This window comes from Streptomyces sp. NPDC020845, from assembly GCF_044334165.1.
In the GTDB taxonomy this organism is placed as follows: domain Bacteria; phylum Actinomycetota; class Actinomycetes; order Streptomycetales; family Streptomycetaceae; genus Streptomyces.
The window spans coordinates 166562-223380 of sequence record NZ_JBIRSJ010000011.1; the positions used below are offsets into that span (position 1 = coordinate 166562).

Below are 56819 nucleotides of genomic sequence, written 5' to 3' on the forward strand. Positions count from 1 at the left end.
TCCGGTCACCGGCCTGTTCCAGAAGCGCGGCGGCCACGACCGGTATCACCAAGGCGTCGTCGGCGCAGATCTGTATCAGCAGATCGCCGCCGCGCGCCCGTGGGGCGATCTGCTCGCGGGAGAACCGTGGGAGGTCCTTCGCGCCGGGCAGGGCGGGATCGACCTTGCGCACCAGCCGGGGGCCCACCCCGATCGTCACGGTCAGATCGCCCGGCGCCAGGCCCATCAGCCGTGCGTCGGTCCCGGTGGTTAATTCGCCGATGGCCTCGCCGAGTTCGGCCAGCAACGGACGGACGGACTCGGCGTCGACGAGGTCGGCCACCACGGCCAGCAGGTTCCGCTGGGCCGGCTGTGGAAGCGTGATGCCCGCCTGGTAGCGGCCCGTTGGTGACACCGGCGGGGTCGGCGCGGGGGCATCGGACCGGTCTGCCCGGTCTGGCCGGTCGGAACTCGATTGGCACCCGGCGGAGAGGCCGACGGCAGTCACAGTGCCGGTGGCACCGAGAAACGCGCGGCGTGACGGGCGGGAGTCGGCTTGGTGCACAGTGTGAACTGTGCCATATCCGTATCGGTGCCTGCGAGTTCATCGGAGCCATGCCAGGATGGGGCCATGCCTCGTCTCCGTCTTCGCCTGATGGCCGCGGTGCTCGGAACTCTGGCACCCGTACTGGTCGGTTGCGGCGGAGGCGATGACGGATCGGACGACGGCCGACGACCGTCCGGCGAGCATGTGACGATCAAGGTGCCGGGTGACGCCCCGACGATCTCGGCCGCGGTGTCTCTGGCCCGGCCCGGCGATCTCGTGCTGGTCGCGCCGGGCAAGTACCACGAGTCGGTGAAGATCTCCACGGCCCGTATCACTCTTCGCGGCGAGTCCCGGGACAAGGTCGTCATCGACGGGCGGTTGCGGCAGCCCAACGGCATCGTCGTCGCCGCTCCCGGGGTGGCCGTGGAGAACCTGACCGTGCGGAACAACACGCAGAACGGGGTCCTGGTCACCGGTTCGGCGAAGGCGGCCGCCGGAATGCCGGGGCAGTCCGGCGGCTACGACACCGGCGACGAGCCCGTCACCTTCCTGAAGTCATTCGTGGTCTCCCATGTGACCGCGACCCGCAACGGGCTGTACGGCATCTACGCGTTCTCCGCGCAGAACGGTGTCATCGAGCACTCGTACACGTCGGGCTCGGCCGACTCGGGCATCTATGTCGGACAGTGCAAGCCCTGTCGCATCGTGGTGCGGGACAACATCGCCGAACTCAACGCGGTCGGTTATGAAGGCACCAACGCCAGCGGCGACATGTACGTGGTCGGTAACCGCCTTGTCGGTAACCGGGTCGGGCTCACCACCAACTCCGACCACCAGGAGAAGTTGCTTCCGCAGCAGGATGCCGTCATCGCGGGCAACCTGATCGCGGCCAACCAGCAGACGGCCACCCCCGAACAGGCCGACGGCGGCTGGGGCATCGGCATCGGCGTCGACGGCGGCACCGCCAACCGGTTCGTCCGCAACCGAATCGCCGACAACAGCAACGCCGGGCTGGTGATCACCGCAACCGCTGACATACGGCCGGACGGCAACCAGATCCTGGACAACACCTTCGCCGCCAACAGCGTTGACGTCGGCTGGACATTCCCCACCGCCACGAAGGGACGGGGCAACTGCCTGCGCGGCAATGAGCTGCGAAAGACGGTGCCCGCCCGGCTCGCGACAACCGCGTCCTGCCCGCGTCCCGCCCGGTCGCCCTCGCCGTCCGGCACCTGGGCGAAGCCGACGGCACCTGGCGGTATCCCGTTCACCGAGGTGGCGGCGCCTGGGCGACAGCCGCAGTTCCCGAAGGCCACCACCACGGGCGCCACCGCTGTTCCGGCCGTTCCGGCGCTCCCGGACACGGCGGACATCCGGCTGCCGTCGGCGTCACTGCTCGCCACGGGCGCGCGGGTGCTGACGTCCTGAGCGGCGGCTACCGCGCGGGGGTGGCTCCGGGGACCGGCCGGACAGGAACGTACTTCTGGGTGTCGAAATCGATGACCACCGGCTGCGATGCGGAAGCCACGCCGACCCGGACCCGGTACATGGTGCCGTCCGAGCCGATCCAGTAGCGCACGGCACCCGCCCCCGCCGTATCGGTCGTCGTACGGGCGCCCGTGGTACGGGCGGCGCTCGGCCCGGTCATGATGTCCACCTGATGCCCGTCCAGCCGGTCCTGTCCGACCCAGGCGGCGCCGTTCTGCGGCAGCAGTTCGGCATTGTCCGGCCGGTCGCTGCCGAGCTTCAGCGCGATCGTCAGCGAACTGTCCAGTGAACTGCCGTACTTCTGCAGCGGACGGCTGTACCAGCCCGAACCCGGCGGCCGTGCCGGTGCCTTCGCCGGGGCGTTCGTCATCGGGTGGACGAACACGGTGGTGGCCGTCCACTGGATCAGCCCGTCGCTGGACGTATCGCGCCCGGTGCCGTGCACCACGCCGTAACCGATCTTGCCGCGGTAGTCGATGGATCCGGTGACGGTCAGCCCACCAGCGGTGCCCGGCACGTTGATCGTCACGGCGCGCCCGCCCGCCTGGTAGTTGAGGAACCGCGTGACCGCCAGACGGTTCGCCTGATCCGGCGTCAGTTCCTTTGGACCGGTGGGGTCGGAGCCGCTGCCGACGACCAGGACCGCGGTCACCGCGACGGCCACACCGCCGATGCCGACCGCCACCCAGCGCGGCCGCAGCCATCGGCGCCGGCCGGCTTTACACGGTGAGGGACCTTGTTTTGTTCTCATACGCCGCACGTGACGCATTGATAACTTGTTCCGCTCATGCATCCTCTGCTCCCCCCGATCTTGGCGGCCACCCGCTACAGTATCGTCGCTGGTAGGGCGGTTCAGGATGACTATTCAGACTCTTGTGCTGTTTCCATGTAAGGAAGCGAGGACGAGTGCAGCTGGCCTGGGGAAAGCATTCCCGAGTCCCTGAATTCGCCACATCCGCCAAGACGACCAAGAACGACCGGGTCCACCACAACAGCGGTGGGCTCTTTTTCATGGCCGACGTGTCACCCGGGGCCGGAAAGCGGATGTACGGCTAGAAGCGGGTGGTCGGTTCACATCACGAGGGGAGTGTGATGGCTGTGCGAAAAGTGTGTAGAGATTTACGCCGGACAGCCGGAAAGCATACGGGTCCACTGGCGCGAGTGGGCTTGTCAGTTCTCTTGCTGTCGGGTGGCGTCATGGGCGCGACGGCCGGGACGGCCACCGCTTCGACTGGCGACGGGACCCTGACCGTTGAGGTGCTGCGGGATTTCTTCGGCACTGGCGTGATCAACACGACCATGGATGTGCCGCAGCGGGGCATGAAGGTCGAGGTGTCGGACCCTGACGGCCATCGGGTCTCCGGCACCACGGATGCCACCGGAAAGGTGGTGGTCTCGAAGTCGACCGAGCTGACCGGCGGCCAGTACCGCGTCGACGTCACCATCCCGGCGCCGTACGACAAGTACCTTCAGGCGGCGCCGGCCTCGACGGCGGAAAACCACTTCGACAGCTTCACGACGTTCGTAGATGTGTCGGACGGCAAGGACGACTCGGTCACTACCGGGGTCTGGAACCCGGCCGACTACGCACTGCCGGACACACGGTATTTCGTGCCGATCCAGAACACTGCCGACGCGCAAGACAAGCGAGCACTGGTGGCGTTCGGGACGGACAAACGAGGTACGTGTCCTGGCGACACGGCGTGCCCGACCACGCTCAACACGCAGGACCAGGTGGGCACGACGTTCGCGCTGGCCTACGACAAGTACCAGAAGCGGATCTTCCAGGGCGCGTTCGCCCGGCGGTACACCCCGTACGGGCCGGGCGGCGGTGACGCGATCTACACCACGCCGACCAACGGCGGGGCACCGACCCTGTTCGCGAAGGTGCCGGGCGCCACGGTGACGCCGCACGACGCCACCAACATGAACAAGGACGCCCTGTTCACCAATGCGCCAGGGAAGGAGAGCATCGGCGGTCTGGCCCTGTCGGAGGACGGCTCGACGCTGTACGCGGTGAACCTGCTGACCCGGCGCCTGGTCAGCTTCGACGCGACCGGGACCACCGCGTCCGCGCCCAAGGCGACGGTGCGCATCCCGGACCCGGGCTGCGCGAGCCCCGGTGACTGGCGGCCGTTCAGTCTTCAGGTCCACGACAACAAGCTCTACGTCGGTGGCGTGTGCAGCGCGGAGAGCACACAGAAGCGCGAAGACCTGAAAGCCGTCGTCTACACCTACGACGGCGAACAGTTCGACACCGTGCTGACCCAGCCGCTCACCGCCAAGCGCGGCTCCGTCTTCGGTTCCAACGACGTCGTCCAGGCCACCCACTGGAACCCGTGGAACACCAACCTGGCCACGTGGGACGAGCGGAAGGTGGGCAACGTCTTCATCGATCCGCAGCCGGAGCTCGCCTCCCTCGCCTTCACCCGCGACGGTTCGATGGTCCTCGGTTTCCGCGACAGGTTCATGGACGTCGTGAGCTGGGGTGGCCTGGACCCGAGGCCGCTCAACGACACTCCGGAAAACGGCATGGCCGGTGGTGACATCAACATGGCCTGTGCCAATCCCGATGGTGGGTACTCGTGGGAAGGCACCGGGAGTTGCCCCAACCACGCCACCCCCGCCACCGGTGGCGGCCAGGACGCAGGTGTCGTCGAGTACTTCCCGGGCGACTTCTACGGCAACGGAGTTCACGCAGAGACCGCGCTGGGGTCGGTGGCCTACATTCCGCAGCAGCAGTGGGCCGTCAGCACGGAATTCGACCCGACCGTCAACGTCGCGACCTCCGGGACCGGTTACCACAACGTCGCGACCGGTCAGGGCCCGGGCAACGCTCCGACCGCCAACGCGTACCAGTTCGTCAGTCGGGAACAGAGCGGCTTCGGTAAGGCCGGTGGGCTCGGCGATATCGCCTACGAGGCGGCGAACGCGCCGATCCAGATCGGCAACCGGGTGTGGTTCGACGGCGACCACAACGGCATCCAGGACCCCGAAGGCACCAACGAGGTGCCGCTGCCGGACGCGACGGTCAACCTGCTGGATGCCGACGGCAAGCAGGTCGCCACGACCAAGACCGATGCCGCCGGCGAGTACTACTTCGGTGGGGTCGGCGCCGACTACGAGCTCAAGCCGGGCGCGAAGTACACGGTGGAATTCGATGTGTGTACCGCGGACACCAGCAAGGTGCCGACCCAGCCGTCGGCCGACGAACTGCGGTTCACGCTCGCGCGGGCCGGTGACAACCGGGCACATGACTCCAATGTGACCCCGCCGAAGACCGGGCAACTGTGTAAGGGACAGGCACCTGTCACGGCGCCGGACAAGCCGGGAGAGGTCGATCACACGATCGACGCCGGCGTGTACATCGTCAAGGAAACGCCGACTCCCACGCCGACTCCCACGCCGCCGTCGTCCGAGCCGCCGACCCACGAGCCGCCGAGCTCCGAGCCGACGACCTCTGTGCCGCCCAACAACCCGGGCCCGCAGACGGGCGGAGGCGGTGGTTCGCTGGCCAACACAGGTACGGAGCTGCTGACCATCATCTCCCTCAGCGCCCTGCTGGTCGGTGCGGGCGCGGCATTCGCGTATCTGACCCGGAAGCGTCGCGCCAGGCAACACTGAGACAGCACTGAGAACTGAAAGACGAGTGATCCGCCCGCCCGCGCTATCGCAGTAGCGCGGGCGGGCGGATCACGTTCGATGACCGGTCAATCGACGTCGGCTCGCCCCGGCCGGCTCAACGCCGTAGCCATGCAAGGTCCAGCGCATCCGCCCGCGCCCCGCGGACCTCGTTTTGTTCTCATACGCCGCACGTGACGCATTGATAACTTGTTCCGCTCATTCATCCTCAGCTCCCCCCGATCTTGGCAGTCACCCGCTACAGTATCGTCGCTGATAGAGCGGTTCAGGATGACTATTCAGACTCTTGTGCGTTTTCGTGTAGGGAAGCGAGGACGAGTGCGACTGGTCTGGGGAAGGCATTCCCGAGTCCCTGAATTCGCCACATCCGCAAAGACGACCAAGAACGACCGGGCCCACCGAAACAGCGGTGGGCCCTTTTCATGACCGAAGTGTCACCCGGGCCGAAAAGCGGATGTACGGCTGGAATCGGGTGTTCGGTTGACATCACGAGGGGAGAGTGATGGCTGTGCGAAAAGCGCATGGAAGATTAAACCGGACAGCCGGGAAGCGTACGGATGCGCTGGCGCGAGTGGGCTTGTCCGTTCTCTTGCTGTCGGGTGGCGTCATGGGCGCGACGGCCGGGACGGCCACCGCTTCGACTGGCGACGGGACCCTGACCGTTGAGGTGCTGCGGGATTTCTTCGGCACGGGCGTGATCAACACGACCATGGATGTGCCGCAGCGGGGCATGAAGGTCGAGGTGTCGGACTCTGACGGCCATCGGGTCTCCGGCACCACGGATGCCACCGGAAAGGTGGTGGTCTCGAAGTCGACCGAGCTGACCGGCGGCCAGTACCGCGTCGACGTCACCATCCCGGCGCCGTACGACAAGTACCTTCAGGCGGCGCCGGCCTCGACGGCGGAAAACCACTTCGACAGCTTCACGACGTTCGTGGACGTGTCGGACGGCAAGGACGACTCGGTCACTACCGGGGTCTGGAACCCGGCCGACTACGCACTGCCGGACTCACGGTATTTCGTGCCGATCCAGAACTCTTCCAGCGGGAAAGACACCCGGGCACTGGTGGCGTTCGGGACGGACAAGCGAGGTACGTGTCCTGACCAGGCGGCATGCCCGACCGCGCTCAACACGCAGGACCAGGTGGGCACGACGTTCGCGTTGGCCTACGACAAGTACCAGAAGCGGATCTTCCAGGGCGCGTTCGCCCGGCGGTACACCCCGTACGGGCCGGCCGGCGGTGACGCGATCTACACCACGCCGACCGACGGTGGGGCGCCGACCCTGTTCGCGAAGGTGCCGGGCGCCGCGGTGACGCCGCACGACGCCAGCAACATGATCAAGGACGCCGGGTTCACCAATGCGCCGGGCAAGGAGAGCATCGGCGGCCTGGCCCTGTCGGAAGACGGCTCGACGCTGTACGCGATGAACCTGCGGACCCGGTCCCTGGTCAGCTTCGATGCGACCAAGACCACCGCGTCCGCACCCAAGGCGACGGTGCGCATCCCGGACCCGGGCTGCGCGCTGCCCACCGACTGGCGGCCGTTCGCACTGTCCACGCACGACAACAAGCTCTACGTCGGTGGCGTGTGCAGCGCGGAGAGCACACAGAAGCGCGAAGACCTGAAAGCCGTCGTCTACACCTACGACGGCGAGGAATTCGACACGGTGCTGACCCAGCCGCTCACCGGCGAGCGCGGTACCGTCTATGGCGGTGCCACAGGGGTTGACCAGGCCAACCACTGGAACCCGTGGAACACCAGCCTGTTGACCTGGGACAAATTCAAGATCAGCGGATCAAATACCCTCGTCAATCCGCAGCCGGAGCTCGCCACCCTCGCCTTCGCCCGTGACGGTTCGATGATCCTCGGTTTCCGCGACCGGTTCATGGACGTGGTCAGTGGTGGCGGTCTTGACCCTCGGCCGGGCAACGACACCCCGCAAAACGGTATGTCCGGTGGCGACATCAGCATGGCCTGCGCCAATCCCGAGGGTGGATACTCGTGGGAAGGCACCGGGAATTGCCCCAACCACGCCAAGCCCGAAACCGACGGCGGCCAGAGCACTGGAGTCGTCGAATACTTCCCGGGCGACTACGTTCGGAACAGGGCCAACCCGGAGCAGATCCAGGGGGTGCACAACGAAGCCTCCCAAGGGGCGGTCGCCTACATTCCGCAGCAGCAATGGGTCGTCAGCACGCAGATGGACCCGACCGACAACTACGGTACCGGCGGGACCGGTTACTACAATATCGAGACCGGTCAAGGTCCCGGTAACAACCATTCCGCCAACGCGTACCAGTTCGTCGCTTCGACCGACAATGGGTTCGGTAAGGCCGGTGGGCTCGGCGATATCGCCTACGAGGCGGCGAACGCGCCGATCCAGATCGGCAACCGGGTGTGGTTCGACGGCGACCACAACGGCATCCAGGACCCCGAAGGCACCAACGAGGTGCCGCTGCCGGACGCGACGATCAACCTGCTGGACTCCACCGGCAAGCAGGTCGCCACGACCAAGACCGATGCCGCCGGCGAGTACTACTTCGGTGGAGTCGGCGCCGACTACGAGCTCAAGCCGGGTGCGAAGTACACGGTGGAGTTCGACGTGTGTACCGCGGACACCAGCAAGGTGCCGACCCAGCCGTCGGCCGACGAACTGCGGTTCACGCTCGCGCGGGCCGGTGACAACCGGGCACATGACTCCAATGTGACCCCGCCGAAGACCGGGCAGCTGTGCGACGGACTGGCACCTGTCACGGCGCCGGACAAGGCGGGCGAGGTCGATCACACGATCGACGCCGGCGTGTACATCCCCAAGGAGGAACCGCCGACCACGGAGCCTCCGACCACGGAGCCGCCGTCGACCGAGCCGCCGACCCATGAGCCGCCCGCGTCTGTGCCGCCCAACAAGCCGGGCCCCCAGACTGGCGGAGGCGGCGGTTCACTGGCCAACACAGGTACGTCCGGCCTGCTGACGATCATCTCCCTCAGCGCCCTGCTGGCCGGTACGGGCGCGGCATTCGCGTATCTGACCCGGAAGCGTCGTTACGCCAGGCAGCACTGAGAGAACCACGCAACGCTGAAAAACGCTGAAAGACGGGTGATACGCCCGTGAGCGCCGACGAGCCCCGTCCATACCCGGACGGGGCTCGTCGGCGTTTCGTTCCGGCGAGCCTTACATCCCGCCCTCGGACATCCCGTGCACCGCGGGGATCGTGCCGAGCCGGCCCTTCTGGAAGTCCTCGAAGGCCTGCTGGAGCTCCGCGCGGGTGTTCATCACGAACGGCCCGTAGTGCGCCATGGGCTCACGGATCGGCCGGCCACCGAGGAGGACGACCTCCAGGTCCGGCGTGTGGGAGTCCTGCTTCTCGTCCGCGCGCACGGTCAGCGAGGAGCCGGTGCCGAAGACCGCGGTCTGGCCGAGATGGATCGGGCGGCGCTCGGCGCCGACGGTGCCGCGGCCCGCGAGCACATACGCGAGACCGTTGAAGTCCTGCCGCCAGGGCAGGTTGATCTCGGCGCCCGGCGCCAGCGTCGCATGCACCATCGTGATCGGGGTGTGCGTGATGCCGGGCCCGTTGTGACCGTCCAGCTCACCGGCGATGACGCGGAGCAGCGCGCCGCCGTCCGGGGAGGTGAGCAGCTGGACCTGGCCACCGCGGATGTCCTGGTAGCGCGGCGGCATCATCTTGTCCTTCTTCGGCAGGTTCACCCACAGCTGCAGGCCGTGGAAGAGACCGCCGGACATGACCAGGTGCTCCGGCGGCGCCTCGATGTGGAGCAGACCGGACCCGGCCGTCATCCACTGGGTGTCACCGTTGGTGATGGTGCCGCCACCGCCGTTGGAGTCGTGGTGGTCGAAGATCCCGTCGATGATGTACGTGACGGTCTCGAAGCCGCGGTGCGGGTGCCACGGGGTCCCCTTCGGCTCCCCGGGCTGGTAGTCCACCTCGCCCATCTGGTCCATCATGATGAACGGGTCCAGGTGCTTGTAGTCGATGCCGGCGAAGGCGCGCCGCACCGGGAAGCCCTCACCCTCGAAACCGCTGGGAGCGGTGGTGACGGCGAGGACGGGGCGCTGCTTGGCGTCGGCGGGCGCCGCGACGCGGGGCAGGGTCAACGGGTTGTCTACGGTCACTGCTGGCATGACGGCCTCCTCGGTCGTTCAACATTCAACTTAGTTGAACGGTGAACGATCCGCAAGAGGGCCTTTATTTCCCGGCGCGCCCGGGGACGCACGGTGATTACTTAGCGACGCTCAGCCATACATCCGGCGCATCGCGAAGTCGACCATCTGCTCCACGGCCTTGGCGTCGAAGACCATCCGGTGGTCGCCCTCCATGTCGAGGACGAAGCCGTAGCCGGTGGGCAGCAGGTCGATCACCTCGGCGCCGGTGATCACGAAGTACTTGGACTCCTTGCCCGCGTAGCGGCGCAGCTCCTTGAGCGAGGTGAACATGGGGATCACCGGCTGCTGGGTGTTGTGCAGGGCGAGGAATCCTGGGTTGTCACCGCGCGGACAGTAGACCTTGGAGGTCGCGAAGATCTGTTGGAAGTCCTCGGCCGACATGGAGCCGGTGGTGAAGGCCCGCACCGCGTCGGCCAGGGACGGTGGGGAGGGCTCCGGATACAGCGGCTGCTCGCCATAGCCGGCGCCCGGCTGTGGGTGGTGTGACAGAGGCGGCTGCTGTTGCGGCGGGGGCGGCGGCGCCGCGTATCCCTGCCCTGGGCTCGCGTTCTGGTCGTAGCCGTACATGGACAGCAGCGTACTGAGTCGCCGAAGCGCAGTGCGTCACAGTTGTCCCATCGGGGGTTGCTCTTTATTACCCGCGGGTAGCATCATGGCGATCGACGATCGATCGCGCGATGCCATTGAAGAGGTCCGCCGCCTCCCGAGCCTTACGGAGCTGTTCGCCATGGGGCACTACAAGTCGAATCTCCGCGACATCGAGTTCAACCTCTTCGAGGTGCTCGGGCGCGACAAGCTGTACGGCACGGGACCGTTCGAGGAGATGGACGTCGAGACCGCCAAGAGCGTGCTCTCGGAGATCTCCCGACTGTCCGAGAACGAGCTGGCCGAAAGCTATGCGGACGCCGACCGGAATCCGCCGGTGTTCGACCCCAAGACTCACACCGCGCCGGTCCCGGAGTCCTTCAAGAAGAGCTACCAGGCGTATATGGACGCCGAGTGGTGGCGCCTGGGCGTCCCCGAGGACCTCGGCGGAGCCGCCTGCCCGCGCTCGCTGCTGTGGGCCTGCGCCGAGCAGATCCTCGGCTCCAACACCCCGATCTGGATGTACGCCTGCGGCCCCTCCTTCGCCGGAGTCCTCTACGACGAGGGCACCGAGGAGCAGTTGGCGATCGCCCGCCACATCGTGGACAAGCAGTGGGGCGCGACCATGGTGCTCACCGAGCCCGACGCGGGTTCGGACGTCGGCGCCGGCCGCACCAAGGCGGTCCGTCAGGAGGACGGCACCTGGCATATCGAGGGCGTGAAGCGGTTCATCACCTCCGGTGAGCACGACCTCTCGGAGAACATCATCCACTTCGTGCTGGCGCGCCCCGAGGGCGCGGGCCCGGGCACCAAGGGGCTGTCCCTCTTCATCGTGCCGAAGTACGACTTCGACTGGGAGACCGGCGAGCTCGGCGAGCGCAACGGCGCGTACACGACCAACGTCGAGCACAAGATGGGCCTGCGGGTCTCCAACACCTGCGAGCTGACCTTCGGCGCGGACCACCCCGCCAAGGGCTGGCTGCTCGGTGAGAAGCACGACGGCATACGCCAGATGTTCAAGATCATCGAGTTTGCCCGGATGATGGTCGGCACCAAGGCCATGGCGACCCTGTCCACCGGCTATCTGAACGCGCTGGAGTACGCCAAGGAGCGCGTCCAGGGCCCGGACCTGGCCGCCTTCACCGACAAGAGCGCCCCGCGCGTCACCATCACCCACCACCCCGATGTGCGCCGCTCCCTGATGACGCAGAAGGCGTACGCGGAGGGCCTGCGCTCGCTCGTCCTCTACACCGCCTCCGTCCAGGACGAGATCCAGGCCCTGGAGGCGGCCGGCGAGGACACCTCCGCCGCGCACGCCCTCAACGACCTGCTGCTGCCCATCGTCAAGGGCTACGGCTCGGAGAAGGCGTACGAGCAGCTGGCGCAGTCCCTGCAGACCATCGGCGGCTCCGGCTACCTCCAGGAGTACCCGCTGGAGCAGTACATCCGGGACGCCAAGATCGACACCCTCTACGAGGGCACCACCGCCATCCAGGGCCAGGACTACTTCTTCCGGAAGATCGTCCGGGACCAGGGCCAGGCGCTGACCGTCATCTCGGAGGAGATCAAGAAGTTCCTGGCCGAGGCCGGTGGCGGGGAGGAGCTGGCCGCCGCCCGTGACGCGCTCGCCAAGGCCGCCGCGGATCTGGAGGGGCTGGTGGCCACCATGCTCACCGACCTCGCCGCCACCCAGCAGGACGTCACCACCATCTACAAGGTCGGCCTGAACGCCACCCGGCTGCTGCTCGCCTCCGGCGACGTCTTCATCGGCTATCTGCTGATCAAGGGCGCGGCGATCGCCGCCGACAAGCTGCCCGGCGCCTCCGCCAAGGACAAGTCCTTCTACGCGGGCAAGATCGCGGCCGCGAAGTTCTTCGCCCAGGAGGTGCTGCCGGGCGTCGCGGTCCAGCGCGCCGTGGCCGAGTCCGTCGACAGCTCCCTGATGGACCTGGCCGAAGACGCCTTCTGATTCGTCTCGTCTTCCTCTCGTCGAGTTCCTCTCGTCGAGCCGGGTGCCCCGCGCGGGGCACCCGGCTCTTCCGTTCACGCGTCCGCGTCTCAGACACCCGCGTCGGGGCCGGGGCCCGGTGCGTCTCCTGTGTCGTCGGGCCGCTGCTCGCGCCTCTGCTCGCGCAGCGCGCGCTCGAAGTCGCGCCAGGCCTGCCGCTGGATCTCCTCGCTGTGCGCGAGCACATCCGCTACGCGCTCGCCCCCGGCCGGGGGCGGGGACGCGGTGAGCTTCGCGCGCAGCTCGCGGCAGGCCGCGTCCTCCGAGCCGAACCAGTGCGTGTCCCGGTCCTTGGAACGCTCACGCAGCCCCACCACCCAGCCGTCAGGCGCCTGCCGCAGGAAGTAGTACGCGTCCGGCTGGATCGGGATGTCGTGCACACCCGGGATGTCGTACAGCGCGTCGGGGACCCGGTCCTCGCGCAGCGCCCGGACGAGCTCCCGCCGGTCCATGCGCGTCAGTTGAGGGGCCGGAGCTTACCGGCGGCGACGAGCTGGGGGATCGAGGGAGTGGTGAGGTACTGCAGACCGCCTCCGGGCTGGGCGAACCAGGCCCTGATGGGTCCCGCCTCCACCTGGAAGGACTGCACGACCTCATAGAGGTGGTAGCCGAAGGGGAACGCCGGATCGAGGGTGTTGAGGTTGCTGGGCGGAAGCGCTCGCTCGGCGAAGGGCGTACCGGCCGGGGCGAGGAAGTGGCCGAAGCCGCTGCCGAAGAGATCGACCTTCTGTCCGGGCTGCAGGGTGACGGTGACATGCAGCGGCGTGCCGTTGATGAGCACCCAGCCGTCCGGGTCCGGGAACCACCAGCCGGAGGTCTCGTCGTTCCAGTAGCAGTCGAGGAATTCGGTGGACGACAGATCGTCCAGCCGCTCCCAGCCCCTGAGCATCTCGGCGATCGGCCCGCTCCGGGGGAGCTGCGCGGGGCCCAGCCGCCAGTCGTCCTCGTAGTACTTCTGGAACGGGGCCGGTGGGGGAGTGTGGGCCCCCACCCGGTCCGTGGTGGGACAGGGGACAGGTTCCCTCGGGTACGGGGCGCCGTCGGACGGGGCCGCGACGGACGGGGCGGTGGGCTGCGCCACTGCCGGCGCGCCGGCGCACAGCAGGAGAAGCGCCCCAAGGACGAGGAGGACGTGACGAAGAGCGCGCATCCGATATCCCCTTCAGTGCGTTATGGCACGATCACAGGAGATATCGGAGGAAAAGTGCCTTTCTTATCGCCGGGCGGCCGATCTTCATCTGATCGGCGCAGCACAATCCCACGGAAGCCGCACTGCACCCACGCCACGCCACGCGGGCCCCGTCGCGCTCTCTCAGCCGTTTTCCACAGGCCCGAATCGAACACGGGCTCCAGGCGGTTCTCGAATCTATGCTGTTCGCATGAGCGCGCACTCCGACTTCGACCGCGGCCATACCGACGACCTGATGTCCTTCCTCGCCGCCGCCCCCTCGCCGTACCACGCGGTGGCGAGTGCTGCCGCGCGGCTGGAGAAGGTGGGATTCCGGCAGGTCGAGGAGACTGCGCCCTGGGACGGCGGGACGGGCGGTAAGTACGTCCTGCGAGGCGGCGCCATCATCGCCTGGTACGTGCCTGACGGGGCGAGACCTTTCACGCCCTACCGGATCGTGGGGGCGCATACCGACTCCCCCAATCTGCGGGTCAAGCCGATTCCCGACACCGCGGCGCACGGCTGGCGGCAGATCGCCGTCGAGGTCTACGGCGGCGCCCTGCTGAACACGTGGCTGGACCGCGACCTCGGCATCTCCGGCCGGCTCACCCTCAAGGACGGCTCGCACCACCTGGTGGCCGTCGACCGGCCGCTGCTGCGCGTCCCCCAACTCGCCGTCCATCTCGACCGGGGCGTCAACACCGAAGGGCTCAAGCTCGACAAGCAGCGCCATATGACGCCCATCTGGGGCCTGGGCGACATGGAGGAGGGCGCTCTGATCCGCTTCGTCGCCGAGGCGGCCGGGGTCCCCGCCGCCGAGGTGAGCGGCTGGGATCTGATGGCGCACAGCGTCGATCCGCCCGCCTACCTCGGCCGGGACCAGGAGCTGATCGCCGGGCCCCGGATGGACAATCTTCTGTCAGTCCACTCCGGCACGATCGCGCTCGCCGCCGCCACCACCCTCCCCGAGCTGCCGTACATCCCCGTTCTCGCCGCCTTCGACCACGAGGAGAACGGCAGCCAGTCCGACACCGGCGCCGAGGGCCCGCTGCTCGGCAATGTGCTGGAGCGCTCGGTCTTCGCCCGCGGCGGGGCGTACGAGGACAAGGCCCGCGCCCTCGCCGGGACGGTCTGCCTGTCCTCCGACACCGGACACGCCGTCCACCCCAACTACGCCGAGCGGCATGAGCCCGGCCACCACCCACTGCCCAACGGCGGCCCGATCCTCAAGGTCAACGTCAACCAGAGATACGCCACCGACGGCGGCGGCCGCGCCGTCTTCGCCGCCGCCTGCGAGCGCGCGGGCGTGCCCTGGCAGACCTTCGTCTCGCACAACGCCATGCCGTGCGGCACTACAATCGGACCGATCACCGCCGCCCGACACGGCATCACCACGGTCGACGTGGGCGCGGCCATCCTGTCCATGCACTCGGCCCGCGAGCTGTGCGGCGCCCGGGACCCCCAGCTCCTGACCAGGGCTATGACCGCCTTCCTGGAGGGCTGACTTGGACTTCTCTCTACTCGGGCCGGTGGCCGTGACCGCCGGCACCGGAGAGGTCGCGCTGGGCCCGGTCAAGCGGCGCAGCCTGCTCGCCATGCTGCTGCTGCAGCCCAACGCCACTGTTCCCGTCGAGCAGTTGATCACCTGTCTGTGGGAGGAGGAGCCACCCGAGCACGCCCGCACCGTCATCCAGGGCCATGTCTCGCGGCTGCGCGCGACGCTCGCCGAGGCGGGCGCCGATGCCTACGGCGTCGAGCTGATCACCCACGGCTCCGCCTACCGGCTGCGCATGCCCGAACAGCTCGTGGACAGCGAGCGCTTCTCCGAACTGGTCTCCCTCGCCCGGCCCGAGACCGCCCCCGAGCAAGCCGTGGATCTGCTGCGCCAGGGGCTCGACCTGTGGCGCGGCCCGGCCCTCACCGGCACGGTGCCCAGCCCGCCGTTCGCCGCGGCGGCCCACGCCCTGGAGGAGCGGCGGCTGGCCGCCGTCGAGGCACTGGCGCGCGCCCACGGGGCGCTCGGCCAGTACGAGAAGGCCGCCGACGTACTGCATCCGGCGGCCGTGGCCAATCAGCTGCGCGAAGGGCTCATCGCGGCCCTGATGCTGGCGCTGTACCGCATCGGACGGCAGTCCGACGCGATCGCCTGGTACCACCGGACCCGGCAGCTCCTCGCCGACGACCTGGGGGTCGACCCGGGCGAGCGGCTGCGCACCGCGTACGAGGAGATCCTGCGCGCCGCCCCCACGGCGGGGCGCCCGCGCGGCGCCGCCGAGCCCACCGCGCAGAACCCCCACCCGGCCCAGGCGCAGCCCCAGGCCCAGGTCCCCGCGCAGGGCCGGCCCCAGGCTTCCGCCCAGGGTCAGGCCCAGGGTCCCGACCAGGGCCAGGGTCAGGCCCAGGTCCCCGCCCAGGCCGCCCACCAGCCCTCCGCGTCCGGGCCACAGCTGCTCCCCCGCCCCCCGGCCGGCTTCCTCGGCCGCGACCGCGAGCTGGCCGGCCTGACCCGGCTCACCCTGCCCGCCGACGGACCGGACGGCCCGGCCTACGGCGGTGCCCCCACCGGTCTCCCCCCGGAGGGCGGCATCACGGTCGTCACCGGTCCCGCCGGGGTCGGCAAGACGGGCCTGGTCGTGTACTGGGGCCACGCACACGCGGACGCCTTCCCCGACGGGCGGCTGTTCGCGGACCTGCGCGGGTTCAGCGGCGGCGAGGCGGCGGCGCCCGCCGAGGTGCTGCGCGACTTCCTGCACGCCCTGGGGACGCCCGCGGACCGCATTCCGCCCTCCCCTGAGGCGGCCGGCGCGCTGTACCGATCGCTGGTCGCGGACCGCCGGCTGCTGGTCGTGCTCGACAACGCCAGCAGTTCGGCGCAGGTGCGGCCGCTGCTGCCCGGCGGGCCCCGGTCCGCCACCCTGGTCACCAGCCGCAGCCGGCTCGACGGGCTGATCGCCACCGACGCGGCCCGCCCCGTACGCCTGCACGCGCTCGGGCCCGAGGACGGGGTGGCCCTGCTCGGCACCCTGCTCGGCCCCGACCGGGTCGCCGAGGACCCGGAGGCCGCGTATGAGCTGGTGGCCCTGTGCGACGGGCTGCCGCTGGCGCTGCGCGCCGCGTCGGCCCAGCTGCTGTCCCGGCCCCGCTGGCGGCTGGCCCGGCTGGCCACGGCGCTCCGCGACGAGCGGCGGCGGCTCGCGCTGCTGTCCGCAGAGGACGCCGGAGTCGCCGCGGCCCTGCGGAACTCGGTGGCCCGCCTGTCCGCGGACGACGCCCGGCTGCTGCGCACCCTGGGCACCGGCTTCGCCCGGGAGGTCAACACGGCGGAGGCCGCCGCACTGGCCGGCGCGGACCCCGAGCTGATCCAGGACGGTCTGGACCGGCTGGCGGAGATGCATCTGCTGGACGAGGAGGCCACCAACCGCTACGTGATGAGCGACCTGGTCAAGCTCTTCGCCCAGGACAGCGAGGGCGGGAAGGACGGCGACGGGGGCGGTGAATGAGCGACGGGGGCCGCTGAAGGCGGGGCGTTAGTGGGACGTTAGCGGCTCGGCAGCCGGACGGCAGTGGCACGACAGCGGAGGACGAGAGGCTTAAGCCGTACCGAGAAAGACACACCGGAAACGGCCAAGTCCATCTGGGGGGAACCCACCATGTCGATCACCACCTTCACCGCCCGCCGCGCCCGTACCCTGCGTCTGGCCGCGGTCGGCCTGACCGCGGTCGCCGCCCTCACCCTCACCGCCTGCAACAGCAACGAGGGCACCGGCACCAAGAACGAGGGCAAGGCGGACAGCCCGAGCTCGGCCCCGGCCGACCAGACCTCCGGCTCCGGCGGGTCGGACGCCACGGGCGGCGCGAGCGACGGGAAGAAGAGCGGCGGTGCCCAGGATGCCGGGTCCTCCAAGGACGGCGCCAAGGGCTCCGGCGCCTCCGGTGGTTCCGACAACTCGGAGCAGGAGATCGGCCCCTGTGACATCAACAAGCTGACGGTCGGCGTCAAGTCGGTTCAGCGGCCGGTGAACTACATGGTGCTCGAGGTGAACAACCACGCGGGCGTGGACTGCAACATGCCCGGCTACCCGGTCCTGAAGTTCGGCGAGGACGCCCAGGCCGCCACCCCGGTCTACGAGGACAGCAAGCCGCAGGCCGTCGTCACCCTCGCCCCCGGCGAGACCGCCTACGCGGGCATCCGCACCTCCTCCGCCGACGGCTCGGGCCAGAACGGCTACAAGGCCACCTCCCTGGAGGTCTTCCTCGAAGGCTCCGACGACTCCAAGTCCGTCGAACTCCCCGGCGGCTCCGTCTACATCGACGACACCGCCCAGGTCACCTACTGGCAGAGCGACCTGTCCAACGCCCTCGACTGACGACCGCCGGCCTTCGCCGGCCCATGACCCGGGGAGCCGACTTCCCCCCCGGCTTCCCGTCCCGATGGCCCCCGCCGCTGCCCTGCGGCGGGGGCCATCGGCTTTCCGGACCAGATACATCAGGGGGTACCTCCCAGCGGTGGCTGGGGGATCACCGGGCAGGGGATCGTCGGGCGGATCCGATTCACGCTGCACGCGACCACCTGCACTGAGGCGAATCCGGTACCCCGCAGATACCACCCCCCGACGACATCCCCGCCCCAGCCAAGCCGGTCATCCGCCGCCGCGAACCGCTCGGCTCGCCGCGCGGGATCCTTGTCGTGGTCGGTCATGAAGGAAGGGGCCAGGTCGGTGACCTGGTCTCGGTACCAGGCCGAGGCTTTCTCCGGCTCCTCGAAGGTGGCTTTGATCATCCTCGCCGGGCGTAACAGCCAGTGCGGCACCTCCAGCGGCGGTACCTCGCTCGCCATGAAGGCAGGGCTGGCCGCCGCGATCTGCTTCCACTCCTGGGGCGTGATGTCGCAGGCGATGAGATGGGGCGGTCGGCGCGCGGATTCGTCATCGTAGGTTCGCCGATCGCCGGACCATCGGTAGCAGTGCCAGTGGTCGGGCACGGGTGGGGGCGGTGCTGTCATACGGGGGGCTCCTGCGTGGTGGGGCGGCCCCGCCCTGCGGCGGGGGCGGTCTGAGGACGGGGCCGCCGTCTACCTACGGCGCCTGGCGATCGCTACCTCGCGTACTGGCGTCCGTCGTCCGAATCGCCAGGCGTCTGCCCGCCCGGCGTCGGGGCGTCCGTGTCCGGCATGGTGTCGCCGCCTTCCGGGTCCTGGCGGACGACATGCTGTAATCGCACTGGGCCTCCTCTGAGTTGGGGTGTTTCCGCGCGGTTGCGCGGTCCTCGTCCCGGCTCACTGGCCTGCAAGCGGGAGGCTGGGGCGAGGGGTCTGTGGGGTGGGCCGCTGGCCCGTGCGGCGGGCGTCCGGTACGGGGAGGGTCCCGGATCAGCAGCGGCCCACCGGTCTAGGTGGCGTCCGCCTTGTGGCAGTCGCAGTCACAGCGGACGGTGAAGATGAGCGCGCCAACGGTCGCGGGCGGTATGGGTGCCGCGCGTACCTCGCCGGGCCCTTTGCAGAAGGCGTGGATCTCGGCGGGTGTGGTGTCGGGCTCGGCGGTGTGCAGCGCGCAGTACGGCGACAGACGCCGGGTGCCGACCGGGACGGTCAACTCGTCTGCCTCTCGTGCTGCAGGGTGACGAGTACGGCGTACAGGTCGGCGTCGGGGTGCGGTCGTCGGCGGTTGCACTCCGGGCACAGGTGGCGCAGGCAGCCGGGCCCGGAGGCCGACGCGCGCAGCACGGTAATCGGTTCGCGGGTGGGCTTGTCGCAGCGATAGCAGCACTCGGTCACCGGGTGGCCCCTTCACGTGGGCCGAGCGCCGCGCTGGTGGCGATCTTCAGCGCGGCGAGGAGAGCCGTCGGGTCGGTGAGATGCCGAGCGTGCCGGGGCGGTACGCACCAGCGCACCCCGGGCCCCTTACGGCAGTCGACGGAGGGCACCTCGATATAGGCGGTCGCTCCCCACACCTGGATGCTGGGCAGCTGGCTCATGTCCCACGCGGCGGCTGCTCCAGGAGCGATGAGCCAGCACAGCACCCCGTCGAAGGGGTTCTCGATGACCGCGCCCACGTCGTCGCCGAGCAGTTCCAGGGCCTGTTCACCGATGAAGCGTGGGACGCGTACGACGTCCCACGACTCGCCGGCGGGTTGCAGCTGTGCGTTACGGCCGCTGGGAGGTGCCCACGACCCGAAGTTGGGAGAGTCGGCATCCATTGGGCGCGCGTTGGTCGCGGCGGATACCCGCAAGGGTTCGGCCATGGTCGGAGTCGTCCCATCTGCCTGGTCGGTGTGGACAGGTAGATGGTTCTCCGCGGACAGCGCCACAAGTGACCCAGCGAGGGTCAGTCAGGGTCACTCGCCAGCGTGGCACCATTCCGCGAAGTTGCTGAGGCTCGCCGCATCGCCACGCCGCAGTCGGCGGAGCGTGGCGATGTCCTCGCGCACCCACGGATGGTCGCGGGTGTGCTGTGGAGCGATGTGACGGGCGGTCTTCAACGACTCGTACGCATCGCGGGCCAACCCCGACCACAGCTGGGCACGAGCCAGATCGATATAGAACCCGCTCCGGCGCTCGGCAGGCAGAGAACGCGGCGGGGCCCAATCGCTGGCGACGGCGAGGGCCCGATGCACATGGTCACCACCGAGGCTGATGGCAACGGAGACTTCATGGATGCGGACGCTGTCCGGCCCGAACGCTGTGCCCTGGTAGACGTCCTCAGGTACGGCGTCCCCCAAGCGCAAAGCTTCCGCGAGGTGGTGATCCGCAGCCTCCACAAGTCTGGCTCGTCCAGCGATAACAGCGGCTCGCATGTGTAAGGCACCCAAGGCAGCGATCGCCGTATCGTCCTGACCAGTGGGTGCGTTGTCGATCGCAGCCTGCAGCGCGCGCAGGCCGGGGACGTGCGCGCGGGCAGCGAAGAAGGTCTCGGTGCGGACGTAGGCGACGGTCGCGTCCAACAGAGGGTCCGAGGCGTATGGAACTGCCCACCGCATCAGGTCCACCAGGCGCGCAGACAGGTCCCGGGCGCCGTACTTGTACGCCACGGCGTCAGCGGTTCGCAGCGCGGAAACCAGCAGGCTCGCGGTCTCGGCGCGCTCTTTGGCCGGGGCGAGTTGGAAGGCGCGGGTCAGCTCGCCGATGAGGGACGGCAGATGGCAAGCGATCCGCACGTACTGAGCAGCCAGGCGCCATGTCACTGCCTCGTCTACTGCGGTGCCAGCTCGGCCAGTGGCCGGACTGGCCCGTCGTCCGGGACGTCATACGCGGCGATGACGGCTGACAGAGACGGCATGGCGGCGTGAACGCGCGCGTCCGCCCGGTCCCGGCTCCCCAGCAAGCGGGAGGTGTCGACGCCGATCGCAGCCGCTAATGCCTCCACGACACCGTCGCTGGCGCCCCGAGCACCCCGCTCGATCTTCCGTAGGGTGCCGACATGGACCCCGGCCGCGTCGGCCAGCTCCTGCTGCGTCATACGTGCGATGCGGCGGTGGTAGGCCACGCGTTTGCCGAATGCGCGGGCGTTCTCAGTCGGCATGCTGGTGCTCCGTTCGGTGCGTCCACTCCGAACGGTAGCGAGCGGCCCCCTATGTACGGGGCCGCTTGCCTCATGCGGCGGCGAGCCGTACGAGGTCGTGCAGCGAGTCGATCTGCCAGTCCGCGGCGGCCGCCTCCGTCGTGCCGGACCACAAATGGCCCCATGGACCACGGCGCAGATGCGCGGCGCGCAGGCCCGCGGCCTTCGCCGGCTGCGTGTCGTTCGCGGGGTGATCGCCTACGTACACGGTCTCGCTGGGCACGGTTCCCGCAAGGTCCAGAACGCGGGCGAAGAAGCGCGGGTCGGGTTTGGCGATCCCCCACTCTCCCGAGGTGGCGATCTCGTCAACGGGCAGCTTGAGGTCCCGCAGCAGGACACCAGCGCGCGCCGTCTGGTTGCCCGCGATGACGACGCGGATGCCCGCCTCGCGCAGCGCGGCAAGCGCTGGGCGTACATCCGGATAGAGGTCGGACTCGTCGAGGTCTTCGCCGACTCCAGCGGCCTCCATCGCGGCCCGCTCGGCCGCGATGTCGATGTCGGGCCGGATGAGTCGCAGGGCTTCCGCATTGTCTCGCCCTTGAGCGACCACCGCGCCGACGAGGGCGGAGAGGGTATGGCGGGGGATGCCCACCCAGTCAGCCCACGCCCCCCAAACACGGTCGTCTCGGATCAACGTCTCGCCGACATCGAAGACCACTGCGCGAATCATGCGTGCAGCCTAGAACGGAGGCGGAAGGGGTGAGTGCCACCGCGTTCAGGCAAACGGAACGGCCGTCGGCTTCATGGGGATGTCGTCCTACGTCAGCATCCTCAAACACCGGCGCGCCTGGGCGCCGAGCCCAGCCGCGCCGGTCGTCATCCGCTGTCAGGCGCCCCGGCATCGTCGTCGTAGGCGGCTCGCGCGGTCAGGACCTCGTCCATATGCGCCTCCGCCCACTCCTTGACCGACCGCATCAGCCCGGCCAGGTTCTCGCCGAGCGGAGTGAGGGCGTAGTCCACCCGGACCGGCACGGATGGCGTGACCGTTCGCGTGACCAGCCCGTCGCGCTCCAGATTGCGCAGGGTCTGGGTGAGCATCTTCTGGCTGACTCCGGCCAGTCGGCGGGACAGCTCGCCGTAGCGCATGGGGCCGTCGGCCAGGGCGGCGAGGGCGAGGCTGACCCATTTGTCGGCGATGCGGTCCAGGAGGTGCCGGGTGGGGCATTCGGCGATGAAGGCGTCGTAGGCGGCGCGGGCGTCGGCCCGGCGCTGGGCGGCGGTCCGGGTGGGCACGGTCACTCTCCTCGGCGTGGGTTGGGCACTTTCAGGTACGTACTTACCTCGGGAGAGCAACTCTCCCTACGTTGGGCGCACGTGGTCAACCCCGACCGAGGTGAGGAGCTGGGAACCATGACCGAGCGGACCGTGATGCGCGCCGCCGTGGTACGGACATACGGCGGGCCGGAAGCCATGGAGACCCCCGAGGTGCCGCTGCCCGAACCGGGCCCCGGGCAGGTGCGGATCCGCGTGGCGGCGGCGACCGTCAACCCCGTGGACCTGCTGACCCGCGCCGGGACGCTGGTCGCGGCCGGCCGGATGGCGCCGCGCGCGCAGACCGGTCTTGGCTGGGACGTCGCGGGCGTGGTGGATGCCACCGGGCCCGGAGTGCGGATGTTCGCCCCGGGCGACCCGGTGATCGGGTTGCGGGACCTGCTGGACGTCTCACTGGGCACCTACGCCGAGTACGTCGTCCTGGACGCGACGGCGGTGGCTCCGGCGCCGGAGGGCGTACCGGCGGCAGCAGCGGCGACGCTGCCGTTGAACGGCCTCACTGCCTGGCAGTCGCTGGACGCGCTGGACCTGCCGAGCGGAGCGACGCTGCTGGTGACGGGCGCGGCCGGCGCGGTCGGCGGGTTCGCGGTCGAACTGGCCGCGCTGCGCGGGCTGCGGGTGGTGGCCGTCGCGGGCGCGGCGGACGAGAAGCTGGTACGAGGGCTGGGCGCGGAGTGGTTCATCGCACGGGACGAACCGGACCTGGCGGCGGCGGTGCGGGCGGTCGTCCCGGGCGGTGTGGCGGGGGCCCTGGACGCGGCGGGCGCCGGGCTGCCGGCGCTCGCCGCCGTACGGAACGCGGGCGCGTTCGTCGCGGTGGCCGCCGACGCACCCGTCGGGCTGCGGGGCATTCGGTCGGCCAACCACTGGATCGCGGCGGACGGCACGGCGCTGGCCCAGCTGTCCGCGCTGGCCGCCGCCGGCCGGCTGACCCTGCGGGTGGCCGACACCCTGCCCCTCGACCGGGCCCAGGAAGCCCACCGCCGCTTGGCGGCGGGCGGTCTGCGCGGGCGTCTGGTGCTCACGCCCTGACGGCGCTACCCGTCCTCGTCCATCCCCGCGAGCACCAGCGGCAGCCTGGTCGCGCCGCCGTCGGTGACCCGGACCGGGACGCCCCAGTCCTGCTGGTGCACATGGCAGGCCGGGTACTCGTTGGCACCCGCGGCGGAGCCGCTGTTGGACGCTGTGTCGTCGCAGGAGGCAGCCATCGCGGAGACGTGCAGCACACCCTCCGTCACCCCGTCCGCCAGCACCAGCTCGCGGTTCAGGTCCGTACCGGCCCCCTCGCCTCCCGCCAGCAGCTCGGGCGGGGTGGAGCTGACGAGCAGACGGGTGGAGGGGCCGTAGCGGGTGTCGAGCTTCTGCCCGGCGGGGGCCTGGAAGACGACGTCGAGCCGCAGCGTCCCCGGGGCGATCTCGGTGGCGGCGCGCTGGGTGCGGTGGGCCACCGCCGCCACGCGTACGGCTTCCTCGGGCAGCCGCAGCCGGGTCAGCCGGTGCCGCGCCGACTCGACGACCACGATGTCGCCGTCCACCAGCACGGCGTCCGACGGCTCGCGCAGATCCGTGGCGAGGGTGCTGACCTCGCCGGAGGCCGGATCGAAGCGGCGCAGCGCGTGGTTGTAGGTGTCCGAGACCGCGACCGAGCCGTCGGGCAGCGCGGTCACGCCGAGGGGGTGCTGGAACAGCGCCTGGTCGGCGTGGCCGTCGCGGTGACCGAAGTCGAACAGCCCGGTGCCCACGGCCGTACGCACCACAAAGTCACCCTCGCTGTCCCCGTCGCGCTCGACGTACCGCACCGCCGAGGTCTCGGAGTCCGCGATCCACAGCCGGTCGGCGGCCGCGGCCAGCCCGGACGGCTGTGCGAACCACGCCTCGGCGGCCTCCCCGTCGACCAGGCCCTCGTTCGTCGTACCGGCGGCCGCGCGCACCGTCCCGTCCGCCGGGTCGTACGTCCACAGCTGGTGGACGCCCGCCATGGCGATCCACAGCCGGTCCGCGAACCAAGCCACGTCCCAGGGCGAGGACAGATCGACCTCGCGGGCCGGACCGGCGGCCGGAGACCCCTGCCACCACTGCCGCCCGGTCCCGGCGACCGTCCGCACCGCGCCGGTCGCCAGGTCAAGGGCGCGCAGCGCGTGGTTGACCGTATCGGCGACGATCACCGTGCCGTCCGGCAGCAGCGCGAGACCCTGCGGCTCGCTGAACCGCGCCCGGTCGGCGGGCCCGTCGACGAGCCCCCGCTCACCGGCCCCGATCCGCCGCAGCACGCTCTCACCGTCCGCCGCCAGCTCCACCAGCTGGTGCCGTGTGGTGTCCGAGACCAGGAAGGTGCCGCCGGGCAGCAGCAGCGCCTTGCCCGGGAACCGCAGCTCGGTGGCGACCGGCTCCGGCGGCACGTACGGGCCGTCGCCGCGCCGCAGCGTGCCCTTGGCGCCGTGCTCGGCCTCCAGCTCGGTCACCAGCGTCTCGAGCGCGTGCGCATGTCCCTCGCCCGCGTGCTGGGCGACCACGTACCCCTCGGGGTCGATCACGACCAGCGTCGGCCAGGCCCGTACGGCGTACTGCTTCCAGGTGGCCAGCTCGGGGTCGTCGAGCACGGGGTGATGCACCTCATAGCGCTCGACGGCGTCGACGACCGCCTGGTGCTCGGCCTCGTGGACGAACTTCGGCGAGTGCACACCGACGATCACGACGGTGTCGCGGTGCTTCTCCTCCAGCTCACGCAGCTCGTCCAGGACGTGCAGGCAGTTCACACAGCAGAAGGTCCAGAAGTCCAGGATCACTATGCTGCCCCGGAAGTCCGCGAGGGACAGTTCCTTGCCGCCGGTGTTGATCCAGGTACGTCCTTGCAGCTCAGGGGCGCGGACACGGGCTCGCTTGCTCATGACGTCAAGAGTGCCACTCGTGCGCCCGTGGGCGTCGGGTGCCCCTCGCGTATCCGTGGGCTCGCCTTGGCCGGGACGAGCCCACGGATCATGCGGCGTCCAGATCCCGTCCGGTCGGGGCGACCGGACGGGATCTCGGCGGCGACGGCGGCCATCCGGAACGGGGTTCAGCAGCAGCGCATCTCCGCCTGGGCCTTGCTGAAGTCCCCCGCCGCGAAGGCCTTCGCGGGGATCGTGAAGTACATCGTCCCGGAGTCGCCCCAGCCCCATCCGAGCTCCGAGTCCTCCGGGAGCTGGAGCAGATGGACGGCTGGGCCATCGGCGTCGCGGCGGGTCACCCAGAACGCGTACGAGGTGTCGGGCCAGCCGAAGGCACAGTGGCTGCCGGAGGTGTTGCCGTTGAGGTCGCTCATCACATCGAGGATGAGCGAGGCCGCGCCCCAGTGCTCATCCCGGTCGTACTCGACGTCGCGGTCCTCGACGTCCCAGGCGTCCGGGAGCATGGTGACCCCGGCCGCGTGGACGGGAGTGGCCGGATAGCTCCGCGCCGGTGCGGGGGCGGTGGTCTCGACCGCCCGTGCCGGATCGGCGGGTATGACGCGGCACGCCTCAGGCTCGTCGTCCAGCCTTGAGTACTTCTCGTACGGCAGGTCCGGATCGAGATAGAAGAAGTTGAGCAGGCCCGGCCGCGTGGGCAGTTGGTCCCCGAGCCAGGGTGCGAGGGCGTCGGTGTCGAGGACGGCATGCAGGGACAGCGGGATGCCCCCGACCTCGGGCCAGGGGGTGCCCGGTTCGAGGAGGGCGGGGCCGCCGAGCCGGCAGCGGCCGGTGGCCGGGGCGTCGTCTGTGGGGGATTCCAGTCGAAAGCCACGGCGGGCCATGGCCGCGAACTGTCGGCCGGCCTGCTCGCCGAGCCGTTCGGCGCACTCTCGGCTCATCTCGGAGGGATTGTCGAATTGCATGCCGGGATGGTCCCAACTCCCTCTGACAAGAGGCGAGGTGCGGCTGGCTGAAGGGGTCTGAGCTGCGCAGACAGATCCGGACTGTCCCAGACGGCCCATGCGTTGCCGGACACCCTCGCGCCCCAGCAGCCTCCCTTCCATGCCTCGAGCCAGGGGCCCCGCGAAGGAGGTTGTGATGGGAGAGCAGCACATACGGGCCGCCGAGCGCCGCACCACGTCGTCGTCGGCCGCCCACGCCAAGCCGCGCGCCGCGCGGCGAGGGCCGCTGGCCACGGTGGTACGGGCGGCGGTGCGCACCGCCGCGCTGGCCGTGTTGACCGTCCTCGCGGTCCTGGCGGGGGTGCTGTTGGCCGTGCACGGACCGGACGACCGGGCCTCCGCGCAGTCGCCCGCGCCTTCTCGGCAGACGGCCTTGGCTCCGCCGACCGAGGCCAAGACCCGGGCCGAGGCCAAGACCCCGGCCGAGCGGCCGAAGGAGGCGAAGGCGGACCGGGGCGCCGACGCCCGGCCTGGCACCGCCCGCCCCACCGCGTCGACGACGGTGGTGCTGGTCTCCGGCGACACGCTGTACGGCCTCGCCGAGAAGAACCACACCACCGTCAAGAAGCTGCAGCGCCTGAACGAGTTGGGCAGTTCGACCCTCATCTACGCCGGCGACACCCTGAACCTGCCCGGGACGGTCGCGGGGGACGCGGTGGAGCGACCGGCGCCGACCGACGACGGCGAGGACAGCGGCAAGAGGACCGCCAAGACCAAGGTCAAGAAGCACGCCAAAAAGCACGTCAAGAAGCCCACCAAGAAGCACCCCGAACAGCAGCACGCCCCGGGCCGCGCCGCCAAGGCCGTCGGATACGCCCGCGCCCAGCTCGGCAAGCCCTACGTCTGGGGCGGCACCGGTCCCCGCAGCTATGACTGCTCCGGCCTGATCATGCGCGCCTGGCAGGCCGCCGGGGTCAAGCTCCCCCGCACCACCTGGGCCCAGCGGTACGCCGGCAAGGAGACCACCCGGGCCGAACTGCGCCCCGGCGACCTGGTCCTGTCCAACGGCGACGGCCATGTCGCCCTCTACCTCGGGGGCGGCAAGGTCATCCACGCCCCGGGTACGGGCCTCACCGTCCGGCTGGCCCCCCTGCCCGCGCCCGAAAGGGTCACCGGCTACCGGCATATCGCGGGCTGACGCAACACCCAAGGGATTTCAATCGGACTGTCCGGATTCATCCGGATCTGTAGCGGGCGGGCGCGCACCATACCACCGCTCTCAGCAGCCCGAGCCGCGAATCCGGGCCTACGATCAGACCCGAAAGCACTCCCGGGGTGCTCGTGCGCAGCGTAACTTAAACGCACACACAAGCACCCAGCCCGCGTACGAACCGCCCGAGGGGTCCCGTGACCGTCCATCCCAGCCTGCAGACTTCCATCGACGCCTGGACCCATTCCGTCGAAGCGATATTCGAGTTGGTGAATCCGCTCGTCGAAGGGGAGTGGAACCGGGCCACCGAGTGCCCAGGATGGTCGGTGCGCGACGTGGTCTCGCATGTCATCGGCCTCGAGACCGAGATGCTCGGCGATCCGCGCCCGATCCACTCGCTGCCGCGCGACCTGTTCCACGTCACCAGCGAGCACGCGCGCTATATGGAGGTCCAGGTCGACGTACGGCGCTGCCACACCGCGCCGGAGATGACCTCCGAGCTGGACTACACCATCATCCGCCGCAGCCGGCAGCTGCGGAACGAGAAGCGCCAGCCGGACGCCATGGTGCGCTGGCCCGGCGGGGGCGAGATGGCCCTGGAGAAGGCCCTGCTCGCGCGGGCCTTCGACGTATGGGTGCATGAGCAGGACCTGCGGCGGGCGCTCGGGAAGCCGGGCAATCTGGACTCGCCGGGCGCGACCATCGCCCGGGACCGCCTGCTGGCCGCGCTTCCGAAGGTGGTCGCCGAGGACGCGGGCGCGGCGCCCGGCTCGGCGGTGGTCTTCGATGTGCACGGCGCGCTGGAATTCATGCGGACGGTCCGGGTCAACGCCGAGGGCCGGGCCACCATCGACGGCAGCGTCTCGCTGGGGCCGACCGTGACGATCACGGTGGACTGGGAGACGTATCTGCGCCTGGCGTGCGGGCGGGTGCGGCCGGAGGCGGTCGCCGACAAGCTGAAGATCGAGGGCGATCAGCAGCTGGCCGACGCGATCCTGACCAACTTCGCGGTCACGGCCTGAGCCGTCAGGACGGGACGGGCGGGGTCACGTCGGCACAGGCGGGGTCACGCCGGTACGTGCACCGCCTCGACGCGGCTCGCGACGACGCGCTCGCGCTCCCGGCGGTGCGCCCGCCCGCGCAGCCGCAGCACCTGCGTGACGCCGAGGGCCTGGAGGACGAACACCGAGGCGAAGGCGGCACGGTAGTTGCCCCCGGTCGCGTCGAGCAGCACGCCGATGGCCAGCAGGGTGGTCATCGAGGCGGTGAAGCCGCCCATGTTGACGATGCCCGAGGCGGTGCCAAGACGCTCCGGCGGGTTCGCGGGGCGGGCGAAGTCGAAGCCGATCATCGAGGCGGGTCCGCAGGCGCCGAGTACGACGCACAGCGTGATCAGCAGCCACATGGGCGCGTGGTCGCCGGGCCAGGCCAGCACGGCGCCCCACAGCAGCGCGGTGGCCCCGACCGTGCCGAGGGCGAGCGGCGCGCGGGCGGCGTGGTGCCGGGCGATGACCTGTCCGTAGACCAGGCCGACCGCCATGTTGGAGAGCACGACGAGGGTCAGCAGCTCGCCGGCGGACGCGCGGGACAGCCCCTCGGCCTCCACCAGGAAGGGCAGCCCCCACAGCAGCAGGAAGACCATCGCGGGGAACTGGGTGGTGAAGTGCACCCACATGCCGAGGCGGGTGCCCGGCTCGCGCCAGGCCGCGGCGATCTGCCGGCGGACGAAGGCGGCGCCGGCGTGGGTGGCCGGGACGGGCTCGAACCCCTCCGGGTGGTCCTTGAGGAAGGCCAGCACCAGGACGAGGACGAGCGCACCGCCGATCGCGCTGCCCGCGAAGGTCGGGGTCCAGCCGAGGGTGTGCAGCGCCTGCGCGATCACCAGGGTCGAGATCAGGTTGCCCGCCATCCCGAACAACGCGGCGACCTGCGCGATCAGCGGCCCGCGGCGGGCCGGGAACCAGCGCGAGCCGAGCCGCAGCACACTGATGAACGTCATGGCGTCACCGCAGCCCAGCAGCGCGCGTGAGGCCAGCGCGAAGCCGTACGTGTGGGAGAACGCGAAGCCGAGCTGGCCGGCGGTGAACAGCACGACGCCGAGCGTGAGCACCTTCTTGGTGCCCAGCCGGTCGACCATCAGACCGACGGGTATCTGCATGCCCGCGTACACGAGCACCTGAAGGATCGAGAACGTCGACAGCGCCGAGGCGTTGATGTGGAACCGCTCGGCGGCGTCCAGGCCGGCCACACCCAGGCTGGTGCGGTAGGTGATGGCCATGAAGTAGACGGCGACCCCGATGCCCCAGACGGCGGCGGCACGCCGCCCTCCGGGCGGATCGCCGGGCAGCCGGACGTCGCTCATCGCTCCTCACCCCGGGCGAGGTTGTTCACCCAGCTGACGTGGCGCTCGACGAGCCCGGCGGCGGCCGTGGCGTCTCCGGAGCGCAGGGCGGTCAGGATCTCGGTGTGCTCGGTGATGTTCTTGGCGATGCGGTCGGGCTCGGCGTGCATGGTGGCCACGCCCATCCGCAGCTGGCGGTCTCTCAGCTGGTCGTACAGATGCGCCAGGATGCCGTTGCCCGCGGCCCGTACGATCTCGGCGTGGAAGCACCGGTCGGCGACCGCGAAGGCGTTCAGGTCCCCGGCCGCCGCGTGCTCCTTCTGCTCCTCCAGCAGCTCCTCGAGCCGGGCGATCAGCCTCTTCCCGGCCGGGACGACCTTGGCGACGGCGTGCCGCTCGACCAGCAGCCGGGTCTCGACCACGTCCGCGATCTCCTGCGCGGACACGGGCAGCACCAGGGCGCCCTTCTTCGGATAGAGCTTGAGCAGCCCTTCGACCTCGAGCCGGAGCAGGGCCTCGCGCACGGGGGTGCGCGAGACGCCGACGGCCTCGGCGAGATCGCCCTCGGTCAGCAGTGTGCCGCCCTCGTAGCGGCGGTCGAGGACGGCTTGTTTGACATGCGCGTAGACGCGTTCGGCGGCGGGCGGCTGTTTGGCGGTCGGGCTGACGGGGACGGGGGCGGGAGGCATGCGCACATCATAGATACAACACGTATGCGTGGCATGGACCGTCCGGGATATGGGATACGGCGATATGGGGTTGTGGCCGTCATGCCGACGGCCCGGCTGCGGGAGGCAGCCGGGCCGTACGGGAGGGGTGGGGGCCTCAGCCCCGGGTTCAGCCCCGGGTTCAGCCCCAGGTGATGAGGCGCTTGGGCTGCTCCAGGACGGCCGCGATGTCCGCGAGCACCTTGGAGCCCAGCTCGCCGTCGACCATGCGGTGGTCGAAGGAGAGCGCGAGCGTGGTCACCTGGCGCGGCTTGACCTTGCCCTTGTGGACCCACGGCTGGAGCTTGACCGCGCCGAAGGCGAGGATCGCGGATTCGCCGGGATTGAGCAGCGGAGTGCCGGTGTCGACGCCGAAGACGCCGACGTTGGTGATGGTGACCGTGCCGCCGGACATCGCCGCCGGGCTGGTCCGGCCCTCGCGGGCGGTGGAGACCAGCTCGCCGAGGGCGGACGCCAGTTCGGGCAGGGTGAGCGAGCCCGCGTCCTTGATGTTGGGGACGATCAGCCCCCGGGGCGTGGCGGCCGCGATGCCGAGATTGACGTAGTCCTTGTAGACGATCTCCTGGGCGGCCTCGTCCCAGGACGCGTTGATGTCCGGGTTGCGCCGGATGGCCACCAGGAAGGCCTTGGCGACCAGCAACAGCGGGTTCACCCGCAGCCCGTCCATGTCCGGGTCCTGCTTGAGGTCGGCGACGAGCTTCATGGTGCGCGTGACGTCGACGGTGATGAACTCGGTCACATGCGGGGCCGTGAAGGCGCTGCTGACCATCGCCTGGGCGGTGGCCTTCCGTACGCCCTTGATCGGCACCCGGCGCTCCCGGCCGACGACGGGGGCAGGGGCCGCCTCCGCCACGGCCGCTGCGGGCTCCGCCACGGGCTCGGCCACGGCGGCGGGCGCGGGGGCCGCGGCCGCGTGGACGTCCTCGCGGGTGATGGTGCCGTCGGGGCCGGTCGGGGTGACCGTCGCCAGGTCGATGCCCAGGTCCTTGGCGAGCTTGCGGACCGGGGGCTTGGCCAGCGGGCGCGCGGCCTTGGCGTGGCCGTTCAGCTCGGCCTGCGACGGCGCGACGACAGGGGCAGGGGCAGGAGCGGGTGCAGGAGCCGCTGGGGCAGGGGTAGGAGCCGCCGGGGCGGCGGCAGCGGGCGCGGGGGCGGGCTGGGCCGGGACGCCCCGGGCGGGCGCCGCCTCGGCGCCGGGCCGCGGCTTGCGCGGGCGGCGCTTGGTGGACGAGGGCGCCGCGCCGTAGCCGACCAGGTTGGCCTGGCGCCCCTCCGGCTGGGCAGCCTCGGCAGCTTCGGCGGCCTCAGCGGCCTCGGCCGGGGCGACCGCGGGCTCCGAGGGGGCAGCCGTGTCCCCCGCGCCCGGCTGGGTGTCCACCGAGATGATCGCGGTGCCCACATCCACGGTCGCGCCCTCGCCGAAGCGCACCTCGTGCACCACACCGTCGAACGGGATCGGCAGCTCGACCGCAGCCTTCGCGGTCTCGACCTCACACACCACCTGGCCGTCGGCGACCCTGTCGCCCGGCGCCACGTACCACTTGAGGATCTCCGCCTCGGTGAGTCCCTCGCCCACATCGGGCATCTTGAACTCACGGAAGCGCTGATCGGTTGCAGTCATGGTCACGACTCTCCTCAAGCCCTTCAGTACGCCAACGCGCGGTCTACGGCGTCGAGCACCCGGTCGAGGCCAGGGAGGTATTCGTCCTCCAGCCGCGACGGCGGGTACGGGGAGTGGAAACCGCCGACCCGCAGCACCGGGGCCTCAAGGTGATAGAAGCATCTCTCGGTGATCCGCGCGGCGATCTCCGCGCCGGTGCCCAGGAAGACCGGTGCCTCATGGACGACGACCAGGCGGCCGGTCTTCTCGACGGACCGCTGAAGGGTGTCGAAGTCGATCGGCGACATCGACCGCAGGTCCACGACCTCGAGCGACTTGCCCTCCTCGGCGGCCGCGCCGGCGGCGTCGAGCGCGACCTTGACCATGGGGCCGTACGCCGCGAGCGTCAGATCGGTCCCGGCCCGGGCCACCCGCGCGGTGTGCAGCGGGTCGGGGATCGCGGCCGTGTCGACCTCGGACTTGTCGTGGTAGCGGCGCTTGGGCTCGAAGTAGATCACCGGGTCGTCGCTGTCGATGGCCTGCTGCAGCATCCAGTAGGCGTCGGACGCGTTGGACGGCGAGACCACCTTCAACCCGGCCACGTGCGCGAACAGCGCCTCGGGCGACTCGCTGTGGTGCTCGACCGCGCCGATGCCGCCGCCGTACGGGATCCGGATCACGACCGGCAGCTTGACCTTGCCCAGCGACCGGGCGTGCATCTTGGCGAGCTGCGTGACGATCTGGTCGTACGCGGGGAAGACGAACCCGTCGAACTGGATCTCCGCCACCGGGCGGTAGCCGCGCAGCGCCAGCCCGATCGCGGTGCCGACGATCCCGGACTCGGCGAGCGGGGTGTCGATCACCCGGTCCTCGCCGAAGTCCTTCTGGAGGCCGTCGGTGATGCGGAAGACCCCGCCGAGCTTGCCGACGTCCTCGCCCATGATCACGACCTTGGGGTCGTTCTCCAGCGCCTTGCGCAGCGAGGCGTTGATCGCTTTGGAGAGCGACATCTTCTGGGCTGCCATGTCAGTTGCCCTCCTCGGCGGAGACGAACGAAGCCTGGTACTCGGCGAACTGAGCCCGCTCCTCGTCGACGAGCGGGTGCCCGTCGGCGTAGATGTGCTCGAAGAGCGCCATGTCGTCGGGGTCGGGCATGGCCCGTACGGAGTCGCGCACCCGCTTGGCGAGCGCGTCGCTCTCCTTCTCGAGATCGGCGAAGAAGGCGTCGTCCGCCAGGCCCTGGGCGGTCATATAGGTGCGCAGCCGCGAGATCGGGTCCTTGGTCTCCCACAGCTCCCGCTCCTCGGCCCTGCGGTAGCGGGTCGGGTCGTCGGAGGTGGTGTGGGCGCCCATCCGGTAGGTGAACGCCTCGATGAGCATGGGGCCCTGGCCGGTGCGGGCCCGCTCCAGGGCGGCCTTGGTGACCGCGAGGCAGGCCAGTACGTCGTTGCCGTCGACCCGTACGCCCGGGAAGCCGAAGCCCTGGGCACGCTGGTAGAGCGGGACGCGGGTCTGCCGCTCGGTGGGCTCGGAGATGGCCCACTGGTTGTTCTGGCAGAAGAACACCACCGGGGCGTTGTAGACCGCGGCGAAGGTGAACGCCTCGGCGACGTCTCCCTGGCTGGACGCCCCGTCCCCGAAGTAGGCCAGGACCGCGGAGTCCGCGCCGTCCTTGGCCACGCCCATCGCATAGCCGGTCGCGTGCAGCGTCTGCGAGCCGATGACGATGGTGTAGAGGTGGAAGTTGTTGCTGTTGGGGTCCCAGCCGCCGTGGTTCACGCCGCGGAACATGCCCAGCAGATTCACCGGGTCCACGCCACGGCACCAGGCGACGCCGTGCTCGCGGTAGGTGGGGAAGACGTAGTCGTCGTCCTGAAGGGCCCGGCCGGAGCCGATCTGGGCGGCCTCCTGGCCCAGCAGTGAGGCCCACAGCCCCAGCTCGCCCTGGCGCTGCAGCGTGGTGGCCTCACCGTCGAAGCGGCGGGTCAGCACCATGTCGCGGTACATGGCGCGCAGCTCGTCGGGGGTGGGGTCCAGGGAGTACTCGGGGTGCTCGACCCGCTCACCCTCGGGGGTCAGCAGCTGGACGAGCTCGGGCTGGTCGGCCGTCCGCCGCTTCGCGCTGGTGCGCTTGGCTCCGCTACGGCGCGGTTTGCGCGCTGCAGTGCTCTCCACGGTCACGTGTGCTCCTCCGTCTGTCCGGCCCCCGGGGTCCGCCGGCGGCCAGTTGCGGCTCGCTCGCTCGACGACAGCGCACGGGGTGGGTGCGCCGAAGACCGACCGGGCGTGACAGGTATCCCGGCGGCTGGCCCTGCAAAGGGCACGTTACCCAGTGGGTCGCATCTCTGCGAAACCCCCTCTGACCTGCAATTTTGCTTGGATTTCCAAGTAAATCACGCAGAAGTGGAACAACCACTGGTCACAGCCCCGCAGCCCGCCGGAACAACGGCACGTTATCTCCCCGGCCAACGGCGCGGAAAGACATTGAAAGACTTGAGAAGACCCCCAGAAGACGCAGTGTGTGAGACTGGATTCGTGCGCGAAGAAGGAAAAATCAGCATTTTCCTACTCGACGACCATGAAATCCTACGCCGCGGCCTTCATGACCTCCTCTCGGGCGAGCCGGACATGGTCGTGGTCGGCGAGGCGGGCACCGTGGCCGAGGCCCTGGCAGGCATCCCCGCGGCGCACCCTGAAGTCGCCCTGCTGGATCTGCGGCTGCCGGACGGCAGCGGTGTCGAGGTCTGCCGGGAAGTCCGTGCCCACCATCCGGACATCAAGTGCGTGATGCTCACCTCCTTCGCCGACGACGCGGCCCTCATCGACGCGATCATGGCGGGCGCGTACGGCTATGTCCTCAAGGACGTCGGCAGCGGCGAACTGCTCAGCGCGGTACGGCACGTGGCCGCGGGCCGCTCCCTGCTCGACCCGGCCGCCACGGCCCGCCTGCTGGAGCGGATGCGTACAGACGCCGAGACCGGCACAGACGCTGCGGCGGGCGTGGGCGCCGGCGCGAGTGAACTGGGCGACGACCGGAGCGCCGATCTCACCGTGCAGGAGCGCCGGATCCTCCTGCTGATCGGGGAGGGGCTGACCAACCGCGCGATCGGCGAGCGGCTGCATCTGGCCGAGAAGACGATCAAGAACTATGTCTCCGGGCTGCTGGCCAAGCTCGGCATGGAGCGCCGCTCGCAGGCCGCCGCGTACGTGGCCCGGCTCCAGGCCCAGGCGCAGGCACACGCCCCGCCGCCCGCTCATACGCAGTCTCAAGCGCGGGATCAGGAGCGGGCCCGGGCCGAGGAGCGGAAGACCCAGCCGCAGAAGCACTGAACGGAAGCACTGACCACAAGCACTGAGCTGAAGCACTGAGCGGACCCCCGAGTCAACTCGCGCCGTACCGCCCACGCCCCTTGATCTAACATCTGGCGCGTGCCGCGCTCACATGTAACCTCCGCCGAGAAGACCGCTCCCGACGGGGAAACCCTGAGCGCGCTGTTGCGCCGCTACGACGGCCCCGGCGAGGCGGTGTCCTGCGAGCGCGTCGCCGAAGGACTGCTCAACCGCGGCTACCGCCTGGCCACCACCCGCGGTCGGTTCTTCCTCAAGCACCACTTGGACGGGGACCGCGCCGCCATCGACCACCAGCACCGCGTGACCAAGCGACTGGAAGAGCTCGGGGTGCCCGTCGCCCCGGCCGTCCCCGACGCCGACGGCCACACCGTCGCGGTCATCGGCGGCCGCTGCTACGCCCTGCACCCCTGGGTCGACGGACGGCACCGGGTCGGCGGCGAGCTGACCGCCGCCCAGTCGTCGCGGCTCGGTGGGCTGCTCGGACGCGTCCACACCTGCCTGGAGCAGGTCGTGGTGGCCCGCGCGGCCGACCGCCAGCCCCCCGAGGCCTCGGCCGACCCCGAGCACACCTTCGCGCTCATCGACCGGCTGCTCACCCTCACCCGCGGCCGCCGCCGGCGTGACCCCTTCGACGAACTCGCCGAGCACCGCCTGGTCGAACGGCGCGCGCTGCTGGAACGGCACGCCCACCGCCGCCCGGAAGCCGACGCCATCCCGGCCACCGGCTGGGTCCATGGCGACTTCCACCCGCTGAATCTCCTCTACCGCGATACGGAACCCGCCGCGATCGTCGACTGGGACCGGCTCGGGGTGCAGCCCCGCGCCGAGGAGGCGGTCCGCGCCGCCGCGATCTTCTTCGTACGGCCCGGCGGCCCGCTGGAGCTGGACAAGGTGCGCCCGTACGCGCGGGCGTACCGCCGTGCGACGGGCGCCGGGGCCGCCGAGATGGCGGCGGCCGTACACCGGGTGTGGTGGGAACGGCTCAACGACTTCTGGATGCTGCGCTGGCGCTACCAGGACGGCGACCGGCGCGCCGATCCGCTGTTCCCCGCGGCGGCGGCCCTGGCGGTGTGGTGGACGCGGGAGTACGAGGCGGTCCGCGACGCCTTCTGCGGCTGAGTCGCGCGGTCGCCGGCAGGGGGCACCTCCCAGCGGTAGCTGGGGGAGAACCGAGCCCTCAAAAAAGGGGGGCGCGCCTACGTTTGGGCGCGCCCCACCGGAGGACCAGTGAGCCCGTCAGCCGGTGACCCCGGCGGTCGGATCGGTGGGATCCGTGGTCGGGTCCGTCGTGGGCGGAGTCGTCGTCGGGGTGGTCGGCTCGTCGGTCGGAGTCGTCTCGGTGTCCGTCGGCTGGTCGGTGGGCGAGTCCGTCTCCGTGTCCGTCGGGGGCTCGGTCGTGGGCTCGGTGTAGGTGGGCGAGGACGGCTCCGCGCTGCCGGGGTAGCCGCCGCCCGTGTCCCCGGAGGTCTCCGTGGGCGAGGACGTCTCCGTCGGCTCGTCCGTCGGCTTCTCGGTCGGGTCCTTGGTGTGGGACTGCGAGGTCGACGTCTCCGGCTTGCCCGGCTGCTTCCCGCCCCCCTTGTCGCCGCCGAAGTTCATGGCGAACGCGACTCCGGCCGCGATGGCGATCACCGCGAGCACGGCCAGCAGCCACAGCTTGCCGCGGCCACCGCGGCCACCGGAGCCGTCGTCGTACCCGCCGTCGTAGCCACCGTCGTCATCGCGCCGGCCCCCCAGGATCGGCTGCTGGGTGGTGTCGCCGTGCCCAGGGTGGGGCAGCGCGGTGGTGCCGGCCATGCCCATGGCGCCCGTGGAGCCGCCCAGGTGCTGGGTGACCGGGCCGGTGTTCCAGGTGCCGGTGTGGCCGCCCGCGTCGATCAGCATCTGCAGGGCGTACTGCGCCAGGCCGCGCATCTCCTCGGCGCTCTGGAACCGGTCGTCCGGGTCCTTGGCGAGCGAGCGCATCACGAGCCCGTCGAGCTCCGGCGGCACCACGCCGCCCGAGACCTCCGACGGCGGCACCGGCATGTCCTGAACATGCTGGTAGACCACCGACAGCGGGGTCTCACCGACGAACGGCGGGCGCAGCGCCAGCAGCTCATAGAGCAGACAGCCGGTGGCGTACAGATCGGAGCGGTGGTCGACCGCCTTGCCGAGGGCCTGCTCCGGCGAGAGGTACTGCGGAGTGCCCATGACCATGCCGGTCTGGGTCATGGTGGAGGCGGCCCCGTGCAGGGCGCGGGCGATGCCGAAGTCCATCACCTTGACGGCGCCGCTGTGGGTGATGATCACGTTCGCCGGCTTGATGTCGCGGTGCACGATGCCGTGCTGATGGCTGTAGGCCAGCGCCTCCAGCACCCCCGAGACGATGATCAGCGCCTGGTCCGGCGGCGGCGCCTCGGCGTTGACCAGAAGATCGCGGATCGTACGGCCCTCGACCAGCTCCATGACGATGTACGGCACAGTGCTTTGAATGGATCCAGGCTGGCCGACGATGTCCTCGCCGGAGTCGTAGACCGCGACGACGGCGTGGTGGTTGAGCCCGGCGACCGACTGGGCCTCGCGGGTGAAGCGGGCCTTGGAGACCGGGTCCTCCGCCAGATCGGCGCGGAGCAGCTTCACCGCGACCGTACGGCCGAGCCGCACGTCCTCGGCGGCGAACACCTCGGCCATACCGCCGCGGCCGAGCCGGCTGGTGAGCCGGTAGCGTCCGTCGCCGACCAGCCCGCCGTTACCCCACGCTTCCGGGGAGTCCGACATTCCGGACCCGGTGGCGTCAGGTTCGGAGGGCCCCTGGGCGCTCTGGGTCTGTGCCATCGGTCCTCGCCGTCTGATCTGGGTGGGGGTCTTCGTGATCGCCCCGCTCGCGGGCGGTACGGTTTCCTGCTAGGGCACGCTACAGGGTCCGTGCCACTCGCCGGTTCCTGATGGACCGGCCATCCAACCTGTTGTAGGTGAGGCCATGCAAATCGCGTGACGGGTTCTTGCACATCCGGTCACGGAACGGGCACGTCGCTTGACGTGTCCGCGGCCTGGGGCAGACTGGGCCAGGGTATCGACTACAAGAAGATCAACGGGTCAGAACGTGCGCGTCAAGATAGTGAGTGCGCCGAGGGGGACGTAAGAAATGAGCCAGCAGGGCGCACCAGGCCGCTACGAAGGGATGTCGCTCGCCGGCGGCCGCTACCAACTGCGGGACCTGCTCGGCGAGGGCGGTATGGCCTCCGTCCACCTGGCCTACGACAGCGTCCTCGACCGCCAGGTAGCGATCAAGACCCTGCACACCGAACTGGGCCGCGAGCAGTCCTTTCGCGAGCGCTTCCGCCGCGAGGCCCAGTCGGTCGCCAAGCTGACCCACACCAACATCGTCTCGGTCTTCGACACCGGCGAGGACACGATCGACGGCTCCGTGATGCCGTACATCGTCATGGAGTACGTCGAGGGCCAGCCGCTGCGCGCCGTCCTCGACGCCGATGCCCGGCAGTTCGGCGCGATGCCCACGGAAAAGGCGCTGAAAATCACCGCCGACGTGCTGGCCGCGCTGGAGATCAGCCACGAGATGGGGCTGGTCCACCGCGACATCAAGCCCGGTAACGTGATGATGACCAAGCGTAATGTGGTCAAAGTCATGGACTTCGGCATCGCCCGCGCCATGCAGTCGGGCGTGACCTCCATGACCCAGACCGGCATGGTCGTCGGCACCCCGCAGTACCTCTCGCCCGAGCAGGCCCTCGGCCGCGGCGTGGACGCCCGCAGCGACCTGTACTCGGTCGGCATCATGCTCTTCGAGCTGCTGACGGGCCGGCTGCCGTTCGACGCGGACTCGCCGCTCGCCATCGCGTACGCGCATGTCCAGGAGGAGCCGGTCGCTCCCTCCACGATCAACCAGTCCATCCCCCCGGCGGTGGACGCGCTGGTCGCCCGCGCCCTGAAGAAGAACCCGAACGAGCGGTTCCCCACCGCCGAGGCCATGCGCGACGAATGCGACCGCGTCTCGCGCACCGGCCAGACCGGCGCCACCCCGATCATCATCAGCGGCGGCCCGCCCGCCCGCAGCGGCTCCGGCGTGGGCTCGGCGGTCTTCCCGCCGATCAACCAGCAGCCCCCCGGCCCGGGCATGGGGAGCGTCCAGACCCCGTACCAGCCGCAGTCCTCCGGCGGATTCGGCGGCTTCGGCCCCTCCACCCCGCCGCCGCCCGGCCAGCCGATGGCCCAGCAGGGCTACAACACCCCGGCGCCCGCTCCGACCCCGACCCCGACCCCCGCGCCGTACGCGCAGGGCGGGGCCAACACCCCGCCGCCGTACACCGTCTCGCCCGCCTCGGCCCCGGCCTCGGGCGGCGGCCAGGGCGGTGACAACGGCAACAAGCGCGTGATCATCGGCTCGGCGGTCGTCGCGGCGATCGCGGTCATCGCCGTGGTCCTGGTGATCGCCCTCAGCGGCGGCGGATCCGACGGCGGGGGGCAGGCGCGCGACGACGGCAAGGACACGAAGTCCGCCACGGCGTCCTCGACTCCGTCCGGGTTCCGCGAGGGCGACAAGAGCAAGGTCATCGACCCGGAGAAGTGCAAGGACGCCTCGGAGTCGTACGAGCAGAAAGGCGCCTACAACGTGCCCGACTTCCAGAACCTCTACATCGACTCGGTGAAGAAGTGCATCCGGGACGCGGGCTGGAAGTACCGCGTGACCACCGAGGACGAGAACCTGTGGGGCAAGGGCACCGTCCTCAACTACACGTACCGCAACTACGAGCCGTACGACCCGAAGACCGACACCATCGAGCTGACGGTCTCCACGGGGCTGCCGGGCTGAGCCCGCTTCCTTCTCTCAGACCCTGGCTCGAAGGGGCCCGGCATCCGCCGGGCCCCTTTCCGCATCACAGTGTGGTGAAGCCCGTACGCCAGGTGGGGTGGAGGGGCCGCCAACCGAGCCTACGGGCGCGGGTGTTGTCGGCCCCGCGCTCCCAGCCCGCCCGGCCGCCGTCCACGGCGGGCGCGGGCGCCGGAGCGCCCACCGCGGCCGCGAACGCCGGCAGCCACGCGCGGGCCGGCGCCGGTTCGTCGTCCACGACGTTGACCGTGCCGCTCGGCCAGTCCAGCGCGGCCACCGCGGCGCGGGCGGCGTCCTCGACATGGACGAACGAGCTGACCGCGTCGCCCGCCACGACCGGGCCGATCAGCGCCGCCACCGGATCCCCCGCCGCCGGATCCCCCGCCGCCGGATCCCTCGTCACCTGGTCGCCGCGGAGCACGGCCTCCAGCGGCCCGCCCCGTGCGTACCAGGTCCCGGGGCCGTAGAAGGTCCCGTAGCGCAGTACGACATGCGTCTCGATCTCCGCCGCCGCCTCCTCCAGCGCCCGCAGACTGCCGACCATCCCGGCCCGCGGCGGCTCCGCCGCCACATCGAGCGGGGTGGACTCGTCGGCCGGGGCGTCGCCGGGCGCGTAGGCCCAGGAGATCGACTGGGCGACGATACGCGTCACCCCGGCGCGCTTGGCGGCGTCGACGAGGTGACGGGTGCCCTCCCTGCGGATCCGCCCGTTCGCGGCGCGGTCGCCGTGCGCCAGGTCGGTCAGCTGGTGGACGACCGCCTCGGGGGCGGCGGCAGCGACCGCCCGGTGCACGCTGTCGGCGTCGAAGACGTCGACGCGTACGGCCGAGGCCCCCTGCGCGCGCAGCCGCTCCACCCCCTGCGGGGTGCGCGTACCGCCGGTCACCTCGTGTCCCGCCGCGACGAGAAGCGGGACGAGGCGGCGGCCGACGGCGCCTGTGGCTCCCGCGACGAAGATGCGCATGGTGGCGGACCTCTCTCTGTTTCTCTGTTCTGGGCTGATCAACGACCAGGCCCAGGCTAGAAAGCGATCGGACCACTGTCAGGGGACAATCCGGAGGCGAGGCCATGGGCCATTTCGCGGCGCGGGGCACGACAGCTGCGGGCCGTCTCCGGGGCTCATGAGTCCCGGAAACGGCCCGATGTAGGTAAAGCCGTGGGTGAAAACGGTCGGCTGACGGCTAAAGGTACGGGCCCGAACGGGCCCCGCCGTGCTGCGGCCCGCCCTCCCCGTCCTCGCCGCCGAGACCCGGCGGCAGGGCCCGGCGCATCTGCTCCAGCTGCGCGCGCGCCGCCATCTGCTGGGCGAACAGCGTCGTCTGAATGCCGTGGAACAAGCCCTCGAGCCAGCCGACCAGCTGGGCCTGGGCGATCCGCAGCTCGGCCTCGGTCGGGACCGCATCATCGGTGAAGGGAAGGGAAAGGCGCTCCAACTCGCCGATCAGCTCAGGCGCGAGGCCGTCCTCCAGCTCCTTCACCGAGCTGGCGTGGATCTCCTTGAGACGGACCCGGCTGGCCTCGTCGAGAGGCGCCGCGCGGACTTCCTCCAGAAGCTGCTTGATCATGCTGCCGATGCGCATGACCTTGGCCGGCTGTTCGACCATGTCCGTCACGGGAACCTCGCGCGACTCGTCGTCACCGCCGCCGTCGCCAGAAGTGGCGCTCCCGAGGGCCATGCCGTCCGGGCCGACGACCAGGACGTGCGGGCTCTCCTGCGATCGTTCGTTCATCGGCTGGTTCATAACCCCCATTGTTCCGCACGAGCACCCGAACGGAGGGGGAGGGTGGTCAGGATCGGGCACCGTTCTCCGGCGCCTTCGGCAACCGCCGTGGGTCGTACCGTCCCCTCAGCGGCAAGTCCCTCAGCGGCAACCTCACTGACGGCGCAGCCTCAGCCCGAGGAACGCCAGCCCCAGGCCGAGCCCCATCAGGGCCAGGCCGGTGCCCAGCGGCAGCACGCGCAGCGTCCGCCCGGTGGGCACGGCGTCGGTCCGCGCGGCGTCGGCGGGGTCGTACGCGTCCTCGTACGAGCCCTGCGGCCCCTGCGTCGGTGTCCTCTGGCCCTGCTCGCGCTGCCCCTCCCGCCGCTCCCCCGCGCCCTCGCCGGCCCGCCGCGAGGGTGTGGACCCGACCGACGCGGCGGGCGGTGCGGCATCGGGCTCATCGGTGCGCCCGGGGTGCGCCCGGCCCTCTCCGGCGCGGGTCCCGGCCAGCTCGTCGTTGTCGTCGGCACGCGCCACGAGGGGTACGGCCGGCAGCACCACACCGGCCATCACCAGCACCGCCGGCAGCGTGCGCAGCCTACGAAGCGCAGGTCTCACGGTCGTCACCCTCCCGTGCCGAGCCGTCGCATGACCGTTTCAGCGTCACATGACGGCATGGGCACGGCACCCGGGGCTTAGACCATCCAGGCGCCTCAGACCGTCAGCAGCACCTTGCCGATATGGCCGCTCTGCTCGAGCACGCGGTGCGCCTCGGCCGCTTCGCGCATCGGGATCGTACGGTCGACGATCGGGCGCACCCGGCCGCTCTCGACGAGCGGCCAGACGTGCTCGCGCACCGCCGCGACGATCGCCGCCTTCTCCGTGAGGGGGCGGGCGCGCAGGCTGGTGGCCATGACGGCGCCGCGCTTGGCCAGCAGCGCGCCGAGGTTCAGCTCGGCCTTCGCGCCGCCCTGCAGACCGATGATCGCCAGCCGTCCGTTGGTGGCGAGGGCGGCCACGTTCCGGGCGAGGTACTTCGCGCCGACGATGTCGAGGATCACATCAGCTCCGGCGCCCTCGGTGGCCGTGCGCACCTCCTCGACGAAGTCCTGCTCGTGGTAGTCGATCAGGATGTCGGCGCCCAGCTCACGGCAGGCCGCCAGCTTGTCCGCGCTGCCCGCCGTGACCGCGACCCGCGCGCCGACCGCCTTCGCGAGCTGGATCGCCATGGTGCCGATGCCGCTGGAGCCGCCGTGCACCAGCAGGGTCTCGCCCGGCCGGAGGTGGGAGAGCATGAAGACGTTGGACCAGACGGTCGCGGCCACCTCGGGGAGGCCGGCCGCGGTGACCAGGTCGAGGCCGGGAGGCACGGGCAGCACCTGCCCCGCGGGCACGGCCACCTTCTCGGCGTAGCCGCCGCCCGCGAGCAGCGCGCACACCTCGTCGCCCACCGCCCAGCCGCTGACACCGGGGCCCAGCGCCGCGATCCGGCCCGAACACTCCAGACCGGGGTGGTCGGGGGCGCCCGGGGGCGGCGGGTAGTGGCCCTGGCGCTGCAGCAGATCGGCGCGGTTCACGCCGGCGGCCGCGATATCGACCAGGACTTCGCCCTCGCCGGGTACGGGATCGGGGACCTCCGCCCACACGAGGGCGTCGGGGCCGCCGGGTTCGGGGATGGTGATCGCATACATGGCGGCGAGGCTACTCCTTAAGTTCCGGGCCAGGCGGTGGACCAGGGCAGGTCAAGGACCTCGACCTCGCTGCCCCGGTCCGCACCGCCGGGCGGGATGACGGCCAGGCCGTCCGCGACGGCGACACCGCGCAGCATGGCCGGGCCGTTGAAGCGGAGCGGACGCGCCTCGTCGCCCTGGAAGACCACCGGGACCAGGCGGGTGTCGCGCGGATGGCCGGGGACGGCGGCGGTCAGCGGGGCCGGGCAGGGGGTGGGCGTCGGGCGGCCCGTCAGCGTCCGCAGCAGCGGCTCGGCGAGGGTCAGCAGGCCGGAGACGGCGGCCAGCGGATTGCCGGGCAGCCCCACGAGGTGCTTGTCCGGGGCCAGACGGGCCAGCAGCATCGGGTGGCCTGGGCGCACCGCCACCCCGTCGACCAGCAGCTCGGCGTCCAGTCGGCGCAGGGTGGGGTGGACGTGGTCGACGGGTCCCGCGGCCGTGCCGCCGGTGGTCAGGACGACATCGGCGGAGGAACCGGCCACGGCCGCGTACAGCGACTCCGCGTCGTCGGCCAGCCGGCGGGTCGCCAGCGGCTCGGCGCCGAGCGCGCGCAGCCAGGGGGCGAGCATCGGGCCGAGCGCGTCGCGGATGCGGCCGTCGTGGGGGAGGCCCTGCCGCAGCAGCTCATCGCCGAGGACGAGGATTTCGACGCGGGGCCGGGGCACGGTCGGCAGCTCGTCGTACCCGGCGGCGGCGGCCAGACCCAGTATCACGGGGGTGATCAGGGCGCCCGCGGGGAGCAGCAGATCGCCGCTGCGGCACTCCTGGCCGCGGGGGCGGATGTCCTGGCCGGGGCTGACGGGGTGGGCGGGGGCGGCGTACAGCCAGTCGTCGCGCGCGGTGCCGTGTTCGGTGCGCAGCACGGCGGTGGCGCCGGGCGGGACGCGGGCGCCGGTGGCGATACGGATCGCGTGGCCGTCGGGGAGCGGATCGGCCTCGGCGTGGCCGGCCAGGATCGAGCGCCCTGCGGCGGGGAGCCGCCAGGGGCCGGGGCCGGCGAGCGCCCAGCCGTCCATGGCGGAGGTGTCGAAGGACGGCAGGTCGGTGAGGGCGGTGAGGGGGGCGGCCAGGACGTGGCCGAGGGCGTCGGCGAGCGGGCGGGCCAGGGGCGCGGCCTGGGCCGCGGCCGTCCGGGGGGCGCGGGCCGCGATCGCGCGGGCGTCGGGCCAGGGGGTGCCGGGCCGGTGATGGGCGGGGGCCGGGGAGGTGGGGCCGGGGCCCCGGGGTGTCCGTGCCCGTGCCCGGTCGGTCGCTGCCGCTGTCGTCGTCGCCGTCGCTGTCGCTGTCGCTGTCGCTGTCGCTGTCGGGTCGTGGAGCACCGGGTCGGGGGATGCCGGGTCGTGGAGCGTCCGGTCTGTGGACGGCGGTTCATGCAGCGCCCCCCGGCTCCGGGATGCCGGGGCCTGGGGCGCCGCGTCCTGGGGTGTCGGGTCCCAAGGATCGGTCCACTCGGGGGGCTCGGGGCGCTCTGGGCGGCCGGAGGGCTCGGGCTGCTCGGGCCATGTCTCAGGGCGGCGCTGATACGTGCCCTGGTCCTTGGCCAGCGCCAGGGCCTCGTCGAACTCGCGGTCCAGCGCGTCGCCGCCGCGGGGCTCCCGGTCCGTCATCCCGTCGACTCGGCTTCTTCGGCCCACCGGGCGGCCAGCGCTGCCGCCTTGCCGGTGGCTGCGGCCAGCGCCTCGGGGCCGCCGCCCTGCTGGGCGGCCGCGTAGCCGACGAGGAAGGTGGTCAGCGGCGCGGCGGGCCTGGCGACGCCGTGCGCGGCGTCGCGGGCGAGGTCGAGAAGGGCGGCGGTGTCGACATCGAGGTCGATGCCCAGCTCCGCCTTGACTGCGGCGATCCATTCGTCCAACACGTGTCCATGCTCCCTGATCCGTGCGCGGGCGGTGGTGATGTCCTCCCAGGTGTCGCAGTCGAAGGAGGCGGTGGGGTGATGCAGACGGCCGAGCTTCAAGTCGGCGGTGAGCAGCCGCAGGGGCAGTCCGGCGAGGCCGCCGTGCTCCGCCGCGAGCAGGGCGATCTCCCGGCGCAGCGGCTCGGCCCGGTACGCCGCGACCAGCGGCTGCTCGCGGCCGTCCGAGTCGGTGAGCAGTATCCCTTCGGACTCGCCGAGGCCGTTGACGAGCGCCCCGACGGTCTCGCCCGTGAGGAACGGCAGATCCGCGGAGAGCAGAAGGACGACGGGCGCCGTGGTCCGGCGCAGTCCGGCGTCGACGGCCGCGACCGGCCCGCCGCCCGGCGGCTCCTCGCGGATCCAGTGCACGGGCCGCGCGGTCGGTCTGCGCGGGCCGACGACGACGGTCCGCTCGGCGCCCCGGCAGGCGTCGAGCACCCGGTCGAGCAGCGGCCGGGCGCCCACCCGCAGCGCCGGCTTGTCGGCGCCGCCCAGCCGCCGGGCGGCGCCTCCGGCCAGGATCACAGCGTCATACGTCACCCCATGAGTATGTCCCGGTGACGGCCGAGTACCGCCTCCGTCGCCACGACCTACACGGACCGCAGCAGAACCGCCGGATGTTCCACGCAGTCGGCCACATAGCGCAGGAAGCCGCCCGCGATGCCGCCGTCGCAGACCCGGTGGTCGAAGGTCAGCGACAGCTGCACCACCTGCCGGATGGCCAGCTGGTCCTGGTGCACCCACGGCTTCGCCGCTATCCGGCCGACGCCGAGCATCGCGGCCTCGGGGTGGTTGATGATCGGCGTCGAGCCGTCGACGCCGAAGACGCCGTAGTTGTTGAGCGTGAAGGTGCCTCCGGTCAGCTCGGCGGGGACGAGGGTGCCGGAGCGGGCGGCCTCGGTGAGGCGGGTCAGCTCGGCGGACAGCCCGGCCGTGTCCCGCGCGTGCGCGTCGTGCACCACGGGGACCACCAGGCCCCGGTCGGTCTGTGCGGCAAAACCGAGGTGGACATCGGAGCGGCGCGTGATCTCGCCTTCGCTGACGGTCGCGTTCAGCTCGGGGTGGCGGGCCAGGGCCGCCGTGCAGATGCGGGCTAGGAGGGCGAGCAGGGAGATCTTGGGCCCCGCCGCGTTCATGGCCGCGCGTGCGGCGAGCAGTTCCGTCGCGTCGGCGTCCACCCAGCACGTCGCGTCGGGGATCTCCCGTCGGCTGCGGGCCAGCTTCTCGGCCCCGCGTACGCCCCGCACCACGACGCGCGTCCCATCGGCCTCGCGCGGGCCCGTCCGCGAGGCGCCCGCGGCGACGGCCGCCGGAGCCGGTGCGGCCTGTACGGCCTGTGCGGTGCGCGCGGCCTCTGCGGCCTGTACGGCCTGTGCGGCCCTTTCCACGTCTGCGCGCAGGATCAGCCCGTCGGGCCCGGAGCCACGCAGCTCGCGCAGGTCCAGTCCGTGCTCGCGAGCCAGCCGCCGGACGAGCGGCGAGATGACGGAGACGGGGCCGGTCGCCGGCCGTGCCGCGCCGTTGGCCTCCGGGCCGGACCCCGGCGCGGGCGGTACGGGGTGCGCGGCGACCGGGTTGGCCGCGGCGGCCGGGCTGCTCGCGGCAACCGGGCCAGAGGTCGTTGTCGACGCGAGGCCCCCGGCCAAGCCCTCGGCAACGCCTCCGCCAACTCCCCCGACCGGGCCGGAGGCCGGGACCGGCGGGGCCGGACGGACACGGCGGCGCCGCGCGGAGGGGGCCGAGGTGCCGTAGCCGACCAGCACATTGCCGGACCCGCCCTCGGCAGCCGGAGCCCTGCCGTCAACCGCCGAGGACCCGCCCCCGACGGCCGACGCCCCACCCCCGACGGCCTGCGTCCCACCCTCCCCGGTCGGCACGGCGACCGTCAGCAGCGGCGCGCCGACCGGCAGTTCGGTCCCCTCCTCGCCGAAGCGGGCGGTCACCACCCCGCCGTACGGGCAGGGCACATCCACCAGCGCCTTGGCGGTCTCGACCTCCACGACCGGCTGGTCGACCGCGACGACCTCGCCGACCTCCACCAGCCAGCGCACGATCTCCGCCCCGGTGAGCCCTTCACCCAGATCGGGCAGGGTGAACTCGCGCACCTCCGCCATCACACCGCCCTCCCCTCGGTCCACTCCGACTCCCACTGCAGCCGGGCCACCGCGTCCAGCACCCGGTCCACGCCGGGCAGATGGTGCCGCTCCAGCATCGGCGGCGGGTAGGGGATGTCGAATCCGGCGACGCGCAGCACCGGCGCCTCCAGGTGGTGGAAGCAGCGCTCGGTGATCCGGGCGGCGATCTCCCCGCCGGGGCCGCCGAAGCCCGTGGACTCGTGGACGACGACGGCCCGCCCGGTCCGGCGGACGGAGGCGCACACCGTCTCGTCGTCGAAGGGCACCAGCGACCGCAGATCGACGACCTCCAGGTCCCAGCCCTCGGCCGAGGCCGCTTCGGCGGCCTCCAGACAGACGGGCACCGAGGGCCCGTACGAGATGAGGGTGGCGGTCCGCCCGCCGGTGGCCGGGCGCCGCACCACGGCGCGGCCGATGGGGGCGACCTCCTCGGGGTGGTCGGGGGACCACTCGGCCTTGGACCAGTAGAGCCGCTTGGGTTCGAGGAAGACGACCGGGTCGTCGGAGGCGATGGCGGCGCGCAGCAGCCCGTATGCGTCGGCGACGGTGGCCGGGGCGACCACATGGAGGCCGGGCGTCGCCATGTAGTACGCCTCGGAGGAGTCGCTGTGGTGCTCCACACCGCCGATGCCGCCGCCGTAGGGCACCCGCACGGTGATGGGCATCGGCAGGGCGCCGCGGGTGCGGTTGCGCATCCGGGAGACATGGCTGACAAGCTGCTCGAAGGACGGGTACGCGAAGGCGTCGAACTGCATCTCGACGACGGGCCGCAGCCCGTACATGGCCATGCCGACGGCGGTGCCGAGGATGCCCGCCTCCGCGAGCGGGGTGTCCGTACAGCGGTCGTCGCCGAACTCCTTGGCGAGCCCGTCGGTGATCCGGAAGACGCCGCCCAGTGTGCCGACGTCCTCGCCGAGGACGTGGACGGCCGGGTCGGCGGCCATCGCGTCGCGCAGCGCGCGGCCCAGGGCCTGGGCCATCGTGGCGGGCTTGACCGCGGTCGTCGTCATCGCTCGCCCTCCTCCGCGGCGAGCTCCGCGCGCAGCGCGTCCGCCTGCTCGCGCAGCTGGCCGGTCTTCTCGGCGTAGACATCCTCGAAGAGGTCCATCGGGTCCAGGGCCGGGTCCTGGTGCATCCGTGTCCGCAGATCGGCGGCCATCCGCTCGGCGGCGTCGCGCGCGGCCTGTACGGCCTGGTCGTCGAGCAGGCCGCGGTCGCGCATCGCTTCCGCCAGCAGGGTGATGGGGTCGTGGGCGCGCCAGGCCTCCACCTCGGCGTCGGAGCGGTAGCGGGTGGCGTCGTCGGCGTTGGTGTGGGCCTCGATGCGGTAGGTGACGGCTTCCACCAGGGTGGGGCCGCCGCCCGCGCGCGCCCGGCGGACGGCCTCGCCCAGGACCTGGTGCACGGCCACCGCGTCGTTTCCGTCGACCAGCCGGCCGGGCATGCCGTATCCGACAGCCTTATGGGCGAGGGAGGGGGCGGCGGTCTGCTTGGCGAGCGGAACGGAGATCGCGAAGCCGTTGTTCTGGATGAGGAAGACGACGGGGGCCCGCCACACCGCCGCGAAGTTCAGCGCCTCATGGAAGTCGCCCTCGCTGGTCCCGCCGTCGCCGACCAGGGCCAGCGCCACCACGTCGTCGCCCTTGAGGCGGGCGGCGTGCGCCAGGCCGACCGCATGCGGCAGCTGGGTGGCCAGCGGGGTGCACAGCGGGGCCACCCGGTGGTCGCGCGGGTCGTAGCCGGAGTGCCAGTCGCCGCGCAGCAGGGTGAGGGCATGCACCGGGTCGAGCCCGCGCACGACGGCGGCGAGGGTGTCGCGGTAGCTGGGGAAGAGCCAGTCCTGGTCGCGCAGCACAAGGCCGGCGGCGACCTGGCAGGCCTCCTGCCCGGTGGAGGAGGGGTAGACGGCGAGCCGGCCCTGCCGGGTCAGGGCGGTGGCCTGCGTGTTGTACCGGCGGCCGCGCACCAGCTCTCCGTAGAGCCGGGTCAGCAGGGCCGGGTCGATATCGGCCGCGGCATCGGTGCCCAGCAGGCGGTACGGCTCGGCATCGGGCAGCAGCGGCGCGGCGTCGACCCGCGGCTGCCAGGCGGGCGGGGGAGTAGGCCGATAGGCACCGGGCTGCTCAAGGACCGTCATGGCGCGACCTCCTGCGGGCAGAGAGCTGATGGGGCGGGCAGGCCCCTCCCTACCGATTGTTCGGTCGATGACGCATTTTGGCTACAGGCGGCCTCAGCCTGTGGACAAACGGTTCAGCAGGACATGAGATGTGGCCAGGACGTCCATGAAGGGGAGGCGGGGCGGTATGCCGGGCGAACAGATGGCCAATCCGGACGACAAACCTCCCGCCCGTCCGCTGGACTCGATCGACCGCGACATCGTGCGCATGCTCCGGGCGGACGGCCGCGCCTCGATACGCTCCGTGGCCGAGCGGGTGCACGTCTCGCGCGCCAATGCTTACGCCCGTATCAACCGCCTCATCGACGACGGGGTGATCCGCGGCTTCAGCGCCCGGGTGGACCAGGAGCGGGCCGGGCAGGGCGCGTCGGCGTACATCACGTTGAAGATCGTGCAGAACTCGTGGCGCACGGTCCGCGAACAGCTCAGGCAGCTTCCGGGCGCCGCTCATATCGCCCTGGTCAGCGGTGACTTCGATGTGCTGCTGCTGGTCCACACCGAGGACAACCGCTCACTGCGCGAGCTGGTCCTCACCCGTATCCAGGCCATACCCGAGGTGCTGAGCACGCGGACGCTGCTGGTCTTCGAGGAGACCGACCTCGACTCTGAACTCTGATATGCCCCTTTTTTGAGGCTCGGTTCTCCCCCAGCTACCGCTGGGAGGTACCCCCCGGACGAGGGCCTCAGACACGCAGGCCCGCGAAGGCCGTGCGGACCACCGCGTCGGCCACCTCGTCCGCGGTCGCGGCCCCGCCCCGGCCCGGCCGGTACCACTCCACAATCGAATTGATCATGCCGAAGAGCAGCCGGGTCGCCAGCCGGGCGTCCACGTCCGGCCGCAGGTCCCCATCCGCGACGGCCTGTTTGACCAGTTCGGCGACCTCATGGTCGAAATCCCGCCGCCGGGCCATGGCCCACCGCTCGGTGTCCGTGTTCCCGCGCACGCGCAGCAGCAGGGTGACGTACGGCAGCTCCGCCATCAGTACCTCCGTGGTGCGCCGGGTCACATGCTCCAGCCGCTCGACCGCCCGCCCGTCGCGCGCCTCCGGCTCCTGGAGGATGCCGAACAGCCCGTCGAGGGCGCGGCTTATGGCCAGCCGCAGCAGCTCTTCCTTGCCCTTGACGTGGTGGTAGATCGATGACTTGGAGATCCCGGCGGCGCGCGAAAGGTGCTCCATGGAGGTTCCGTCGTAGCCGCGCTCGTTGAACACCTCCACGGCGACCGCGAGCAGCGATTCGGGGGTGTAGGTGTCGCGCTTCGGCATGGTCATGATGAGAACTGTTCTTCTTCGGCGGCCGCGCGCCGCATCAGCGATTGGGACGGGGCGTAGCGGCCGGTGGGATAGGCCTGGTGAAGATTCAACAGGATGTCGCGCACCCAGCGCGCACCGAGCTGACTCCCCCAACGCAGCGGCCCGAGTGGGTACTTCACGCCCAGTCGCATCGCGGTGTCGATGTCCTCCGGGCTCGCCACCCGGCGCGCGGCGGCGTCCATGGCGAAATCGGCGAGCATCGCGACCGTACGGGCCACGATCATGCCGGGGACGTCCTGGATGACGCTGACCTTCTTCCCAAGCGCCTGGAGGAGCCCGGTCGCGGCCCGCACGGCCTCGGGAGAGACGGTTTCGCCGGGGGCGAGGGCCATCCGGGTGGCGGTGCGGTAGTCCAGCGCCAGGTCGAACCGGATGCACGGGACGGGGGAGGCGACGGTGGCCGACGAGCCGTCGGTGAGAGCCAGGCGGGTGCCGTCGGGCAGGGCGATGAAGCCTCCGGGCGGGGCGTCGGCGGCCGGGTCCTCCCAGGTGACCGTGATACCCGCCTCCTCGATCAGCCGCGGCAGCTCCCCCGCCGGTCCCGATCCACGCCCCGGTCCCATGTGGACGACGACCTTCTCCGGGGCCCGGCACGGCTCGGCGGTGTGCGGCTCGGGGGGCGGCGCGCCCTCGGCGTAGTCATACCAGCCCCGGCCCGCTTTACGCCCGTACAGGCCCGCGTCGACGAGCTGCCGCTGGGCGAGGGACGGGGTGAACTTCGGATCGTGGAACATCGCGTCCCACACCGACCGGGTGACGGCCTCGTTCACGTCCTGTCCGATCAGGTCGGTCAGCTCGAACGGGCCCATCGCGAACCCGCCGCACTCGCGCAGCACGGCATCGACGGTGGCCGGGGCGGCGGCGCCCTCCTCGTGGACGCGAAGGGCCTCGGCGTAGAAGGGGCGGGCGATCCGATTGACGATGAAGCCGGGGGTGTCGGCACAGCGCACCGGGGTCTTGCCCCAGGCCGCGACGGTCTCGTACGCCCGGTCGGCGGCGGCCTGGTCCGTGGCGAAGCCGCGGACCACCTCGACCAGCGGCAGCAGCGGTGCGGGGTTGAAGAAGTGCAGGCCCAGGAGGCGGCCGGGGCGGCGTAGGGCGCCCGCGACGGCGGTAACGGACAGGGAGGAGGTGTTGGTGGCGAGCAGACAGCCGTCGGAGACGACCGATTCGAGGGCGGTGAACAGCTGCTGCTTGGCACCCAGGTCCTCCAGGATCGCCTCGATCGCCAGCTCGGCGTCCGCGAGCCCGGCGAGCCCGGTGACCGGGGCGAGCCGGCCCAGGGCGGCGTCCCGGGCGGCGGGCGCGAGCCGCCCCTTGTCGACCAGCCGCTCCAGGCGGGCGGCGACGGCGTCGGCGGCCTGCGCGGCGCGGCCGGGAGCGGCGTCATAGAGCCGTACGGGGTGCCCGGCGACCAGCGCGACCTGCGCGATTCCCTGGCCCATGGTGCCGGTGCCGACCACGGCGACGGTGCCGGCGGGTTCGATCCTCCGGTCGATCGCAGTCATGCCGCTGATCCTCTCGGACGAAGTTATCCACAGGTGCGCCAGGCCCTCTCGTCCCGACCGATCGTTCGGTTACTCTAACTCTGTCGTCGTTCCCAGCTCAGCTCAATCCCAGCTCGACGAGGAGTTGGTCAGTCGTGACCGCCGGACTCACCACAGCGCAGTTGACCGAGCAGCACCGCCCCACCCTCGACCAGGCTCTGGAGGCCATCCGTACCCGTGCGTACTGGTCGCCGCACCCCGAGCACCCAAAGGCTTACGGAGGGGCCGACGCGAGCGGGCGGGAGAGCCTGAGCCCCGCCGAGGGCCAGGCGGCCTTCGACGAGCTCCGCGGCCGGCGCTTCGAGCTGGACCAGCCCGGCGCGGACGACTGGACCGCCACCGAGACCTCGCCGTACGGCATCGAGCTGGGGGTGGAGTATCCGCACCCGGACATCGAGGTGCTGCTCCCGGCGATGCGGGCCGGGATGCCGGCCTGGCGGGACGCGGGTCCCGAGGCGCGCGCCATGGTCTGCCTGGAGATCCTGGCCCGGATCAGCGCCCGCTCCCATGAGTTCGCCCATACCGTCATGCACACCAGCGGGCAGGCGTATCTGATGGCGTTCCAGGCCGGCGGGCCGCATGCCCAGGACCGCGGTCTGGAGGCGGTGGCCTATGCCTTCGCGGAGCAGACGCGCACCCCCGCCGCTGCCGAGTGGACCAAGCCGCAGGGCAAGCGCGACCCGCTGCGGCTGCGCAAGACCTTCACGGCCGTCCCCCGCGGCATCGCCCTGGTCATCGGGTGCAACACGTTCCCGACGTGGAACGGCTACCCCGGCCTGTTCGCCTCCCTGGCCACGGGAAACGCGGTATTGGTCAAGCCGCACCCCCGGGCCGTGCTGCCGCTGGCCCTGACCGTTCGGGTGGCGCGCGAGGTGCTGCGGGAAGCCGGCTTCGACCCCAATCTGGTGGCCCTGGCCGCCGAGCAGCAGGACGAGGGCCTGGCCAAGGTGCTCGCCGTGCGCCCCGAGATCCGCGTCATCGACTACACGGGCTCCACCGCCTTCGGCGACTGGCTGGAGACCCACGCCCGCCAGGCCCAGGTCTTCACCGAGAAGGCCGGGGTCAACACGGTCGTGATCGACTCCGCCGATGACTACCAGGGCATGCTGGACAATCTGGCGTTCTCCCTGTCCCTGTACTGCGGCCAGATGTGCACCACCCCGCAGAACCTGCTGATCCCCCGGGACGGCATCGCCACGGACGCGGGCCCCAAGTCGTACGACGAGGTGGTCGCCGATCTGGCGGCGGCCGTCGAGCGGCTGCTGGGCGACGACGCGCGGGCCAGTGCCCTGCTCGGCGCGATCGTGAACCCCGGGGTCAAGGAGCGGCTCGAGGCCGCCCCCGGCCTCGGCGCGACCGCCCTGGCCTCCCGCCCGGTGACCCACCCCGACTTCCCCGGCGCCACGGTCCGCACCCCCGTGATCGTCAAGGCCGACGGCGCCCGGAAGTTCTGGGAGGCGGCCGACGCGGAAGCGCCCTACCTCTCCGAATGCTTCGGCCCGGTGTCCTTCGCCGTCGCCATGGACTCCACGGCGGACGCGGTCGACCTGCTGCGCCGCACCATCCGCGACAAGGGCGCGATGACCGTCGGGGCGTACACCACCTCCCCGGACGCCGAGCGGCTGATCGAGGAGGCGTGTCTGGAGGAGTGCGCCCAGCTGTCGCTGAATCTGACCGGTGGGATCTACGTCAACCAGACGGCGGCCTTCTCGGACTTCCACGGCGCGGGCGGCAACCCTTCGGCCAACGCCACCTTGTGCGACGGGGCGTTCGTGGCCTCCCGCTTCCGCATGGTCGAGGTCCGCCGCCCGCTGTAGCGCCGCGGCGCCTCCCGCGCCCTCCGCGTCGCCGGCTCAGCCGCTCACCCGGGCTGGGCCGGTCTGGGCCGGGCCTCCCCAGTGGAACAGCGCCATGGCCACGCTGGTGGCCAGGTTGTAGCTGGACACCTGAGGCCGCATGGGGAGGGCCACCAGCCTGGTGGCCCGCTTGCGCACCTCCGGCGAGATCCCGTGCCGCTCGGATCCGAACGCGAGCAGCGCGTCATCGGGGATGGCCACGGACCGGATGTCCTCCCCCTCCGGATCCAGGGCGTACAGCGGCCCCGGCGGAAGGTCATCGCTCGCCAGCCGCTCCACCGCGGTGGCGAAGTGCAGCCCCGCACCCGACCGGACGGCGTTCGGATGCCAGGGGTCGATATCGCCGGTGGTGACCACCCCCGCGACCCCGAACCCGGCGGCGAGCCGCACCACGGCCCCCACATTCCCCAGGTTGCGCGGGTTGTCCAGCACCACGACCGGCGCCGATCTGGACGGCCCCGCCAGTTCCTCCAGATTCCCCCGCCGATCGCGCCTGACCGCCAGTGCGGCCACCTGCGTCGGATGGGCCCTCGGCACAAGGTCGCGCAGCGTCCTGGCCGACACCTCGACCAGGCGCTCCTCGATCACCGCGGTCAGGTCCCCGGCCAGGTCGTCCGCGAGAGCGAGCGCGGCGGCCTTGTCGCTCGTGACCGCGATCGGCACCTCCGCGCCGAACCGGAGCGCGTGCTTCAGCGCATGGAAGCCATCCAGCAGCACGGTCCCCGCAGCGGCCTCATGCCACCGCCGCACGGCCGTCACGGCCTCGTCGTCACCCATGCCCACAGCCTACGGTCGGCCCTCGGCGCTCTCCTCCGTCCGCTGGCGCGGCAGCCGGACCGTTTGCGCCCGAACGCGGTCGCGGACCTTGTTCGCCCGCCTCCCGACCCAGCGCAGAAAGTTCGTCGGGAGGAAGATCGCATCCGCCGCGATCATGGCCAGGGAGAAGAAGGGCAGCCCCAGCAGCACCGCGATCCCGATGTGCTCCAGCACCAGCAGCACGAGCATCACGTTCTTGACCCGCCGGTTCAGCAGCGTGAAGGGGAAGGCGACCTGCACGATGACCGTGCCGTAGGTGAGCACCATGACCACAAGGCCGCTGCCGGCCAGCACATCGGCCAGCGCGGGCCAGGGCGAGAAGTAGTCCAGGTGCAGCGGGTAGTAGAGCGCGGTGCCGTCCTGCCAGCGCGAGCCCTGGACCTTGTACCAGCCGGCGGAGGCGTAGAGCAGACAGACCTCGCCCATGATCACCAGCACGGCACCGTTGTGCACGAGGTTGGCGAGGATGTCCAGGAGAGTGCGCGGCTCGCCGGGTGCGTAGCGCCGGACGAGCCACCAGGCGCCGTGGACCGCCCACACCCCCCACAGCGCCATGGCCCAGCCGACACCGGGGAGCGGGCCGTAGTCCGACCAGTCGAGACGGGCTTCGGTGAACAACTGCGCCCACAGCAGGGCCGACCCGGTCAGCGCCCACAGCACGATCCCGGTGGTGTCGCGCGGCTCCGGCGCCCCGGGCCCGCGCCGCGCCGCGCGGCGGGCGTCCAGGGACCACACCCGCCCGCACCGGGTCAGCGTCAGATACATCGCCACCAGGTGGATGATGTTGTCGCCGCCGTCCCCCACGAAGACGCTGCGGTTCTGCAGGGAGATCACGCCGAGCATGAACAGCACGGACATGGTGCGGGTCCGCCAGCCGAGCAGGAGCAGCGCGCTGGAGACGACGGCGAGGGCGTAGACGGTGTCGAACCACAGACCGCTGTCGGACCACATGAGCGCGCTGAAGGCGCCGTTGCCCTCGATGAGCTGATGGGCCATCTCCCAGCTCCATGGGCCCTCGGGCCCGTACAGCTCCTGGCGGTGGGGCCATTCGCGCAGCAGGAACAGCAGCCAGGTGAAGGAGAAGCCGATCCGCACCACGGCGGTCTGGTACGGGCCGAGCGCCGATCCGGTGACGCGGCCGTGGGCCCGGATGACAGCTGCTTCGACGCGGGCGGCGGCCTTGGCGCGGGGCGCCGCCGGGGGCAGGGAGGGGCGGGGAGGGTGCGGGGGCAGCGGCGGCTGCGGCGGGAGGGCTGGGGTCGTCACCGGCGCTTCGCCTCCGGCAGGTCGGCGTCGGTAACCGGCCACCAGGGCAGCTCCCGGCG

At 71.2% G+C, this 56819-nt stretch carries 50 protein-coding genes and 1 pseudogene (2 of these 51 running past the window's edge); 15 read left to right on the forward strand and 36 right to left on the reverse strand.

The features are described 5' to 3' along the window. A protein-coding gene (locus ACH4U7_RS29310; RefSeq protein WP_398530817.1) for a Dyp-type peroxidase crosses the window boundary here: on the reverse strand, positions 1-544 show its beginning. 617 nt of this gene lie to the left of the window's left edge; 544 of the gene's 1161 nt are visible here — the first part of the coding sequence; it begins with the start codon at positions 542-544; the stop codon falls past the left edge of the window. A 66-nt stretch (positions 545-610) separates the two neighbouring features. On the opposite strand from ACH4U7_RS29310, the gene ACH4U7_RS29315 reads away from it, so the two are divergent. Next, positions 611-1954, forward strand: a complete 1344-nt coding sequence (locus ACH4U7_RS29315; RefSeq protein ID WP_398530818.1) for a nitrous oxide reductase family maturation protein NosD — start codon at positions 611-613, stop codon at positions 1952-1954. Positions 1955-1961: 7 nt separating this feature from the next. On the opposite strand, the gene ACH4U7_RS29320 is transcribed toward ACH4U7_RS29315, so the two are convergent. Continuing rightward, positions 1962-2666 (reverse strand): hypothetical protein, encoded by a 705-nt coding sequence (locus ACH4U7_RS29320; protein WP_398531025.1) that lies wholly within the window; start codon positions 2664-2666, stop codon positions 1962-1964. A gap of 545 nt (positions 2667-3211) precedes the next feature. Here ACH4U7_RS29320 and ACH4U7_RS29325 point away from each other — a divergent pair. Both ACH4U7_RS29325 and ACH4U7_RS29330 read left to right on the forward strand, forming a co-directional pair. After that, the gene (locus ACH4U7_RS29325; RefSeq protein ID WP_398530819.1) at positions 3212-5638 is read left to right on the forward strand and encodes an SdrD B-like domain-containing protein; all 2427 of its coding nucleotides are present in this window, start codon (positions 3212-3214) and stop codon (positions 5636-5638) included. Between the two features lie 625 nt (positions 5639-6263). Beyond that, on the forward strand, positions 6264-8720 hold the full coding sequence (locus ACH4U7_RS29330) for an SdrD B-like domain-containing protein (protein ID WP_398530820.1): 2457 nt from the start codon (positions 6264-6266) through the stop codon (positions 8718-8720). A 111-nt stretch (positions 8721-8831) separates the two neighbouring features. Here ACH4U7_RS29330 and ACH4U7_RS29335 read toward each other — a convergent pair whose 3' ends face one another. Then, the gene (locus ACH4U7_RS29335) at positions 8832-9803 is read right to left on the reverse strand and encodes a pirin family protein (protein ID WP_398530821.1); all 972 of its coding nucleotides are present in this window, start codon (positions 9801-9803) and stop codon (positions 8832-8834) included. 111 nt (positions 9804-9914) lie between these two features. Beyond that, a complete protein-coding gene (locus ACH4U7_RS29340) occupies positions 9915-10412 on the reverse strand; it encodes an SseB family protein (RefSeq protein ID WP_398530822.1) in 498 nt (165 codons plus the stop codon). A 160-nt stretch (positions 10413-10572) separates the two neighbouring features. Between ACH4U7_RS29340 and ACH4U7_RS29345 the strand changes: the two genes are divergently transcribed. After that, positions 10573-12399: an acyl-CoA dehydrogenase gene (locus tag ACH4U7_RS29345; protein ID WP_398531026.1), complete on the forward strand. Its 1827-nt coding sequence runs from the start codon at positions 10573-10575 to the stop codon at positions 12397-12399. A gap of 89 nt (positions 12400-12488) precedes the next feature. Here ACH4U7_RS29345 and ACH4U7_RS29350 read toward each other — a convergent pair whose 3' ends face one another. Then, positions 12489-12890 carry a hypothetical protein gene (locus ACH4U7_RS29350; RefSeq protein WP_398530823.1) on the reverse strand — a complete coding sequence of 134 codons (402 nt, stop codon included), beginning with the start codon at positions 12888-12890 and terminating at the stop codon, positions 12489-12491. 5 nt (positions 12891-12895) lie between these two features. After that, positions 12896-13588 (reverse strand): TNT domain-containing protein, encoded by a 693-nt coding sequence (locus ACH4U7_RS29355; protein ID WP_398530824.1) that lies wholly within the window; start codon positions 13586-13588, stop codon positions 12896-12898. Positions 13589-13817: 229 nt separating this feature from the next. On the opposite strand from ACH4U7_RS29355, the gene ACH4U7_RS29360 reads away from it, so the two are divergent. From ACH4U7_RS29360 to ACH4U7_RS29370, 3 genes are all read left to right on the forward strand, one after another. Beyond that, positions 13818-15110 (forward strand): M18 family aminopeptidase, encoded by a 1293-nt coding sequence (locus ACH4U7_RS29360; protein ID WP_398530825.1) that lies wholly within the window; start codon positions 13818-13820, stop codon positions 15108-15110. A 1-nt stretch (position 15111) separates the two neighbouring features. Then, positions 15112-17106 carry a BTAD domain-containing putative transcriptional regulator gene (locus tag ACH4U7_RS29365; RefSeq protein ID WP_398530826.1) on the forward strand — a complete coding sequence of 665 codons (1995 nt, stop codon included), beginning with the start codon at positions 15112-15114 and terminating at the stop codon, positions 17104-17106. Positions 17107-17256: 150 nt separating this feature from the next. After that, positions 17257-17973: a DUF4232 domain-containing protein gene (locus tag ACH4U7_RS29370; RefSeq protein WP_398530827.1), complete on the forward strand. Its 717-nt coding sequence runs from the start codon at positions 17257-17259 to the stop codon at positions 17971-17973. Positions 17974-18092: 119 nt separating this feature from the next. Here ACH4U7_RS29370 and ACH4U7_RS29375 read toward each other — a convergent pair whose 3' ends face one another. The 8 genes and pseudogenes from ACH4U7_RS29375 to ACH4U7_RS29410 form a co-directional block, all read right to left on the reverse strand. After that, entirely contained in the window at positions 18093-18608 is a 516-nt protein-coding gene (locus ACH4U7_RS29375; protein ID WP_398530828.1) for a hypothetical protein, read from the reverse strand. Positions 18609-18700: 92 nt separating this feature from the next. Next, positions 18701-18826: a hypothetical protein gene (locus ACH4U7_RS29380; RefSeq protein ID WP_398530829.1), complete on the reverse strand. Its 126-nt coding sequence runs from the start codon at positions 18824-18826 to the stop codon at positions 18701-18703. A gap of 167 nt (positions 18827-18993) precedes the next feature. Then, positions 18994-19197 (reverse strand): hypothetical protein, encoded by a 204-nt coding sequence (locus ACH4U7_RS29385; RefSeq protein ID WP_398530830.1) that lies wholly within the window; start codon positions 19195-19197, stop codon positions 18994-18996. Next, positions 19194-19379, reverse strand: a complete 186-nt coding sequence (locus tag ACH4U7_RS29390) for a hypothetical protein (RefSeq protein WP_398530831.1) — start codon at positions 19377-19379, stop codon at positions 19194-19196. Before ACH4U7_RS29390 ends, ACH4U7_RS29385 begins: the two co-directional genes overlap by 4 nt. Then, the gene (locus tag ACH4U7_RS29395) at positions 19376-19801 is read right to left on the reverse strand and encodes a hypothetical protein (protein ID WP_398530832.1); all 426 of its coding nucleotides are present in this window, start codon (positions 19799-19801) and stop codon (positions 19376-19378) included. Before ACH4U7_RS29395 ends, ACH4U7_RS29390 begins: the two co-directional genes overlap by 4 nt. A 138-nt stretch (positions 19802-19939) precedes the next feature. Then, positions 19940-21123 (reverse strand): annotated as a pseudogene (locus tag ACH4U7_RS29400) (helix-turn-helix domain-containing protein). 70 nt (positions 21124-21193) lie between these two features. Beyond that, positions 21194-21832, reverse strand: a complete 639-nt coding sequence (locus ACH4U7_RS29405) for an HAD family hydrolase (protein ID WP_398530833.1) — start codon at positions 21830-21832, stop codon at positions 21194-21196. 146 nt (positions 21833-21978) lie between these two features. Next, positions 21979-22395, reverse strand: coding sequence for a winged helix-turn-helix transcriptional regulator (locus tag ACH4U7_RS29410; RefSeq protein WP_398530834.1), 417 nt, complete (start codon positions 22393-22395; stop codon positions 21979-21981). Positions 22396-22512: 117 nt separating this feature from the next. Here ACH4U7_RS29410 and ACH4U7_RS29415 point away from each other — a divergent pair, with 117 nt between their 5' ends. Then, on the forward strand, positions 22513-23466 hold the full coding sequence (locus ACH4U7_RS29415) for an NADP-dependent oxidoreductase (RefSeq protein WP_398530835.1): 954 nt from the start codon (positions 22513-22515) through the stop codon (positions 23464-23466). 5 nt (positions 23467-23471) lie between these two features. Here the strand turns inward: ACH4U7_RS29415 and ACH4U7_RS29420 are convergent, their stop codons facing one another. Both ACH4U7_RS29420 and ACH4U7_RS29425 read right to left on the reverse strand, forming a co-directional pair. Then, the gene (locus ACH4U7_RS29420) at positions 23472-25322 is read right to left on the reverse strand and encodes an NHL domain-containing thioredoxin family protein (RefSeq protein ID WP_398530836.1); all 1851 of its coding nucleotides are present in this window, start codon (positions 25320-25322) and stop codon (positions 23472-23474) included. A gap of 167 nt (positions 25323-25489) precedes the next feature. Further along, positions 25490-26284, reverse strand: coding sequence for a DUF1963 domain-containing protein (locus ACH4U7_RS29425; protein WP_398530837.1), 795 nt, complete (start codon positions 26282-26284; stop codon positions 25490-25492). Between the two features lie 175 nt (positions 26285-26459). Between ACH4U7_RS29425 and ACH4U7_RS29430 the strand changes: the two genes are divergently transcribed. Next, complete coding sequence (locus ACH4U7_RS29430; protein WP_398530838.1) at positions 26460-27461, forward strand: NlpC/P60 family protein; 1002 nt, start codon at positions 26460-26462, stop codon at positions 27459-27461. 209 nt (positions 27462-27670) lie between these two features. Next, positions 27671-28495, forward strand: a complete 825-nt coding sequence (locus ACH4U7_RS29435; RefSeq protein WP_398530839.1) for a maleylpyruvate isomerase family mycothiol-dependent enzyme — start codon at positions 27671-27673, stop codon at positions 28493-28495. 44 nt (positions 28496-28539) lie between these two features. Here the strand turns inward: ACH4U7_RS29435 and ACH4U7_RS29440 are convergent, their stop codons facing one another. The 5 genes from ACH4U7_RS29440 to pdhA (ACH4U7_RS29460) form a co-directional block, all read right to left on the reverse strand. Next, positions 28540-29835 carry a nitrate/nitrite transporter gene (locus ACH4U7_RS29440; RefSeq protein ID WP_398530840.1) on the reverse strand — a complete coding sequence of 432 codons (1296 nt, stop codon included), beginning with the start codon at positions 29833-29835 and terminating at the stop codon, positions 28540-28542. After that, positions 29832-30503 (reverse strand): GntR family transcriptional regulator, encoded by a 672-nt coding sequence (locus ACH4U7_RS29445; protein WP_398530841.1) that lies wholly within the window; start codon positions 30501-30503, stop codon positions 29832-29834. The genes ACH4U7_RS29440 and ACH4U7_RS29445 overlap by 4 nt, the downstream gene beginning before the upstream one ends. A gap of 160 nt (positions 30504-30663) precedes the next feature. Then, positions 30664-32163 carry a dihydrolipoamide acetyltransferase family protein gene (locus ACH4U7_RS29450; protein WP_398530842.1) on the reverse strand — a complete coding sequence of 500 codons (1500 nt, stop codon included), beginning with the start codon at positions 32161-32163 and terminating at the stop codon, positions 30664-30666. A gap of 23 nt (positions 32164-32186) precedes the next feature. Next, complete coding sequence (locus ACH4U7_RS29455) at positions 32187-33167, reverse strand: alpha-ketoacid dehydrogenase subunit beta (RefSeq protein ID WP_385617170.1); 981 nt, start codon at positions 33165-33167, stop codon at positions 32187-32189. A 1-nt stretch (position 33168) separates the two neighbouring features. After that, positions 33169-34323 carry a pyruvate dehydrogenase (acetyl-transferring) E1 component subunit alpha gene (gene pdhA, locus ACH4U7_RS29460; protein ID WP_398530843.1) on the reverse strand — a complete coding sequence of 385 codons (1155 nt, stop codon included), beginning with the start codon at positions 34321-34323 and terminating at the stop codon, positions 33169-33171. A gap of 354 nt (positions 34324-34677) precedes the next feature. On the opposite strand from pdhA (ACH4U7_RS29460), the gene ACH4U7_RS29465 reads away from it, so the two are divergent. Next, on the forward strand, positions 34678-35472 hold the full coding sequence (locus tag ACH4U7_RS29465; RefSeq protein WP_398530844.1) for a response regulator: 795 nt from the start codon (positions 34678-34680) through the stop codon (positions 35470-35472). Between the two features lie 99 nt (positions 35473-35571). Beyond that, on the forward strand, positions 35572-36612 hold the full coding sequence (locus tag ACH4U7_RS29470; RefSeq protein WP_398530845.1) for a phosphotransferase: 1041 nt from the start codon (positions 35572-35574) through the stop codon (positions 36610-36612). 117 nt (positions 36613-36729) lie between these two features. Here ACH4U7_RS29470 and ACH4U7_RS29475 read toward each other — a convergent pair whose 3' ends face one another. Continuing rightward, positions 36730-38310: a protein kinase gene (locus ACH4U7_RS29475; RefSeq protein ID WP_398530846.1), complete on the reverse strand. Its 1581-nt coding sequence runs from the start codon at positions 38308-38310 to the stop codon at positions 36730-36732. A gap of 310 nt (positions 38311-38620) precedes the next feature. On the opposite strand from ACH4U7_RS29475, the gene ACH4U7_RS29480 reads away from it, so the two are divergent. Further along, entirely contained in the window at positions 38621-40306 is a 1686-nt protein-coding gene (locus ACH4U7_RS29480) for a protein kinase (protein ID WP_398530847.1), read from the forward strand. A 64-nt stretch (positions 40307-40370) separates the two neighbouring features. On the opposite strand, the gene ACH4U7_RS29485 is transcribed toward ACH4U7_RS29480, so the two are convergent. The 9 genes from ACH4U7_RS29485 to pdhA (ACH4U7_RS29525) all read right to left on the reverse strand — a co-directional run bounded on the left by ACH4U7_RS29485 (position 40371) and on the right by pdhA (ACH4U7_RS29525) (position 49923). Next, positions 40371-41288, reverse strand: a complete 918-nt coding sequence (locus tag ACH4U7_RS29485; protein WP_398530848.1) for an NAD-dependent epimerase/dehydratase family protein — start codon at positions 41286-41288, stop codon at positions 40371-40373. A gap of 217 nt (positions 41289-41505) precedes the next feature. After that, positions 41506-42066: a bacterial proteasome activator family protein gene (locus ACH4U7_RS29490; protein ID WP_358637851.1), complete on the reverse strand. Its 561-nt coding sequence runs from the start codon at positions 42064-42066 to the stop codon at positions 41506-41508. 132 nt (positions 42067-42198) lie between these two features. Next, the gene (locus ACH4U7_RS29495; protein WP_398530849.1) at positions 42199-42645 is read right to left on the reverse strand and encodes a hypothetical protein; all 447 of its coding nucleotides are present in this window, start codon (positions 42643-42645) and stop codon (positions 42199-42201) included. A gap of 95 nt (positions 42646-42740) precedes the next feature. Next, positions 42741-43718, reverse strand: coding sequence for an NAD(P)H-quinone oxidoreductase (locus ACH4U7_RS29500; protein WP_398530850.1), 978 nt, complete (start codon positions 43716-43718; stop codon positions 42741-42743). 17 nt (positions 43719-43735) lie between these two features. Beyond that, entirely contained in the window at positions 43736-45364 is a 1629-nt protein-coding gene (locus ACH4U7_RS29505; RefSeq protein WP_398530851.1) for a molybdopterin molybdotransferase MoeA, read from the reverse strand. Continuing rightward, positions 45361-46191, reverse strand: coding sequence for an NTP transferase domain-containing protein (locus ACH4U7_RS29510; RefSeq protein ID WP_398530852.1), 831 nt, complete (start codon positions 46189-46191; stop codon positions 45361-45363). Before ACH4U7_RS29510 ends, ACH4U7_RS29505 begins: the two co-directional genes overlap by 4 nt. A 50-nt stretch (positions 46192-46241) precedes the next feature. After that, positions 46242-47765, reverse strand: coding sequence for a dihydrolipoamide acetyltransferase family protein (locus ACH4U7_RS29515; RefSeq protein ID WP_398531027.1), 1524 nt, complete (start codon positions 47763-47765; stop codon positions 46242-46244). Further along, positions 47765-48796 (reverse strand): alpha-ketoacid dehydrogenase subunit beta, encoded by a 1032-nt coding sequence (locus ACH4U7_RS29520; RefSeq protein ID WP_014178015.1) that lies wholly within the window; start codon positions 48794-48796, stop codon positions 47765-47767. The genes ACH4U7_RS29515 and ACH4U7_RS29520 overlap by 1 nt, the downstream gene beginning before the upstream one ends. Continuing rightward, positions 48793-49923 (reverse strand): pyruvate dehydrogenase (acetyl-transferring) E1 component subunit alpha, encoded by a 1131-nt coding sequence (pdhA, locus tag ACH4U7_RS29525; RefSeq protein WP_398530853.1) that lies wholly within the window; start codon positions 49921-49923, stop codon positions 48793-48795. The genes ACH4U7_RS29520 and pdhA (ACH4U7_RS29525) overlap by 4 nt, the downstream gene beginning before the upstream one ends. Before the next feature lie 166 nt (positions 49924-50089). On the opposite strand from pdhA (ACH4U7_RS29525), the gene ACH4U7_RS29530 reads away from it, so the two are divergent. Next, positions 50090-50578, forward strand: a complete 489-nt coding sequence (locus ACH4U7_RS29530; RefSeq protein ID WP_398530854.1) for an Lrp/AsnC family transcriptional regulator — start codon at positions 50090-50092, stop codon at positions 50576-50578. A gap of 67 nt (positions 50579-50645) precedes the next feature. Here the strand turns inward: ACH4U7_RS29530 and ACH4U7_RS29535 are convergent, their stop codons facing one another. Beyond that, positions 50646-51233 (reverse strand): TetR/AcrR family transcriptional regulator, encoded by a 588-nt coding sequence (locus ACH4U7_RS29535; RefSeq protein ID WP_398530855.1) that lies wholly within the window; start codon positions 51231-51233, stop codon positions 50646-50648. Then, positions 51230-52783, reverse strand: a complete 1554-nt coding sequence (locus tag ACH4U7_RS29540; protein WP_398530856.1) for a 3-hydroxyacyl-CoA dehydrogenase — start codon at positions 52781-52783, stop codon at positions 51230-51232. The genes ACH4U7_RS29535 and ACH4U7_RS29540 overlap by 4 nt, the downstream gene beginning before the upstream one ends. A 134-nt stretch (positions 52784-52917) precedes the next feature. Between ACH4U7_RS29540 and paaN the strand changes: the two genes are divergently transcribed. Next, entirely contained in the window at positions 52918-54639 is a 1722-nt protein-coding gene (gene paaN / locus ACH4U7_RS29545) for a phenylacetic acid degradation protein PaaN (protein WP_398530857.1), read from the forward strand. 36 nt (positions 54640-54675) lie between these two features. Here the strand turns inward: paaN and ACH4U7_RS29550 are convergent, their stop codons facing one another. The 3 genes in view from ACH4U7_RS29550 to ACH4U7_RS29560 are tightly spaced (at most 9 nt apart) and all read right to left on the reverse strand, a layout consistent with a single transcriptional unit that may run on beyond the window. After that, complete coding sequence (locus ACH4U7_RS29550; RefSeq protein ID WP_398530858.1) at positions 54676-55455, reverse strand: TrmH family RNA methyltransferase; 780 nt, start codon at positions 55453-55455, stop codon at positions 54676-54678. A 9-nt stretch (positions 55456-55464) separates the two neighbouring features. After that, positions 55465-56760, reverse strand: coding sequence for an HTTM domain-containing protein (locus tag ACH4U7_RS29555; protein WP_398530859.1), 1296 nt, complete (start codon positions 56758-56760; stop codon positions 55465-55467). Then, on the reverse strand, positions 56757-56819 hold the final stretch of the coding sequence (locus ACH4U7_RS29560) for a DUF5819 family protein (protein WP_398530860.1). It continues 696 nt past the right edge of the window; the window shows 63 of its 759 coding nt (coding positions 697-759); its start codon lies beyond the right edge, outside the window — the gene reads right to left on this strand; it ends in the stop codon at positions 56757-56759. The genes ACH4U7_RS29555 and ACH4U7_RS29560 overlap by 4 nt, the downstream gene beginning before the upstream one ends.

Coding starts and splice junctions, on each gene's coding strand:
- ACH4U7_RS29485 (WP_398530848.1), bottom strand. CDS start 41,288: ATGCGCATCTTCGTCGCGGGAGCCACAGGCGCCGTCGGCCGCCGCCTC.
- ACH4U7_RS29330 (WP_398530820.1), top strand. CDS start 6,264: ATGGGCGCGACGGCCGGGACGGCCACCGCTTCGACTGGCGACGGGACC.
- ACH4U7_RS29490 (WP_358637851.1), bottom strand. CDS start 42,066: ATGAACCAGCCGATGAACGAACGATCGCAGGAGAGCCCGCACGTCCTG.
- pdhA (WP_398530853.1), bottom strand. CDS start 49,923: ATGACGGTCCTTGAGCAGCCCGGTGCCTATCGGCCTACTCCCCCGCCC.
- ACH4U7_RS29350 (WP_398530823.1), bottom strand. CDS start 12,890: ATGGACCGGCGGGAGCTCGTCCGGGCGCTGCGCGAGGACCGGGTCCCC.
- ACH4U7_RS29475 (WP_398530846.1), bottom strand. CDS start 38,310: ATGGCACAGACCCAGAGCGCCCAGGGGCCCTCCGAACCTGACGCCACC.
- ACH4U7_RS29530 (WP_398530854.1), top strand. CDS start 50,090: ATGCCGGGCGAACAGATGGCCAATCCGGACGACAAACCTCCCGCCCGT.
- ACH4U7_RS29445 (WP_398530841.1), bottom strand. CDS start 30,503: ATGCCTCCCGCCCCCGTCCCCGTCAGCCCGACCGCCAAACAGCCGCCC.
- ACH4U7_RS29520 (WP_014178015.1), bottom strand. CDS start 48,796: ATGACGACGACCGCGGTCAAGCCCGCCACGATGGCCCAGGCCCTGGGC.
- ACH4U7_RS29395 (WP_398530832.1), bottom strand. CDS start 19,801: ATGGATGCCGACTCTCCCAACTTCGGGTCGTGGGCACCTCCCAGCGGC.
- ACH4U7_RS29415 (WP_398530835.1), top strand. CDS start 22,513: ATGACCGAGCGGACCGTGATGCGCGCCGCCGTGGTACGGACATACGGC.
- ACH4U7_RS29335 (WP_398530821.1), bottom strand. CDS start 9,803: ATGCCAGCAGTGACCGTAGACAACCCGTTGACCCTGCCCCGCGTCGCG.
- ACH4U7_RS29325 (WP_398530819.1), top strand. CDS start 3,212: ATGGGCGCGACGGCCGGGACGGCCACCGCTTCGACTGGCGACGGGACC.
- ACH4U7_RS29540 (WP_398530856.1), bottom strand. CDS start 52,783: ATGACTGCGATCGACCGGAGGATCGAACCCGCCGGCACCGTCGCCGTG.
- ACH4U7_RS29430 (WP_398530838.1), top strand. CDS start 26,460: ATGGGAGAGCAGCACATACGGGCCGCCGAGCGCCGCACCACGTCGTCG.
- ACH4U7_RS29360 (WP_398530825.1), top strand. CDS start 13,818: ATGAGCGCGCACTCCGACTTCGACCGCGGCCATACCGACGACCTGATG.
- ACH4U7_RS29315 (WP_398530818.1), top strand. CDS start 611: ATGCCTCGTCTCCGTCTTCGCCTGATGGCCGCGGTGCTCGGAACTCTG.
- ACH4U7_RS29455 (WP_385617170.1), bottom strand. CDS start 33,167: ATGGCAGCCCAGAAGATGTCGCTCTCCAAAGCGATCAACGCCTCGCTG.
- ACH4U7_RS29480 (WP_398530847.1), top strand. CDS start 38,621: ATGAGCCAGCAGGGCGCACCAGGCCGCTACGAAGGGATGTCGCTCGCC.
- ACH4U7_RS29355 (WP_398530824.1), bottom strand. CDS start 13,588: ATGCGCGCTCTTCGTCACGTCCTCCTCGTCCTTGGGGCGCTTCTCCTG.
- ACH4U7_RS29340 (WP_398530822.1), bottom strand. CDS start 10,412: ATGTACGGCTACGACCAGAACGCGAGCCCAGGGCAGGGATACGCGGCG.
- ACH4U7_RS29405 (WP_398530833.1), bottom strand. CDS start 21,832: ATGATTCGCGCAGTGGTCTTCGATGTCGGCGAGACGTTGATCCGAGAC.
- ACH4U7_RS29440 (WP_398530840.1), bottom strand. CDS start 29,835: ATGAGCGACGTCCGGCTGCCCGGCGATCCGCCCGGAGGGCGGCGTGCC.
- ACH4U7_RS29425 (WP_398530837.1), bottom strand. CDS start 26,284: ATGCAATTCGACAATCCCTCCGAGATGAGCCGAGAGTGCGCCGAACGG.
- ACH4U7_RS29450 (WP_398530842.1), bottom strand. CDS start 32,163: ATGACTGCAACCGATCAGCGCTTCCGTGAGTTCAAGATGCCCGATGTG.
- ACH4U7_RS29420 (WP_398530836.1), bottom strand. CDS start 25,322: ATGAGCAAGCGAGCCCGTGTCCGCGCCCCTGAGCTGCAAGGACGTACC.
- ACH4U7_RS29500 (WP_398530850.1), bottom strand. CDS start 43,718: ATGTATGCGATCACCATCCCCGAACCCGGCGGCCCCGACGCCCTCGTG.
- ACH4U7_RS29345 (WP_398531026.1), top strand. CDS start 10,573: ATGGGGCACTACAAGTCGAATCTCCGCGACATCGAGTTCAACCTCTTC.
- ACH4U7_RS29375 (WP_398530828.1), bottom strand. CDS start 18,608: ATGACAGCACCGCCCCCACCCGTGCCCGACCACTGGCACTGCTACCGA.
- ACH4U7_RS29550 (WP_398530858.1), bottom strand. CDS start 55,455: ATGGGTGACGACGAGGCCGTGACGGCCGTGCGGCGGTGGCATGAGGCC.
- ACH4U7_RS29535 (WP_398530855.1), bottom strand. CDS start 51,233: ATGACCATGCCGAAGCGCGACACCTACACCCCCGAATCGCTGCTCGCG.
- ACH4U7_RS29505 (WP_398530851.1), bottom strand. CDS start 45,364: ATGACGGACCGGGAGCCCCGCGGCGGCGACGCGCTGGACCGCGAGTTC.
- ACH4U7_RS29515 (WP_398531027.1), bottom strand. CDS start 47,765: ATGGCGGAGGTGCGCGAGTTCACCCTGCCCGATCTGGGTGAAGGGCTC.
- ACH4U7_RS29370 (WP_398530827.1), top strand. CDS start 17,257: ATGTCGATCACCACCTTCACCGCCCGCCGCGCCCGTACCCTGCGTCTG.